This is a genomic window from Phyllobacterium pellucidum, assembly GCF_013327855.1.
GTDB classification, from domain to species: Bacteria; Pseudomonadota; Alphaproteobacteria; order Rhizobiales; family Rhizobiaceae; genus Phyllobacterium; species Phyllobacterium pellucidum.
Map to the genome: position 1 here is coordinate 1 of NZ_JABUMX010000001.1, position 57,671 is coordinate 57,671.

Annotated in this window: 49 protein-coding genes and 1 pseudogene (1 of these 50 running past the window's edge); 17 read left to right on the plus strand and 33 right to left on the minus strand. The window is 59.2% G+C overall.

Features of this window, described 5'->3' with window-relative positions:
• From HQ945_RS00005 to lexA, 4 genes are all read left to right on the plus strand, one after another.
• The coding region (locus HQ945_RS00005; RefSeq protein WP_174207511.1) for a DUF7507 domain-containing protein at positions 1–1,676 on the plus strand (1,676 nt) is incomplete at its 5' end.
• Positions 1,643–2,131 carry a hypothetical protein gene (locus HQ945_RS00010; RefSeq protein WP_174207512.1) on the plus strand — a complete coding sequence of 163 codons (489 nt, stop codon included), beginning with the start codon at positions 1,643–1,645 and terminating at the stop codon, positions 2,129–2,131. The genes HQ945_RS00005 and HQ945_RS00010, both read left to right, overlap by 34 nt.
• Before the next feature lie 71 nt (positions 2,132–2,202).
• Positions 2,203–5,946: an RHS repeat domain-containing protein gene (locus HQ945_RS00015; protein ID WP_174207513.1), complete on the plus strand. Its 3,744-nt coding sequence runs from the start codon at positions 2,203–2,205 to the stop codon at positions 5,944–5,946.
• A gap of 165 nt (positions 5,947–6,111) precedes the next feature.
• Complete coding sequence (lexA, locus tag HQ945_RS00020; protein WP_113281594.1) at positions 6,112–6,828, plus strand: transcriptional repressor LexA; 717 nt, start codon at positions 6,112–6,114, stop codon at positions 6,826–6,828.
• Here lexA and HQ945_RS00025 read toward each other — a convergent pair.
• On the minus strand, positions 6,822–9,125 hold the full coding sequence (locus tag HQ945_RS00025) for a ComEC/Rec2 family competence protein (protein ID WP_174207514.1): 2,304 nt from the start codon (positions 9,123–9,125) through the stop codon (positions 6,822–6,824). The two genes, lexA and HQ945_RS00025, sit on opposite strands and share 7 nt — an antisense overlap.
• Before the next feature lie 257 nt (positions 9,126–9,382).
• On the opposite strand from HQ945_RS00025, the gene gltX reads away from it, so the two are divergent.
• The 3 genes from gltX to HQ945_RS00040 all read left to right on the plus strand — a co-directional run bounded on the left by gltX (position 9,383) and on the right by HQ945_RS00040 (position 12,886).
• The gene (gene gltX / locus HQ945_RS00030; protein ID WP_113281585.1) at positions 9,383–10,807 is read left to right on the plus strand and encodes a glutamate--tRNA ligase; all 1,425 of its coding nucleotides are present in this window, start codon (positions 9,383–9,385) and stop codon (positions 10,805–10,807) included.
• Between the two features lie 149 nt (positions 10,808–10,956).
• Positions 10,957–12,249, plus strand: coding sequence for a citrate synthase (gltA, locus tag HQ945_RS00035; protein WP_027232616.1), 1,293 nt, complete (start codon positions 10,957–10,959; stop codon positions 12,247–12,249).
• 16 nt (positions 12,250–12,265) lie between these two features.
• Complete coding sequence (locus tag HQ945_RS00040; protein WP_246272415.1) at positions 12,266–12,886, plus strand: P-loop NTPase family protein; 621 nt, start codon at positions 12,266–12,268, stop codon at positions 12,884–12,886.
• Here the strand turns inward: HQ945_RS00040 and lpxB are convergent.
• The 14 genes from lpxB to HQ945_RS00110 form a co-directional block, all read right to left on the minus strand.
• On the minus strand, positions 12,883–14,058 hold the full coding sequence (gene lpxB / locus HQ945_RS00045) for a lipid-A-disaccharide synthase (protein WP_113281582.1): 1,176 nt from the start codon (positions 14,056–14,058) through the stop codon (positions 12,883–12,885). The genes HQ945_RS00040 and lpxB overlap by 4 nt on opposite strands.
• A complete protein-coding gene (locus tag HQ945_RS00050; protein ID WP_051615162.1) occupies positions 14,048–14,941 on the minus strand; it encodes an LpxI family protein in 894 nt (297 codons plus the stop codon). Before HQ945_RS00050 ends, lpxB begins: the two co-directional genes overlap by 11 nt.
• Positions 14,919–15,752 (minus strand): acyl-ACP--UDP-N-acetylglucosamine O-acyltransferase, encoded by an 834-nt coding sequence (gene lpxA, locus HQ945_RS00055; protein ID WP_027232613.1) that lies wholly within the window; start codon positions 15,750–15,752, stop codon positions 14,919–14,921. Before lpxA ends, HQ945_RS00050 begins: the two co-directional genes overlap by 23 nt.
• Complete coding sequence (gene fabZ, locus HQ945_RS00060; protein ID WP_027232612.1) at positions 15,752–16,237, minus strand: 3-hydroxyacyl-ACP dehydratase FabZ; 486 nt, start codon at positions 16,235–16,237, stop codon at positions 15,752–15,754. The genes lpxA and fabZ overlap by 1 nt, the downstream gene beginning before the upstream one ends.
• Positions 16,230–17,285, minus strand: coding sequence for a UDP-3-O-(3-hydroxymyristoyl)glucosamine N-acyltransferase (gene lpxD, locus HQ945_RS00065; protein ID WP_027232611.1), 1,056 nt, complete (start codon positions 17,283–17,285; stop codon positions 16,230–16,232). Before lpxD ends, fabZ begins: the two co-directional genes overlap by 8 nt.
• A 52-nt stretch (positions 17,286–17,337) precedes the next feature.
• Positions 17,338–19,713, minus strand: coding sequence for an outer membrane protein assembly factor BamA (gene bamA / locus HQ945_RS00070; protein ID WP_027232610.1), 2,376 nt, complete (start codon positions 19,711–19,713; stop codon positions 17,338–17,340).
• 230 nt (positions 19,714–19,943) lie between these two features.
• Positions 19,944–21,074 (minus strand): RIP metalloprotease RseP, encoded by a 1,131-nt coding sequence (gene rseP / locus HQ945_RS00075; protein ID WP_113281580.1) that lies wholly within the window; start codon positions 21,072–21,074, stop codon positions 19,944–19,946.
• Between the two features lie 69 nt (positions 21,075–21,143).
• Positions 21,144–21,971 carry a phosphatidate cytidylyltransferase gene (locus HQ945_RS00080; RefSeq protein ID WP_113281578.1) on the minus strand — a complete coding sequence of 276 codons (828 nt, stop codon included), beginning with the start codon at positions 21,969–21,971 and terminating at the stop codon, positions 21,144–21,146.
• Positions 21,968–22,687, minus strand: coding sequence for an isoprenyl transferase (locus HQ945_RS00085; protein ID WP_027232607.1), 720 nt, complete (start codon positions 22,685–22,687; stop codon positions 21,968–21,970). The genes HQ945_RS00080 and HQ945_RS00085 overlap by 4 nt, the downstream gene beginning before the upstream one ends.
• A 47-nt stretch (positions 22,688–22,734) precedes the next feature.
• Complete coding sequence (gene frr / locus HQ945_RS00090; protein WP_113281577.1) at positions 22,735–23,295, minus strand: ribosome recycling factor; 561 nt, start codon at positions 23,293–23,295, stop codon at positions 22,735–22,737.
• Between the two features lie 47 nt (positions 23,296–23,342).
• The gene (pyrH, locus tag HQ945_RS00095) at positions 23,343–24,062 is read right to left on the minus strand and encodes a UMP kinase (protein ID WP_027232605.1); all 720 of its coding nucleotides are present in this window, start codon (positions 24,060–24,062) and stop codon (positions 23,343–23,345) included.
• 98 nt (positions 24,063–24,160) lie between these two features.
• On the minus strand, positions 24,161–25,084 hold the full coding sequence (tsf, locus tag HQ945_RS00100; protein WP_091922704.1) for a translation elongation factor Ts: 924 nt from the start codon (positions 25,082–25,084) through the stop codon (positions 24,161–24,163).
• Positions 25,085–25,201: 117 nt separating this feature from the next.
• Entirely contained in the window at positions 25,202–25,987 is a 786-nt protein-coding gene (gene rpsB / locus HQ945_RS00105) for a 30S ribosomal protein S2 (protein ID WP_113281576.1), read from the minus strand.
• A 198-nt stretch (positions 25,988–26,185) separates the two neighbouring features.
• Positions 26,186–26,950, minus strand: coding sequence for a cell envelope integrity EipB family protein (locus HQ945_RS00110; protein ID WP_245273566.1), 765 nt, complete (start codon positions 26,948–26,950; stop codon positions 26,186–26,188).
• Positions 26,951–27,127: 177 nt separating this feature from the next.
• Here HQ945_RS00110 and HQ945_RS00115 point away from each other — a divergent pair, with 177 nt between their 5' ends.
• From HQ945_RS00115 to HQ945_RS00130, 4 genes are all read left to right on the plus strand, one after another.
• The gene (locus tag HQ945_RS00115) at positions 27,128–27,592 is read left to right on the plus strand and encodes a RidA family protein (RefSeq protein ID WP_027232601.1); all 465 of its coding nucleotides are present in this window, start codon (positions 27,128–27,130) and stop codon (positions 27,590–27,592) included.
• A 2-nt stretch (positions 27,593–27,594) separates the two neighbouring features.
• A complete protein-coding gene (locus HQ945_RS00120; protein WP_113281575.1) occupies positions 27,595–28,314 on the plus strand; it encodes a glycerophosphodiester phosphodiesterase in 720 nt (239 codons plus the stop codon).
• Between the two features lie 116 nt (positions 28,315–28,430).
• Complete coding sequence (locus HQ945_RS00125; RefSeq protein ID WP_113281573.1) at positions 28,431–29,615, plus strand: GNAT family N-acetyltransferase; 1,185 nt, start codon at positions 28,431–28,433, stop codon at positions 29,613–29,615.
• Positions 29,616–29,695: 80 nt separating this feature from the next.
• Positions 29,696–30,130 (plus strand): HIT family protein, encoded by a 435-nt coding sequence (locus HQ945_RS00130; protein ID WP_113281571.1) that lies wholly within the window; start codon positions 29,696–29,698, stop codon positions 30,128–30,130.
• 28 nt (positions 30,131–30,158) lie between these two features.
• Here the strand turns inward: HQ945_RS00130 and HQ945_RS00135 are convergent, their stop codons facing one another.
• The 6 genes from HQ945_RS00135 to HQ945_RS00160 all read right to left on the minus strand — a co-directional run bounded on the left by HQ945_RS00135 (position 30,159) and on the right by HQ945_RS00160 (position 35,684).
• Positions 30,159–31,085 carry a phosphatase PAP2 family protein gene (locus tag HQ945_RS00135; protein WP_113281570.1) on the minus strand — a complete coding sequence of 309 codons (927 nt, stop codon included), beginning with the start codon at positions 31,083–31,085 and terminating at the stop codon, positions 30,159–30,161.
• A gap of 67 nt (positions 31,086–31,152) precedes the next feature.
• Positions 31,153–31,500 carry an AzlD domain-containing protein gene (locus HQ945_RS00140; protein WP_113281568.1) on the minus strand — a complete coding sequence of 116 codons (348 nt, stop codon included), beginning with the start codon at positions 31,498–31,500 and terminating at the stop codon, positions 31,153–31,155.
• A complete protein-coding gene (locus HQ945_RS00145) occupies positions 31,497–32,261 on the minus strand; it encodes an AzlC family ABC transporter permease (RefSeq protein ID WP_174207515.1) in 765 nt (254 codons plus the stop codon). Before HQ945_RS00145 ends, HQ945_RS00140 begins: the two co-directional genes overlap by 4 nt.
• A gap of 66 nt (positions 32,262–32,327) precedes the next feature.
• On the minus strand, positions 32,328–34,790 hold the full coding sequence (clpA, locus tag HQ945_RS00150) for an ATP-dependent Clp protease ATP-binding subunit ClpA (protein ID WP_027232595.1): 2,463 nt from the start codon (positions 34,788–34,790) through the stop codon (positions 32,328–32,330).
• Positions 34,791–34,796: 6 nt separating this feature from the next.
• Positions 34,797–35,150, minus strand: coding sequence for an ATP-dependent Clp protease adapter ClpS (gene clpS / locus HQ945_RS00155; RefSeq protein WP_081815938.1), 354 nt, complete (start codon positions 35,148–35,150; stop codon positions 34,797–34,799).
• Positions 35,151–35,351: 201 nt separating this feature from the next.
• A complete protein-coding gene (locus HQ945_RS00160) occupies positions 35,352–35,684 on the minus strand; it encodes a phasin family protein (RefSeq protein WP_091923011.1) in 333 nt (110 codons plus the stop codon).
• A 303-nt stretch (positions 35,685–35,987) separates the two neighbouring features.
• On the opposite strand from HQ945_RS00160, the gene HQ945_RS00165 reads away from it, so the two are divergent.
• On the plus strand, positions 35,988–37,295 hold the full coding sequence (locus HQ945_RS00165) for a D-alanyl-D-alanine carboxypeptidase family protein (RefSeq protein ID WP_091922687.1): 1,308 nt from the start codon (positions 35,988–35,990) through the stop codon (positions 37,293–37,295).
• Positions 37,296–37,343: 48 nt separating this feature from the next.
• On the plus strand, positions 37,344–37,613 hold the full coding sequence (locus HQ945_RS00170) for a hypothetical protein (protein ID WP_051615159.1): 270 nt from the start codon (positions 37,344–37,346) through the stop codon (positions 37,611–37,613).
• 12 nt (positions 37,614–37,625) lie between these two features.
• Here HQ945_RS00170 and HQ945_RS00175 read toward each other — a convergent pair whose 3' ends face one another.
• From HQ945_RS00175 to HQ945_RS00185, 3 genes and pseudogenes are all read right to left on the minus strand, one after another.
• Entirely contained in the window at positions 37,626–38,063 is a 438-nt protein-coding gene (locus tag HQ945_RS00175) for a DUF1489 family protein (RefSeq protein WP_027232590.1), read from the minus strand.
• Positions 38,064–38,235: 172 nt separating this feature from the next.
• Positions 38,236–39,708, minus strand: a pseudogene (locus tag HQ945_RS00180) (nucleobase:cation symporter-2 family protein); the annotation flags it as partial.
• A 210-nt stretch (positions 39,709–39,918) separates the two neighbouring features.
• Entirely contained in the window at positions 39,919–41,319 is a 1,401-nt protein-coding gene (locus tag HQ945_RS00185; RefSeq protein WP_091922684.1) for an L-serine ammonia-lyase, read from the minus strand.
• Positions 41,320–41,559: 240 nt separating this feature from the next.
• On the opposite strand from HQ945_RS00185, the gene HQ945_RS00190 reads away from it, so the two are divergent.
• On the plus strand, positions 41,560–42,276 hold the full coding sequence (locus HQ945_RS00190; RefSeq protein ID WP_091949486.1) for a DUF599 domain-containing protein: 717 nt from the start codon (positions 41,560–41,562) through the stop codon (positions 42,274–42,276).
• Here HQ945_RS00190 and HQ945_RS00195 read toward each other — a convergent pair.
• A complete protein-coding gene (locus HQ945_RS00195) occupies positions 42,271–43,470 on the minus strand; it encodes an MFS transporter (RefSeq protein ID WP_113282431.1) in 1,200 nt (399 codons plus the stop codon). The genes HQ945_RS00190 and HQ945_RS00195 overlap by 6 nt on opposite strands.
• Positions 43,471–43,688: 218 nt before the next feature.
• On the opposite strand from HQ945_RS00195, the gene HQ945_RS00200 reads away from it, so the two are divergent.
• A complete protein-coding gene (locus tag HQ945_RS00200) occupies positions 43,689–44,660 on the plus strand; it encodes a heparan-alpha-glucosaminide N-acetyltransferase (RefSeq protein WP_174207516.1) in 972 nt (323 codons plus the stop codon).
• Between the two features lie 5 nt (positions 44,661–44,665).
• Here HQ945_RS00200 and HQ945_RS00205 read toward each other — a convergent pair whose 3' ends face one another.
• The 6 genes from HQ945_RS00205 to HQ945_RS00230 all read right to left on the minus strand — a co-directional run bounded on the left by HQ945_RS00205 (position 44,666) and on the right by HQ945_RS00230 (position 50,753).
• A complete protein-coding gene (locus HQ945_RS00205; RefSeq protein ID WP_027232585.1) occupies positions 44,666–45,052 on the minus strand; it encodes a MerR family transcriptional regulator in 387 nt (128 codons plus the stop codon).
• Between the two features lie 124 nt (positions 45,053–45,176).
• Positions 45,177–46,589, minus strand: a complete 1,413-nt coding sequence (mgtE, locus tag HQ945_RS00210; RefSeq protein WP_027232584.1) for a magnesium transporter — start codon at positions 46,587–46,589, stop codon at positions 45,177–45,179.
• Between the two features lie 115 nt (positions 46,590–46,704).
• Positions 46,705–48,153 carry an aldehyde dehydrogenase family protein gene (locus HQ945_RS00215; protein WP_174207517.1) on the minus strand — a complete coding sequence of 483 codons (1,449 nt, stop codon included), beginning with the start codon at positions 48,151–48,153 and terminating at the stop codon, positions 46,705–46,707.
• Between the two features lie 150 nt (positions 48,154–48,303).
• Entirely contained in the window at positions 48,304–48,900 is a 597-nt protein-coding gene (locus HQ945_RS00220) for an anthranilate synthase component II (RefSeq protein ID WP_174207518.1), read from the minus strand.
• Positions 48,897–50,300 (minus strand): aminodeoxychorismate synthase component I, encoded by a 1,404-nt coding sequence (gene pabB / locus HQ945_RS00225; protein WP_027232581.1) that lies wholly within the window; start codon positions 50,298–50,300, stop codon positions 48,897–48,899. Before pabB ends, HQ945_RS00220 begins: the two co-directional genes overlap by 4 nt.
• Before the next feature lie 27 nt (positions 50,301–50,327).
• Entirely contained in the window at positions 50,328–50,753 is a 426-nt protein-coding gene (locus tag HQ945_RS00230; protein ID WP_027232580.1) for an Lrp/AsnC family transcriptional regulator, read from the minus strand.
• Positions 50,754–50,924: 171 nt separating this feature from the next.
• Between HQ945_RS00230 and rocF the strand changes: the two genes are divergently transcribed.
• A complete protein-coding gene (gene rocF / locus HQ945_RS00235) occupies positions 50,925–51,914 on the plus strand; it encodes an arginase (RefSeq protein ID WP_081815943.1) in 990 nt (329 codons plus the stop codon).
• A gap of 24 nt (positions 51,915–51,938) precedes the next feature.
• Positions 51,939–53,147, plus strand: coding sequence for an ornithine--oxo-acid transaminase (gene rocD / locus HQ945_RS00240; protein ID WP_027232578.1), 1,209 nt, complete (start codon positions 51,939–51,941; stop codon positions 53,145–53,147).
• A gap of 48 nt (positions 53,148–53,195) precedes the next feature.
• Here the strand turns inward: rocD and HQ945_RS00245 are convergent, their stop codons facing one another.
• Together HQ945_RS00245 and HQ945_RS00250 are read right to left on the minus strand one after the other, a co-directional pair.
• Entirely contained in the window at positions 53,196–55,640 is a 2,445-nt protein-coding gene (locus tag HQ945_RS00245) for a GcvT family protein (protein WP_174207519.1), read from the minus strand.
• Positions 55,637–57,671, minus strand: partial view of a GcvT family protein gene (locus tag HQ945_RS00250; RefSeq protein ID WP_174207520.1) — the 3' portion only. Its footprint extends 413 nt past the window's final position; only the last 2,035 of its 2,448 coding nucleotides appear in the window; its start codon lies beyond the right edge, outside the window; its stop codon occupies positions 55,637–55,639. The genes HQ945_RS00245 and HQ945_RS00250 overlap by 4 nt, the downstream gene beginning before the upstream one ends.

Genomic DNA, 57,671 nt, shown 5'->3' on the forward strand with positions numbered 1-57,671 from the left:
TGACGACGCCGATCGCGGCCGCGCCGGCATTGGTGCTGGAGAAGAAGAGCGGACCGCCGTCGGGCAACAGCGTCGGCTCGACCATTGCCTATAGCTTCACCGTCAAGAACACCGGCAACGTGACGCTCACCGACGTCAAGCTCACAGATGCGCTGCATGGGGCCGTCGTGAGCGGGGCCCCCATCGCTTCGCTCGCACCGGGAGCGACCGATTCGACAACGTTTACGGCACTCTACACGCTTACTCAGGCCGATATCGATGCCGGCAAGGTCGAAAACACGGCGACAGCTTCAGGTACAATGCCTGAGGGCAAGGTCGCGACGAGCGACGCAAGCACGGTCACGACCACTCTTAGGCAGGGCGCGGCGCTCGAACTCGTAAAGACCGCCAGCCCGCCATCCGGCAATGCCGCCGGGGCAACGATCACCTATTTCTTCACCGTTAGAAATACCGGCAACGTCACGCTCAACAATATCACGATCAGCGACGATCTGCCCAATGTCGCAGTCAGTGGCGGACCCCTCGCCTCGCTGGCGCCGGGGGCGGAAGACACAAGCACTTTCACGGCGCGCTACACGCTGACGCAAGCCGATATCGATGCTGGCGGGGTTGCCAACACAGCGACCGCCACAGCGACGGTTGCAGGATCGCCGACGACGGCGACTGTAACAAGCACGGCGAGCGAAGTGCGGACACCGATCGAGCAGAGCGCTACGATCGCGTTGGTCAAAACCGCGAAGCTCAACGATACCGATGGCAGCGGCTTATACGAGGCCGGCGAATCGATCACCTATCGTTTCGAGGTTACCAATACCGGCAATGTCGTCGTCAACGACGTCATTCCAACCGATCAGGGCCCAACGTTCAACAAGCAGCCTGCCGCCAACAAACTCAGCGCGGTTGTGCCGGGGCCGACTGCCATTGCGCCGAAGCAGACGCAGGTGTTCGAGGCGACCTACACGCTGGCGCAGTCCGATATCGATGCGGCTGCAGGTATCGCTAACGGGATTGTCAACAAGGCCAAAGCCGAAGGCACCTATACGCGGCCACAAGCTCCAGAAAGCAATGCCGGGCGCGGTTTTGCCTACACCAATCCGGGGCAAGGCAAGATCACCGTCGTCGATTCGGCGGAGGCGACGGCAGTTCTCGAATTGCCGGCGGCCCAAGCCTCTTCCGTAACGATCACCAAACAGGCCGGCCTGCGGCAGATACGCCGCGGCGAGAAGGCGCCGTTCACAATCAAGGTCACCAACAAGAACACCAGCAACGTCGCAGGCTTGACGGTTCTTGACCGCCTCCCCGCAGGCTTCCGCTATGTCGACGGATCGGCGACGCTCAATGGCAAAGCCGTCGAACCGCGCATTGACGGTTCCAACCTTCGTTTTGACAATCTGACGCTTGGTCCGAAGGGCGATGCGGTCATTCGCCTGCAAATGCTGGCGCTGAGTACGGCCGGGCCGGGCAAGCACGTCAACAAGGCGCAAGCGCTCGGTTCAAGTGGCAAAAGGCTTGCCCCGGAGGCCAGCGCCGCCGTCGAGATCATGGTCGAACCGGTCTTCGATTGCGGCGATCTCACGGCCGCGTGTTCGACGACCTTAACAGCGATGGCTACCCGAACGACGGCGAGCCGGGCCTGCCCGGCGTGCGTATTGCAACCGTGCGCGGCTTGCTGGTGACTACCGACGAATTTGGGCGCTTCCACGTTGCCTGCGCTGATCTTACGGATGCGCGTATCGGCTCCAACTTCATCATGAAGCTTGATACGCGCACCCTGCCTGCCGGCTACCACCTGACCACCGAGAACCCGCGGGTGATCCGTCTCACCGCCGGCAAGATGTCGAAGCTCAACTTCGGCGCGGTGCAAGGCCGCGTCGTGCGGCTCGATCTCAAGGACGAAGCCTTCGAACCTGCTCTCACGACGCTGAAGCCGCGATGGGACAAGGGTCTGGATGCGCTAATCGAGATGCTGAAGCAGCAGGAGGCAACGTTGCGGATCAGCTACCCGACGCGTTCCGGGGACCTTGCCACCAAGCGCATGGAGGCGATCGAGGACGCCATCGCCAAGCGATGGAAAGCCGCCGGAGGCGGGTACGCGCTCAATATCGAAGCGCGGGTGGAGGCGGGTCAATGAGCCAAGACCGCTTTCAAGTGTCCACCCGGCCTCAAAATAATGCAGTTGCATCGCGTAAAGCGCGGTCGCTCATGGCGGGTTGTACCGTTCTCCTGGTGCATCTCACGGCGTTTCGAGCCGAGGCCCAGGAAGAAGCGCCGCCAGCACAGGCAAGCACCTGCATAAAGACCGATTGCGCTGCCGGGACCGTGCAAAACGTGCGAGCAGCCAAAGGCTCCCGCGTCACATTACCTGAGACCCGATCCCCATCGGATAATCCTGGGGAAATTCCTTTTGCGATCAGCGTCGAGGGTGAGACCGTCGTCAAAAGTAATGAACAGCAGCCCGGGATCGTGGCCAAGGAGACCAACGCACAAACGCACGCCGCAATTGGGGGTGGATCTGACAAAGCCACGCCAAAACATGGGCTCAGTGCGGTCGATATCCAGGTCAAGTTCGATGGGCTGGACGCGCGTCCGGTCCTGAATGTTTCGACGACGCCGGTGCGCACACCGTATCGGACGGGCGAGACGATCCACTTCCTCGCGACCAGCAACTACCCCGCTTTCATCCAGCGTTCCGAAATTCGCGTGTTCGAGGATGAGAAGCAACTCACGGACAAGCCGCTCGCAGTTATTCCGGTTTCGGTCAACGGCGAGGCCGGCTGGACCATGCCGCCAACCGAGAATGACGACCAGCGCTTCAAATACGTGCTGCGAGTCTATGATGCCGACAACCGCTATGACGAGACGTTGCCGCGCCCGCTCCGCCGCATGGATCGCGACCTGCCACGAGAAGAGGAGAATGCGGTCGCGCCGGGCATGACCGAGGACAATACTGGATTACGGAACATCCCGGTTCGTGGCGGCGCAGTCACCGTCTATGGCCGCAACGTTCCCGACGGTTACGGTGTGCAGGCGCTCGACGATAGGATCCCCGTCGATCGCGAACGTTCCTTCGTCATGCAGCGCATTTTGCCGCCCGGCGATCATGATGTGCACGTGACTGTCGTCGGCTCGAAGGGCAGCGCCCTCGACTTTCGGCGCCAGATCAACATCCCCAATAATGACTGGTTCTATGTCGCGCTGGCCGACCTCACCGTCGGCAAGAATAGCGGCAGCGATCATATTGAGAGCGTGCGGCCGGGCGAATATGACGACATTTATACGAAGGGTCGCCTCGCCTTTTACGTGAAAGGCAAGATCAAGGGCAAATACCTTCTTACCGCCTCGGCCGACACCGGAGAAGACAGTCTCGATCATATGTTCCGTGGGCTCGATGCCAAGGATCCGCGGCAATTGCTGCGGCGGCTGGATCCGAACGACTATTACCCGATCTATGGTGACGATTCGACGGCGATCGATGACGCTCCGACCAAGGGCAAATTTTACGTGCGGCTCGAGCGCGGCGATAGCCAGGTCCTGTGGGGGAGCTATAAGGCGATCATCCAGGGCACGGAGTTCATGCGCTCGGACCGAGCGCTCTACGGCGCGAGCGCTGCCTATCGCTCGGAGAAGACGACACCGTTCGGAGAGCGCAACAGCGAGGTGACGCTCTATGCGGCGCAACCGGATACGCTGCCGCAACGCGACGAATTCCTCGGCACCGGCGGATCCGCCTATTTCATGCGCAGGCAGGACATAACGATCGGCTCCGAAACCGTGACGGTGGAAGTCCGCGATTCGACAACAGGACAGATCATCGAGCGGCGCACCTTGCGCTATGGCGAAGACTATTCGTTCGATTACCTGCAGGGCATGCTGATCCTGAAGCGGCCGCTTTCCTCTTCGACCGGCACGACGGGCCCGGTGCGCGAAGGCGCGCTTGGCGGGAACAAGCTCTATCTAGTATCGCAATACGAATACACGCCCATCGCCGGCGACCTTGACGGCTACGCCTATGGCGGACGGGCGCAGCAATGGTTCGACGACAAGGTTCGGGTCGGCATCACCGGCATGAACGAAAATACGGGCCTCGCCAACCAGAAGGCCTATGGCGCCGACATCAAGGTCCGCCATTCCGATACGACCTTCATCGAAGGCGAAATATCGCGGTCCGATGGACCGGGCTTCGGCACGTCCCGCTCCACCGATGGCGGGCTGACCCTGAGCGACGTGCAGACCACGGGCACGCGCGGCCGCCTGGCCACGGCGTGGCGCACACGGGCGCAGCTCGACCTGGAAGACATCAGCAAGAGCGGCATGAAGGGCACGCTCGGCGGGTACTACCAGGAAAAGGACGCGGGCTTCTCCACCCTTTCGGAACAGGTTGCGGCGGATCAGCGGATCTGGGGACTAGCGGCAGATATCGATATCACGAAAGATACGAGCCTCGATCTTACCTATGACGATTTCAAGGAAGGTGAAGCGACTAATGATTTCTACGATCAGGCGGTCGGCGGCAGGTCCAAGCGTAAGGGCGCTGCCGCAATCAGCAAGCAACTGAACGAATACTGGAAAGCCTCGTTCGGCGTCACCTATCTCGAACTCAGTAATCCGCTCGCAACAGCTTCGAACAAGTCCGGCTATGACGGGTCGCGGCTCGATGCAGGCGCTCGTCTCGAATATGCACCCGATGCCGAACATACCTATTACGGCTTCGGACAAGGAACTTTGTCGCGATCCGGCGACATCGAGCGCGGCGACCGTCTTGGCGTCGGCGCCGAATATCAGCTCACCGAAAAGATCGGGCTAAACGGCGAAGTATCCTATGGCGCGACCGGGCTCGGAGCCCTCGCCGCCGTCACCTATGAGCCGACAGCGGAGGATAGTTACTATCTCGGCTACCGCCTCGACCCCGATCGCGCTTTCGACCTTGACCGAACCTACGATCTCGACGGGACTGATTACGGCGCGATCGTCATCGGCGCGCGCCGCAAGCTTGACGACTATTGGTCGACCTATGCTGAGAACAATTACGACCTGTTCGGGAGGCGCAATTCGCTCGCTCAAACCTACGGTGTCGTCTACACGCCCGATACCAGATGGACGGTCGATGGCGGGCTGGAGATCGGCACAGTCGAAGACGATACGATCGATCCCTCCACAAATCTCGAACGTTCCGATTTCGACCGCAAGGCGATCTCCCTGTCGGTCGGCTACAAGGACGAGGATCGCATTGCCGCACGCATTCGCGGTGAGACGCGTTTTGAAGATTCCGATGACGATACCCGCGATCTCAACACCTACCTCTTCGCCACGGGCTTCAGTTGGAAGACGAACGATAGCTGGCGGCTGCTTGCCAATATCGATTCAGTACTCTCGGACTCGAACGGTGATGGTTCGTTCAGGGATGGGGACTATGTCGAAGCCTCTCTCGGCTATGCTTACCGTCCGATCACAAATGACCGGCTGAACGCCCTCTTCAAATATACGTGGCTTTATGATCTTCCGGGCGAGGATCAGGTCAGCGCGGTGACCGGCGACGAATACGGGCCAGCACAGCGCAGCAACATTCTTTCCGCCGATTTTACCTACGATCTCGTTCCCTGGCTGTCCGTCGGCGCGAAATACGGCTTCCGCTACGGTCAAGTGCGCGAGCGGCTTCAGGACGATCTCGACGCATTCTCTGATTGGCAGACTTCCTCAGCGCATCTCGGCATTGTTCGAACCGATTTTCACATCGTCAAGAAATGGGACGCCTTGCTGGAAGGGCGCGTCATGTACATGGCCGAGGCGGATACGACAGATCTTGGCGTGCTCACCGCCGTTTATCGCCACGTCGGCGACAACTTCAAGGTCGGCGTCGGCTATAATTTCGGCAATTTCTCCGACGATCTGCGCGACCTGACGCTCAACGACCGCGGTGTGTTCTTCAACGTCGTCGGCAAGTACTGACGCATCGGCGTTTTTCATCGCGCAGGTGCCGGCAACGGGCCAGATGCGCTATTTGGATATCGGCGCACTCCTTCTACACGACATATTAATACTTGTGGAACACAACTGGAACAGATAGTGTTTGTTCTGGTTTTGTTTTTCCGATTCCGTTTCGAAGGATCGCCGATGCTCACGCGTAAACAACACGAACTTCTGCTCTTTATCCATGAGCGCCTGAAGGAAACCGGCATCCCTCCATCCTTCGACGAGATGAAGGATGCATTGGACCTTGCGTCTAAATCAGGGATACATCGGCTGATAACAGCGCTCGAGGAACGAGGTTTCATTCGACGGCTTGCTAACCGTGCGCGGGCGCTGGAAGTCCTGCGCCTGCCGGATTCAATTGCGCCTGGTCTCAATGCGCAAAAGAAATTTTCGCCAAGCGTGATCGAGGGCAGCCTCGGCCGCAATGTCGCCCCCCGCCCGCAGCCACGCGCTTCGGATGACGACGGTGCGCCGACGATCGTCAACATACCCGTCATGGGCCGGATCGCGGCCGGTGTACCAATCTCCGCCATCCAGAATCAGACGCACATGATTGGCCTGCCGCCGGACATGATCGGCAGCGGGGAGCATTATGCGCTGGAGGTCAAGGGCGATTCCATGATCGAGGCGGGCATCTTCGACGGCGACACGGTCGTCATCCGGCGCGGCGACACGGCCAATCCCGGCGAAATTGTGGTTGCGCTTGTCGATGACGAAGAGGCAACCTTGAAGCGCTTTCGGCGCAAAGGGGCATCGATTGCTCTCGAAGCCGCCAATCCGGCCTATGAGACGCGCATATTCGGGCCGGATCGGGTGCGCGTGCAGGGCAAACTGGTCGGTTTGATCCGCCGTTACTGACGTATCGGGTTTTCCTGATCGTCTGGCGGTGGCTTGGTCTTTGCGGCACGCCGCTGCGGTTTTTGCTCCGCAAGATTACGGGCAGTGCGGGAGTAGACCCGATAGGCGTTCCATGGGCGCTGCGGGGAGCCTACTGCGTAGGTAGTTTGCGCAGACTGGAGGCGTGCCTGCAGTTGTTCTACAGCAAATGCAGCCGCATCAAGGCCGGACGGTGGATCGACCTTGTTGTCGCCGAACCTGATTTCTGCGGAACCGCGTAGCGCCAGGTCCTGCGCCGTAATTACAAGAACGTCCCCCGGCTCGCAGGTTGCTGTGGGACCGGTGAAGGCAAGGACGACGATATCGCCCTCGGCACAAGCAGTTGATTTTTTGGTCGGATCGTCCGTGTAGGCGACGATCAGGCCGCCGGCTTCCCTCGCCAGGCACACGCCGTCGGCGCACTCAAATTGTCCATCGGCCGGCGATGCGCCATTCTTTGCCGGCGTGAGCACTTGAATTGCGCCGTACCCCTGCTGCCAGTTATCGAGGGTGAACCGGCTTGCCGTGGCACGGTTCACCGTCAGCGTGTCATCGGGGGCGCTCAAGGCAACGAGTTTGCCTTCTTCGGCAATCACTATATCTGGCGGACGTGCAGAGCGGAGGGGCACTATGGCCAATGCCATTACTGCAAATCCAACGAGCCGCAGCCGCGTTCTCAGCAACATGAGGAGGACCAGTCCCACGGTCATAAAAAACAGGCTCGTTTGCGCCATTGATCCGAAATTGCCGCTCGGCGAATGCGCGCCAACCATCTTCGCGATCGCAATGACCCATTCGATGCCGCGTTCCATAACAGCAAACGGCAGCCAATCAAGATCAAATGGCATCGCAAGAACAGCAAGCACCGCAAACGGCATCACAAAGATCGAGACAACGGGCAGCGCCAGCGCGTTGCCCACAAGCCCAAGCGGCGCTGTGTTGTTGAAATGGTAGGCGGCGAAGATCGAGCTCGCCGTCCCGGCAACCAACGAAGTCATGGCGATAGCGCCGACATGGCTTGCCGCCATCATCGGCAAACGCAGAAGCAATCCCTCGCCTTTCGTTCGGTTTGACCTGTTCTTTCGGCGCGATCTCCAGCCGTAATATGCAATGAGCGCGCCTGTCGCCGAATATGACATCTGGAAACTCGGTCCGAGAATTTCATGCGGAAGTAGCGCTATCGTGATTAAAGCGCCGATGGCGAGATTGCGCATGGAGATTGCCGCGCGATCGGCCATCATGGCAATGAGCATCACCGCCAGCATCACGAAACTCCGCTGCGCAGCTACATCGGCGCCCGAAAGCAGGAGATAGAAACCGGAACCGGCAAGGGCGACGAATGCCGCCAGTTTTTTCATTGGATAGCGGGCTGCAAAGCCGGGAAAGAGGGCCATGCTGGCGCGAAGCGAGCCGACGATGATGCCGGCCACCAGCGCCATGTGAAATCCGGAAATCGAAAGAATATGCGATAGCCCGCTCAGTCGCATTGCGTCATTCGTCGCCTCGCCGATGCCGTCGCGCTGGCCGGTAATCAGCGAAGCTGCAATATCGCCGGGTTCCCCCTTGATGCGGGAAAGCACGCGCTGGGTAAGTTGTTGGCGTATATTGGCCACTGCCTGCCAGGCTCGAGACGCAAGCGCCCCATCGGCCGGCACTCCAGCGAGTCGAGGTTTCCCAAGGAAAAAACCATTTGCGCCTATGCCCTTATAGTAATTATTGAATGCAAAATCGTAGTTGCCGGGCCGTACCGGACCTCGCTGCGGTCGCAGGTGGACGAGGCCCTGCAGTCCTGCGCCGATTTTCGTTCCTGCCGGCACGGATCGCGCCGACACGATAACCCGTTGCGGCGAATAGCGGAGCGTCGGCCGCTCGGTTGCGATAATGTCGAGGGTGACGCGCCACCCGCCTCTTGCATCTCTGGCCATGGCCACAACGCGTCCGGTCAAACGGGTGGTAATGTCCGACCCCAGCATCCTCGTATCCGCACGCATGGTTTCGAGCTTGCCGGCGACCATTCCCGCGACAACGGCAACCGCAAAGGCGAGCGCCAGTCTGGTCCTCGGACGGGAATGTGCGAGCTGCATCAGCCCGACAAGCAGGGTCAGGCCGAACAAAATGGCGCTCAGCCTTGGCTCGGCCGATGCGCCGAAATAGATGATGGCGCCGATGCCGCAACACACCGGGAGAAACAGAAACAGGGTGCCGCACTCGATTTCCTGGCTAAAAAGCGTCGGCGCTTTGATGAAGGCGCGCCTCGTCGCCGCCATGGCAATCGCCATGGGTCGCCTACCCGCATGGAGTTCAGTCCCTTGCCCCAGAACTGCCGTTTCTGTGCCTGGATAGGTCGCAACGGCGTTACCAGTGTCGTGAGCACTGAAAAAGAATAGCCGCTCATCGATTTTTGATCTGGTCTGCGGCTCCTCCATTTGCCCCCAAGCACCAATACGCTTGCACCTCAGCGGTGCTATGCTACATGAACGCCAGATCAATTCGATTGGACGTTCGGCTAATAGCGCGACGCGTCCCTGGAGCTCCCATGTCGTCCCCTGTCGTTACACGTTTTGCCCCATCCCCTACCGGCTATCTCCACATTGGCGGTGCCCGCACGGCACTGTTCAACTGGCTCTATGCAAAGCATACGGGCGGCAAGATGCTGCTGCGGATCGAGGATACGGATCGCGAACGCTCGTCGGAGGCGGCGGTAACCGCCATCCTCGACGGTTTGACGTGGCTCGGCCTCGATTGGGATGGCGAGGCAGTGTCCCAATACGCCCGCGCCGGTCGCCACCGCGAGGTCGCCGAGGAACTCGTTGCCAAGGGCAAAGCCTATTATTGCTACGCATCGCCGGCCGAGCTTGAAGAAATGCGCGAGAAAGCCCGCGCCGAAAGCCGGCCGCCGCGTTATGACGGACGCTGGCGCGACCGCGATCCCAAGGAAGCACCTGAGGGCATCAAGCCGGTCATTCGGGTCAAGGCGCCGCAGGAAGGCGAGACTGTCGTGCACGATCAGGTGCAGGGCGACGTGCGTTTCCCCAACAAGGACCTCGACGATTTCATCATCTTGCGCTCAGATGGTACGCCTACCTATATGCATGCCGTGGTGGTCGACGATCACGACATGGGCGTTACGCATATCATTCGCGGTGACGACCACCTGACCAACGCAGCGCGTCAGACCGTTATTTATAACGCCATGGGTTGGGATGTACCGGTTATGGGCCATATTCCACTCATTCACGGCGCGGATGGCGCCAAGCTTTCGAAACGCCACGGTGCGCTCGGGGTTGAGGCGTATCGCGCAATGGGCTACCTGCCCGCCGCACTGCGCAATTATCTCGTCCGCCTGGGTTGGAGCCACGGCGACGACGAGATCATGTCGGACGCACAGATGATCGAGTGGTTCGAGATATCGGACATTAATCGCGGTGCCTCCCGCTTCGATTTCCAGAAGCTCGAGGCAATTAACGGCCATTATATGCGCATCACGGACGATGCCGCGTTGGTCGAAGCCATGATCGCCATCCTGCCCGAGATGGAGGGTGGCGAAGCAATTCTCAACCGGCTCAACGATACGACCAGGCAACAGCTCGTGGCGGCCATGCCAGGCCTCAAGGAGCGTGCAAAGACGCTTGTCGAACTCGCTGACAGCGCGAAATACCTTTTCGATGAACGTCCGCTGACGCTCGACGACAAGGCAGCGGCATTGCTGAATGACGAAGGCTTGAGCGTGCTGGCCGGCGTCTTGCCCGAGCTTGCTGCGGTCGATGACTGGACGGCGTCCGCGCTCGATGCCGCAGTGCGTGTCTATGCCGAAAAAACCGAGCTCAAACTCGGCAAAGTGGCCCAGCCGCTGCGTGCCGCATTGACAGGAAGAGCAACGTCTCCAGGTGTTTTTGACGTGCTTGAGGTGCTCGGAAGGGACGAATCCCTCGGCCGGATCAAGGACCAGGTCAAAGGATGAGAAGTGCGTCCTTCAGGCGCATTTTTGCATTGCAACATCGCGCCGTTTGAGTACGGTGTCGTGCCTGAGGAATTCACGATCTACGGCCTCGCTTGAGGCAAGTGCTTTTGCGCTGGATCAGCGCAAGCTGAAGCAAGAAAGGAACGGCAATGTCTGAAAACAACGTCAACATCGATCTAAATGGTCACCAGTTCTCAATGCCCGTGCGCAAGGGGACCATTGGACCGGATGTCGTGGACATTGGGACACTCTACAAGAACACGGGCGCGTTTACCTATGATCCCGGTTTCACGTCCACGGCGTCCTGCGAGTCGCAGATAACCTATATCGACGGCGATGAAGGCATCCTGCTGCACCGCGGCTATCCTATCGAGCAACTGGCCGAGCATGGCGATTTTCTCGAAGCCTGCTATCTGCTTCTTTACGGGGAACTGCCGACGAAAAGCCAGAAGGCCGATTTCGACTATCGCGTAACCCATCACACGATGGTGCACGAGCAGATGTCGCGTTTCTTCAGTGGTTTCCGCCGCGATGCGCATCCCATGGCGGTCATGGTCGGCTGCGTCGGCGCGCTATCCGCGTTCTACCACGACTCGACCGATATTTCCGATCCGCATCAGCGCATGGTCGCCTCGATCCGCATGATCGCCAAGATCCCGACCCTCGCTGCCATGGCCTACAAGTACCACATCGGCCAGCCATTCGTTTATCCGCGCAACAACCTCGATTTCGCGACGAACTTCCTGCACATGTGCTTTGCCGTGCCCTGTGAAGACTATGTGCCAAATCCGGTGCTTGCACGCGCGATGGACCGGATCTTCATTCTTCATGCGGATCATGAGCAAAACGCGTCGACGTCGACCGTACGTCTCGCAGGCTCTTCCGGCGCAAACCCGTTTGCGTGTATCGCAGCAGGCATCGCCTGCCTGTGGGGTCCTGCCCATGGCGGCGCCAACGAAGCCGCACTCAACATGCTCGGCGAAATCGGCTCGGTCGACCGCATTCCGGAGTTTATCGCCCGCGCCAAGGACAAGAACGATCCGTTCCGCCTTATGGGATTTGGCCACCGGGTCTACAAGAACTACGATCCGCGCGCGAAGATCATGCAGCAGACCACCAAGGAAGTGCTTGGCGAACTCGGCATTAAGGACGATCCGCTGCTCGACGTTGCCATGGAGCTCGAGAAAATCGCGCTAACGGATGAATATTTCATCGAAAAGAAGCTTTATCCGAATGTCGACTTCTATTCGGGTATCACATTGAAGGCACTCGGGTTCCCCACCACCATGTTCACCGTGCTCTTCGCTGTGGCACGTACGGTTGGCTGGATCGCCCAGTGGAAAGAAATGATCGAGGACCCGCACCAGAAGATCGGTCGTCCGCGCCAGCTCTACACCGGTGCGACACAGCGCGACTATGTCAGCGTCGAGAATCGCAAGTAATCTGCCTGCAGCCGTAATGAAAAGGGCGCCGTTTGGCGCCCTTTTTGTTCCAACTACATTTTTCAATCGTGTTTTTCAAAAGCTGATAATAGAGGATCGCAGCATGAAGCGCGTATTGGTTGTTGGTTGTGCCGGTGCCGGTAAATCAACAGTGGCGAAGGAACTTGCGGAGATTACCGGACTTCCGCTGATCCACCTCGACCGCCACTATTGGTTGCCCGGATGGGAAGAGCCCAGCAGAGATGCCTGGAGGGTCGTCGTAGAATCTCTGTCGGCTCAGCCGGAATGGATCATGGATGGTACTTACAGCGGCACGCTTCAGCAAAGGCTCGCTCGTGCCGATACGATTATTCACCTGGATTATCCTACTTGGTGTTATCTCTGGCGCGTCATTCTGAGAACGGCCCGTGGCTTAGGAGAAATCCGGGGCAACGAACTTGGGCCTGGATGTCCTGAGCGCTTCGATTGGCAGTTTCTGCGCTATGTCATTAGGTACAGAAGAGATCATCGCGAACGCGATCTCGCACGAATGAGTGGATTTTCAGGTAAAGTTTACCGGTTTACGACGCCGTCAGCCCTTGCATCATTCGTTAAGCTTCAACGTGAACGTCTTTGCAGCGGCAAGCGTTCAGCTTAGCTGCGCTTTGCCATCTCAAGCACTTTTTGCGCAGCGATTTCGCCGGACGGGCGTTCGGTCTGCATCAGGCTCGCAATCTTGTCGAAACTTTCGAGCTGGGCGCTGCGACGATGACCGGGAACCAGCAATTGTTCGAGCTGACGGGCCAGAGATCCAGCCCGAACGAACACGTTAAAGTATTCCGGCACGACCGGTGCATCTGCGATGATGTTCGGCAGGGCTGCGCTCCAGATGGTGATGCGCGGTGCCAGAAAGGTGCGTGCGAGCCAGTCCGGCCGGTAAGAGAGAACGGTCGGGATGCGGGCGAGCGCAAGCTCAAGCGACACGGTGCCGGACGCCGCAAGCGCGGCATCGGCGGCCGCAAAAGCATGCAGACGCTGTGCCTCACCGACGACTATGTCAGGCTGGATTTTCCACCCCGCTGTAAGCTCCCTGACCAGCGGCTCGATCTTCGGCAAAGTGGGCAGCGTTACCTTGATCTGGTTGCCGCGTTTGGCGAGAAGTTCGATGGCTTCTCCAAACGGCTCCGCAAGGCTCGTTACCTCGGACCGGCGCGATCCCGGCAAGACAACGAGATTCTTTTCGGTGCGTTCGCCAAGCTGCGCTTCGCGCGAGCGGTTCTGCCGGGCAGCTTCAAGAAGCGGCGCATGCGAAACGAGCCGATGGCCGACATAGGTCGCAGGCGGACCGTCAAGGTCCCTCAAAGCCTCCACTTCGAAAGGCAGGATTGCAAGCACATGGTCGATATAGGATCGCATCGCCTTGGCCCGCTCCGGTCGCCAGGCCCAGACCGAGGGGCTTATGTAGTTGACGATAGGAATCGAAGGGTCGGCCGCCCTCACCTTACGCGCCACACGATGGGTGAAGTCCGGGCTGTCGATGATCACCAGGCAATCGGGTTTGGCGGCGACAATCGCATTGGCAAGTTGAGATATGCGCCGGACGAGTTGCGGCAGCTTCTTGACGATGGCACTCAAGCCTACAAGGGCGATTTCATGCTGGTCGAACAGGCTGTCGAGACCGAGCGCCGCAAGATGCTCGCCGCCAACGCCTGTCAGCGTCACGTCGCCGGGGAAGCTGCGACGCAGCGCATCGACGAGATCGGCACCGAGCAGATCACCGGATTCTTCGCCTGTGACGATCGCGAGGCGCAGCGGTTTTTCAGCTGGCATCGGTGCGCGTCTCCTGGACAAAGGTCTCGACAAACAGGCCGGCCTCATTGGCGGCCTTTATCGTTTCCTCGTAGCCGAGGATCAACGTACGCCCGCTCTCGATGGCGATGCCCTTGAGGCCGGCCTTTGCAGCATTCTCAATGGTGCTGATGCCGATCGCCGGAAGATCCGCCCGCACCTCCTGCTGCGGCTTGGCGCATTTGACCAGCACGCCTCCCGTGCTGTGTATGCGTTTCGCCAGACGCAGCTCGGCGACGCGCTGCAGCATCGCGTCGGTGCCTTCGACCCCCTCAAGCGCAACCACGCGGCCACCCACCGCAACGGCCCCCTGGCCGATATCAAGCGCACCGATGGCGGCGGCAGCTCGCCGAGCGGCCTGCATATTGGCGATGCTGTCCTGATCCGGCTGTTTGCGCGTGAGCGTCGATGGCTCAGGCGTTAGAATATCAGGAACGATCTCATGGGCGCCCACAACCCGAAATCCATAGGATTCGATGGTTGCGATAACGGCGCGCAGTAGCCCATCGTCGCCAAGCCGGAACGCGCGCAGGAAACGGTAAAGGGCCACAAGGTTGCCGTTGCCCGGGCGCAGGGCATGGCGAAATTCCGGGCGGTGACGAACGCCGCCCGCCAGCACCACGTTCGCGATGCCTTCGGCCTTCAGGATTTTGACGAGACCGCCGAGTTCGACGATGGAAATCTCGGCGTGTTTTCCCTGATAGATCGAAGGCTCCGCCTCGCCCTTGATGGCGATCATCAACGGATCGGCGCCTTGTTTTCGTAGGCTCTCCGCCACGGCCAGAGGCAGTTGGCCATTGCCAGCGACGATGGCTGTCCTGCCTGAAATCGCGGGCGGAACTTTAGCTGTTGTCGTCACTGTCACTGATCTCGATAGCGGAATCGAGCGGCGGCGTGCAGTAAGCGCGCTTGGTATCAGTGGTGATGAAGTCGATCAGGTCCGCGACAGCCGGCGAATCCGGATAGGCAGCGCGAACGTCGTCTGCCCTCGCCCTGATAGACTTCGTGCGATCGAATAGCATGCGCACAGCGTGACGGAGCTTGTGAATCTCCGGACGGGCCATGCCAGACCGCTTCATGCCAATAATATTCAGTCCGCCAAGATAGGCATGGTTGCCGATTGCCATTCCATAGGGCACGAGATCGCTCGCCAGCGCCGCAAGCCCGCCAATGAAGGCATGGTGGCCAACGCGCACAAACTGATGAATGCCGGCGCCGCCGCCGATAATCACATTATTGCCGATGGTGACATGGCCGCCGATCATGACATTGTTGGAAAAAGTCACGTCGTCGCCGATGATGCAATCATGCGCCACATGCGCATAGGCCAGGAACATGCAGTTATCGCCGACCGTGGTTATGCCGCGGCTCCCGTCCGTGCCGCGGTGCATGGTGACGCCTTCGCGGATGACGCAGTTCTTGCCGATGACGAGGGTCGTGCGACCACCCTTATGCTTGGTGTTCTGCGGCTCGCCGCCGAGTACGGCGTTCGGATAGACCTTCGCGCCATTCCCCAGCGTCGTCGGGCCCATGATGACCACATGGCTCAGGAGTTCGACATCATCGCCGATAACGGCATCGGGACCCACATGGCAGAACGGGCCGATCGAAACCCTCTCACCAATGACTGCGCCCGGCTCGATGATCGAGGTCGGGTGAATAATGGACAAGGACATCAGGCGCCGGTCTCATCTTCATCAGGGAAACTGACCATGGCGGCGACTTCGGCTTCCGCCACCTTGAAACCGTCAACCTCGGCGATGCATCCATATTTATGGATGTTGCCCCGCTGCTTGAGCTTGGTGACGCGCAGTTTCAACTGGTCGCCCGGAACGACCGGCTTTCTGAACTTGGCATTGTCGATGGTCATGAAGAAGACCTTGCCCGGCTTGCCGCTGCCATTATGGAATAGCACGATTGCGCCGGCTGTCTGTGCCATGGCTTCGATGATCAAAACACCAGGCATGATCGGCAGTTCAGGAAAGTGTCCGGCAAAATGTGGTTCGTTGATCGACACATTCTTGATACCCGTGGCCGAAACGTCGCGATCGATATCGACGATGCGATCGATCAACAGAAATGGATAACGATGCGGCAGGTTCGCAAGAACCTTCTGGATGTCGGCAACGCCGAGACTGTCCACCTTCACATTGTCACTCATCTGAACCACTCTCCTTCTTGGTCCTCGTCATCGCACGAACGCTGGCGATTTCACGAAACCACTGCTTGAATGGCTGGGCGGGCGCGCCGGCCCATCTCTCGCCATCCGGAATATCATTCATCACGCCGCTCGCCGCCGCAATCTCGACGCGCGATCCAATGTTGACGTGATCAGCAATGCCGACGCTTCCTCCAAGCCTCGTCATATCACCGAGTTCAACGCTGCCGGAAATGCCACATTGTGCGGCTATAACACAATGACGGCCGATGCGTACATTGTGGGCAATCTGCACCAGATTGTCGATTTTAGTGCCTTCGCCGATGACCGTATCCGCTAGTGCCCCCCGGTCTACCGTGGTATTCGCGCCAATCTCTACATTGTCCTGGATAATGACGCGGCCAAGCTGCGGCATCTTTTCAAGTCCTGCCCTGCCGGCGACATAACCGAAGCCATCCTGTCCGATACGCACGCCAGGATGCAGCAGCACGCGATTGCCAAGAAACGCATACTGGATGGACGAATTTGGTGCCACGTAGCAATCGCGGCCGATCTTGCAGCCATTGCCGATAACCACGTTTGCCGCAATCACCGTGCCCGACCCGATCGATACATTACTGCCGATAATCGCGCCGGGCTCGATCGTTACATTGTCTTCGATTTCAGCGGACGGATCGACGATTGCGTGCTCGGAGATACCTGTCTGGCCACTCCACAAATGCGCTGTGACGGCATTCGGGTAGAGCGCACGGCCAATCGCAGCAAAATCCTGTTGGGGATGCCGCGTCACAATGACAGCGACGTTCTTCGGGACACTGCCCTTGATCTCATCGGTGCAGAGGATGCCCGCCGCCTTCAATCCCGCGAGATTGTGCGCATGTTTCTTGCTTTCGACGAAAACAAGCGCATCAGGCCCAGATTCCGTGATGGAAGCCAAACGCTTCACAAGGCGATTGGCTAATGAGCCATCCACAAGTACGCCATTGGTCAGACCAGCGATCTGACCAATAGTCACATTCTTGAGTGGCTCATAAAAGATCGGATCGGCCATCGACTAACTTTCTCCCCCGGGGAAGTTTGTCCCCCGGGAGGTCAGCAATCTATCAGAATTTGCTCGACATGCCGAAGTTGAAGTTCTGCTCCTGATCGCCGTCAACCTTCTTGACCGGGACCGCATAGTCGAAGCGCAGCGGGCCGAAGGGCGAGGCCCACATGATGCTGGCGCCAAGCGATGCGCGCCATTCGGAACCAGTGGTACCCTGCGCTTCCGGAAGGTCGTTACCATAGAGCGTTGCCGCATCCGCGAAGACCGCGCCACGGATGCCGAGGCTTTCCGGTATCACGGGCATCGGGAACTGCGCTTCCGCCGAAGCATTGAAGTAAGTCGTGCCGCCGAGGAAGCTGCCCTTCGAATCGGTAACGGTGGTATCGCGAGGACCGATACCGGCATATTTGAAGCCGCGGATCATTTCCGAATTGTTCTTGAACAAGTCGAACACGCGCAGATCTTCGTCGCCGAAGCCGGCAATATAGCCAGCACCGACACCGAGGAGGCCGACAATGTCCATTTCATCCGACAAGGTCTTGTAGTACTGGCCTTTGAAGGTCGACTTCAGGAAGTTGGCGTCGCCGCCGAGACCAGCATATTCCTGATTGAACTTCGCATAGATACCGTCATGCGGGTTCTTGGTGTCGTCGATGGTGTTGTAGGTCAACGACCAGCTTACGGAGGACTTGATCCACGGGCTCTCTTCAGCCGCATCGATGAACGCCTGCGAAATTTCTGTCGGATCCGGGATGTTCGTACCCGGGATCATCGCCTCGTCGTCGATCGTGTATTCTTCACGCGACAGGTTATAGGCAACGCCTGCAACCAGTGCCTCCGAGATCGGCAGGCCAAAACGGATCGTGCCACCGGTCACATCGGTTTCATACTTGTCGCTAACGCCGGACTGACGCTTGTAGATGTCGAAACCTGCCGCAATGCGTTGACCGAGGAAGTATGGTTCCGTGAACGACAGCGAGTAGGAACGATTGTTGTCGAGACCGGCACCGGCCGCAATACGGATATACTGGCCGCGGCCAAGGAAGTTGCGCTCGGTGATCGAGCCTTCCACCGTCGGGCCGGGATTTTCGCCACCGGTCGTATAACCACCACCGATCGAGAATTCACCGGTCGATTTCTCGACGACGTCCACAACAAGTATGACCTGATCCGGCTGCGAACCGGGCGCGGTCGAAATGTTGACGGTGGTGAAGAAATCAAGGGCTTCGAGCCGGCGCTTGGCGCGCTGGATGAGAACCTGATTGAAGGCATCGCCTTCACTGACATCGAATTCGCGGCGAATGACGAAGTCACGCGTCTTTTCGTTGCCGCGGATTTCGATGCGCTCGACATAGGCGCGCGGGCCCTGATCGATGGCGTAGGTAACGGAAATCGTATGGTTCTCGAAGTTACGGTCGCCGCGCGGCTCAACCTTGGCGAAGGCATATCCCTGACCGGCAACGCGCTCCGAAACCTTGATGATCGAATCTTCGACATCCTTGGCGCTATAGGTATCGCCTTCGCGCGTCTTCACGAGACCGTTGAGCTGCGAGGTATCGACACCTTCAACCGAGCTTTCGATCTGGATCGGGCCGAATGTGTACTTCTCACCCTCTTCAACCGTGATGGTGATGGTATAATCGTTTGTCGCCGGATCAAGATCGGCAGTTGAGGACACAACGCGGAAATCCGCATAGCCGCGGTTGTAGTAGAAGCGGCGCAGCGCTTCTTCGTCGGCGCGCAGGCGGTCTTCACTATAGACGTCGTTGCGGGTCAGCCAGGACAGCGGATTGGAACGCTTGGTCGAGATCACGTCGCTGAGGCGACGGTCGCCGAATGCCTGGTTGCCGACAAAATTGATTGCAGTGATCTTGGTGCGATCGCCTTCGTTGATCTCGAAAACGACGTTAACGCGGCCTTCGCCGAGATCCATCGTGCGGGCATTGACGGTCGCGTCGCTGCGGCCGACATTGCGATAGGCAGCGCGGACGGCTTCCACATCAGCATCAAGCGTTGCCTGATCGAACGAAGCGCGCGGCTTCAACTGAACGGCATTCTGCAGCTGCGGGTCCTTGATCTTCTTGTTGCCCTGGAAGATCACCTGGTTGACAACCTGATGCTCGGACACCTGAACGATAAGCGCGCCGCCTGCCTGGCTGATGCGCACATCGCTGAACAGGCCGGTCGCAAACAGACGCTTGGTGGCCTCATCGATATCGGCATTGGTGAAAGGCTTGCCTGGGGTAATGCCGAGATTGTCGCGCACCGTCTGGGCGTCGACACGAGCATTACCACGCACTTCAATGCGGCTAACTGTTGCTGCCTGCGCGACTGTTACGCCTGCAACCGTGGTCACGATTGCACCAGAACTTACCAGCGCCGCTGATATGGCGAGCGCCGACGCTGCACCAACAAATCTTGAACTTGCCGCCATAGGCCTTATGAACCTTCGTTTTCTCGTTGTCCCCGGGCGAGATCCCGGACTAAGCACTTACTCGCACACCGTCATAACCGGTTTTTACATACACGCAAGGCTTACGGTTAAAATCTGTTTACTTCACGCGAAAGCGTGGCATCCCTGCCACGCCAATAAGGGCTTATAGTAAACAGATCATGTCCATTTGCCAGCCCAAGCCTCTAATTTTCATCAATGTTTAATCTTTGTCACCGGCAGGCGAAGAGATCGTTGAAGATGACGAATCCCATGAAACCAAGCACCAGAAAGAAGCCAAAGCGGAAGAACAGCTCCTGAACTGCCGGTTTCACGGGCCTGCCGATGACTGCCTCGGCGGCGTAAAAGACGAGATGCCCGCCATCTAGCGGCGGCAAGGGGAAAAGATTGAGGAGGCCGATTCCGATCGACAGCATCGCTGTCAGCTGTATAAGCCAGTCCACTCCCTGGCTTGCCGCCTGCCCCGCCATTGTTGCGATCTTCACGGGGCCACCGAGCTGGCATTTATCCTCGCGTCCGGCGAAGAATCGGCCGAAGAACTGCCCGGTGCGGGCCATGATGAAGCCGCTTTCCCGCACAGCCTGCACGACTGATTCGACCGGGCCGTACTCAATGCGCCGGAAGTTGCCGAGCTCCTGATTGTTGACGACGCCGATCACTGCGATTTTGACAGTGTTCCCAAGCGGGTCCTTTTGTTCAGTCAATTCGGGCGTCGCCGTCAGCTTGACGTCCTGTCCGTTGCGTTCGACGACGAAATCCAGCGAATCGCCGCCGCGCGAGGAAACGATGCGCTGAACATCGGCAAAGGTATCCACCTTGGCGCCGTCGACGCTGACAAACCGGTCGCCCGGCTGAAATCCTGCAATGGCTGCCGGACCTCCCGGCCGCACTTCCGCAACCATCGGATCGGCTACCATCTTGCCATAGAGGGCGAAGAAGACGGAGAAGATCGCAATGGTGAGCAGGATATTGAACGCCGGTCCGGCAAAGACGGTCGCAGCACGCTTCCATACGGGCTGTGTGTGGAAGGAAACGGCGCGCTCCTCGGCGCTCATCGCAGCGGCAGGCGCCGCGAGCGAACTCGTTACCCCTTCGTCGCCGGCGAATTTGACATAACCGCCAAGGGGAATGGCGCAGAGTTTCCAGCGCGTTCCCTTGCGGTCGTTGAATCCGACGAGCTCCGGTCCGAAGCCGACAGAGAAAGCTTTGACGCCGATACCGCACCAACGACCGACCAGATAGTGCCCCATTTCATGGACGAAGACGACGACAGTCAAAACTATCAGGAATGGCAGGATGGTGCCGATCAGTACGCTTTGTGTGCCAAAAAGGGTGTGCAGCATGTCCGTCTATGTATCCTCCGGGCTGCAACACATTGGCACGGCCCGTATCGGGCCTCAAAGCTCAGCCGTCTAGAAAAGTATGTCGTATGGCGTTTCCGGCGACACCAGAACTGCCCCGATGACGTATAGTAATGCTGCCGCAGCGACAAGCCCGTCGACCCGGTCCATCACGCCACCGTGACCGGGTATGAGGCGGCTCGAATCCTTGACGCCGAACTTTCGCTTCATCCACGATTCCCCAAGATCGCCTATCTGGGCGACCACGGACAGGAGCAGTGCGATGAGCGGAATTGGCACGCCGCCGGCAGGACCGATGAATGCCGCGCAGGCAACGCCGGCGGCGACACCGGCAGCCGCACCACCGATGGCACCCGCCCAGGTCTTGTTCGGTGAAAACCGCGGGGCAAGTTTGGGGCCGCCGAGCGCCTTCCCATTGAAATAGGCAAATATGTCGGTCGCCCAGACCACCGCGAACAGGAAAAGAATGGCGGCAAAGCCATCGCCCGTATCGCCGCGCAGCAAGGTAAGCGCGATGCAAGGCAGCCCCGCATAGAGGAAACCCGCCGCCGGCCAGTAGCCGGTCTCCCGTCGACCGACAGCGGCGATGATGAAGGCACCGCCGAACAGGATGACCATCATCACGAACGTATCCCGTGCAAAAAGCAGCACGACCACGAGCAGCAGGAGGCAACCCCATGCCAGCCCCCGCGTCAAAGGAGTCGATCGGTTCGCAATGATGAGCTGCCATTCATAGAAGACGCTGATGCCGATTGCCGAGGCCAGGAGACCGAAGGCGAATCCGCCCATCCAGGTCATCGCCACGGCGATGATAATCAGGACAATCGCGCTAATGATGCGTTTTTGCAGGTTGGAAAGGCCGCTTCCGAAGAAGGTCACAGAGCGATGTCCTGGGCTGTCACGCCGCCAAAGCGCCGTTCGCGCATCTGGAATGTCTCAATCGCCTCGGCGAGATTCGACGGGCGGAAATCCGGCCAATAGCAGGGAAGGAAGACGAACTCGGAATAGGCGGCCTGCCAGAGCAGAAAATTCGAAAGGCGCATTTCGCCGCTCGTGCGGATAATCACGTCGGGATCCGGGATGCCGGCCGTATCCAGGCGCGCTGTGATCGCCTCCGGCGTTACCGCATCCGCGGCAAGAACCCCGGCAGAGACGTCGGCTACCAACCGTTGAACCGCACGGGCAATCTCGTTGCGCGAGCCATAATTGAAGGCGATGACGAGCGTGAGACCTGTATTTGCGTCCGTCAGCGTCTCGGCTTCGGTCAGGAGCGCGCGAATGTCTTTCCCCAGCCCTTCGCGTTCACCAATGATACGCACCCGGACGTTCTCACGGTGCAGATCGGCCAGATCGCGCCTGATGAAGAGCTTGAGCAAGCCCATCAGGTCGGAAACCTCGGAACGCGGCCGCGACCAGTTTTCCGACGAGAAGGCAAACAGCGTCATGAACGGGATGCCCATCTTGCCGGCAGCCCGGATGGTTTCACGCAGCGTCTCGACGCCAGCCTTGTGGCCTGCCGTACGGGGCAGGCCCCTCGCCTTTGCCCAACGGCCATTTCCATCCATGATGATGGCAATGTGGCGTGGGATGGACATAGGCATTGACCTCCAGTTAGCGGATCGAGCACATCTCTTGCGAGATATTAGACCTGCATGATTTCCGCTTCTTTGGCTGCAACGACCTTATCCATTTCTGCGATGGTCTCGTCGGTCAGCTTCTGGACCTTTTCCGACAGGACGCGATTGTCGTCCTGGCTGATCGCACCATCTTTTTCGAGCTTCTTTAACTCGTCCATGCCGTCGCGGCGGACATGGCGCGCTGCAACCTTGGAATGCTCGACATACTGATGGGCGATCTTGACCAGTTCCTTGCGGCGCTGCTCATTAAGCTCCGGCAGTGGAATACGAAGGTTGTTGCCGTCGGTGATGGGATTGAGACCGAGTCCTGCATCGCGAATTGCGCGCTCCACCTTGCCGACCATGGATTTGTCCCACACCGACACCGACAACATGCGCGATTCCGGTACCGTAATGTTGGCAACCTGATTCAGCGGCATCATCGAGCCATAGGCATCGACGGTGATCGGTTCGAGAAGACTTGCGGAGGCACGACCGGTGCGCAGACCGTTAAGATCATGCCTCAATGCCTGGACGGCTCCGTCCATGCGGCGTTTCAGGTCATTTAGATCGAGTGCGTCACTCATAGTCACTGCTCCTTATTCTCGGCGAAAGGCCCGGCAGATACGATCAACTAGTCCGATACGACGGTTGCGCGTCCTCTACCCTGCAGGATTTCCGCAAATCCACCCTTCTCGTGGATTGAATAGACGATTATTGGGATATTGTTCTCGCGTGCAAGAGCAACAGCAGTGGTATCCATCACTGCAAGGCCGCGATCAAGCACATCTTTGTGGGTAAGGTGGTCAAACCGAACCGCGTGCGGATCCTTCTTGGGATCGGCGGAGTAAATTCCATCGACCTGGGTGCCCTTGAACAAGGCGTCGGCACCGATTTCCGCTGCACGGAGCGCCGCGGCCGAATCCGTGGTGAAAAAGGGATTGCCCGTGCCGCCGGCAAAAATCACGACTTTCCCCATGTCCATATAGGCCGTGGCCTGACGTTGGGAAAAGGTCTCGCAGAGTTCTGGCATTGCTACAGCCGATAGAACGACGGTATCGATCCCAAGCTTCGCCAGGGACGTGCGCAATGCGAGCGAGTTGATGACGGTTGCCAGCATGCCCATGTGGTCGCCAGTAACGCGGTCGCCTCCCTTTGAGGCAACAGCCACGCCGCGGAAGATATTGCCGCCGCCGATGACGACGCCGACCTGCACGCCGAGTGCGCGCGCTTCGGCAATGTCGCTGGCAATGCGATCGGCCACTGCCACATCAATTCCAAACCCCTGGTCGCCCATCAGAGCTTCCCCGGAGGCCTTCAGCAGAACGCGTTTGTAGACAGCCGTGCCAGCCATGGGACCTCCTTGGAGTTGTTGCAAGTTTTTAGCAGAGTTCGGATACACGAAGGGCATCGCGTTGTCACGCGATGCCCTTTGAATTCAGTTGCGTAAGATTACTTCTTCACAGCTGCGGCGACTTCTGCTGCGAAGTCGCTTTCTTCCTTCTCAATGCCTTCGCCAAGAGCGAAACGGACAAAGGCCGTGATCTTGGCCGGAGCGCCGATCGACTTCTCGGCTTCCTTGAGCGCCGCCTCGACCGTCAGGTCGGGATTGATGACGAAAGCCTGCGAGAGAAGCACGACTTCCTCGTAGAACTTGCGCATACGGCCGTCGACCATCTTCTCGACGATGTTTTCCGGCTTGCCCGACTGGCGGGCCTGATCGGCGAAGATCGCCTTTTCGCGTTCGACGGCGACCGGGTCGACTTCCGATGCGGTCAGGGCGAGCGGGTTGGTGGCGGCAACATGCATGGCGACCTGGCGGCCGAATGCCTGTGCTGCTTCCGCATTGCCGGCCGTCTCGATGGCAACGAGAACGCCGAGCTTACCGAGGCCGTCGGAGACGGCGTTGTGAATATACGTCGCGACGACGCCCTGGCTGACGCTCAGAGCAGCGGAACGGCGGAACGAAAGGTTTTCACCGATCGTGCCGACGGCGTCCTTGATCGAGTCGACGACCGACTTGCCGGTCGAGGGATAGGTCGCGGCGCCAACTGCGGCGGTCGTACCGTCGGTCGTCAGCGCTACGTTTGCGACGTTGCGGACGATATCCTGGAAAGCGTCGTTGCGGGCAACGAAATCGGTCTCCGAGTTGACTTCGACGACAACCGACTTGGCGCCGTTGGAAGCCACGCCAACGAGGCCTTCGGCGGCCGTGCGGCCGGCCTTCTTGTCGGCCTTGGAGATGCCCTTCTTGCGCAGCCAGTCAACGGCAGCTTCCATGTCGCCATTGGTTTCGGCAAGGGCTGCCTTGCAGTCCATCATGCCGGCGCCGGTGAGTTCGCGAAGTTCTTTTACCTGTGATGCAGAAATGCTCATTAGATCGCCTCTTCTCAAAGCGAAGGCACACTGGTGAAACCAGCATGCCAACTTTGCGGCGCGTCATGCGCCAATCGAATCATTTTTAATCACCCGATAAGACGGGTGTATGAAGCCTCAAGCGGAGGCTTCACCTTCCTGTACAGGAACGGCCTCAAGAGCCGGTTCGGCCGGAGCCTCTTCCTGGGCGCCAAGATCGACACCGAGGGAACCCTGCTGACGGGCGATACCGTCGAGCGCTGCCTTGGCGATCAGGTCGCAGTAAAGCGAGATCGCGCGGGATGCGTCGTCATTGCCCGGGATCGGGAAGTCGATCTGGTCCGGATCGCAATTGGAATCGATCACGGCAACGACCGGAATACCAAGACGCTTGGCTTCCTGGATCGCGATGGCTTCCTTGTTGGTATCGATGATGAAGATGAGGTCCGGGGTCGAACCCATGTTCTTGATACCGCCGAGGGCGCGGTTGAGCTTCTCGCGCTCGCGATCGAGGTTCAGGCGCTCCTTCTTGGTGAAGCCCTGGGCGTCGCCGGCGAGAAGTTCGTCGAGCTTGCGCAGACGCTGGATCGAGTTCGAGATCGTCTTCCAGTTGGTCATCATGCCGCCGAGCCAGCGTGCGTTGACGTAATACTGGGCCGAGCGGGTCGCGGCATCGGCAATGATGTCCGAAGCCTGACGCTTGGTGCCGACGAAGAGAACGCGGCCGCCACGGGCTACCGTGTCGGAAACCTTCTTCAGGGCCGTATGCAGCAGCGGAACGGTCTGGGCGAGATCGAGAATGTGAATATTATTGCGGTCACCATAAATGTATGGTGCCATTTTCGGGTTCCAGCGATGTGTCTGGTGGCCGAAGTGAACGCCAGCTTCAAGGAGCTGACGCATGCTGAAATCAGGCAATGCCATCTTTATTTTCCTTTTCCGGTTTAACCTCCACAGGAAAGAGGCGGGAGACCCGCCACCGGAGGCCATATCGGATTTCTCCCGATATCAACCCAAATCCCGTGTGTGGAATGCTGCGGCTGTTAGTCGATAATTGCGGCAAGCGCAAGTGTGTCGGCGATAAAAGCCGCCGCATCAGACGATCTTATGCGGCAAGCAGGACTATTTCTTGCACTTTGGCGTGTCGAAAAGCTGCAGATTGACAAGCTTTCCGGTCATGGAGAAATCGCCGTAATCCATTTTCAGATCACGGGTTACGCCGTTCCGGTACATCTTGAAGTTGATACGGTAGCTCGGCAGGCCTTCAGCCTTTTCACTTTCGTCGAAATAGGCGATCGAGACCGGCCAGGTGTTTTCCTTGGCAAGAGGGCCCATGTGCTTGGTCTCGTCCTCGCCATCTGAAAGCGATGATTTGCCAATCACGACCGTCGTTGCCATGACCTTGTTGGCATCCTCGGAACCGTCGAAGAGCTTCGTCTGGTAGAACACTTCTCCAGCAAGCGCCTTTTCGATCAGTTCCTGCATGTGCCGGGTCGGGAACTGCGACAATTCCAGATCCTGCTTGAGCGCCTCGGGTTTGGTCAGGGAAATTTCCGTCTTGTCCTTCAGGAGGGCAGCGTTGCCGCGCACCTCCTTGGTGAGGCTCTGATCGACGAACGTCTTGTTGACGAAGCGGAACTTGCCGCCGTCGCCGGATTCGTAGGTCGTCGTCTGCTGGTCGGTGACGCGCTGCGGCTGCTCTTCCATGTCGACGCGGGTCACAAAACGAAAGTTCGTGGTATAGCCCTCGCAATCCGAACCGTTGAACTCATAGACCATACGGCCGGTCAGTCCGGTGATGCCGCTGCTATCCTGGGCAGTGTCCAGTTTCAGGTCATAGATGGCGCGATGCGGAACAAGGGTCGCCGTTCCGGCAGCCAAAGCCATGGTTGAGTGGGTCAGACCAAGGGCACCGAGGCTGAAAACGAGAGCGGACAAGACGCGCATAGACAAGATTCTCCATATTAGAACGCGCATATTAAAAAAACTCTTGGCGGAAGCGAGGCAAAAATCGCACCTTGCGTCACATTCATTACGATTCCGCTTGATAAGGATGAAGATATCATGACCAGCACCATCGAATCCCGCCTGAAGGAACTCGGCATAGAATTGCCGGTCGCCGCAGCGCCCGCTGCAAACTACGTGCCCTTCGCACAGACAGGAAAACTGCTGCTGACCTCCGGACAATTGCCGCTATCGGGTGGCAAACTCATCCACACCGGCCTTCTTGGCGCGCAGCTCGCCGTCGCCGACGGCCAGGAAGCCGCAAGGGCTTGCGCCATCAATATTCTCGCGCAGGCCAAAGCCGCGCTGGGTGATCTCGATAAGATCGCGCGCATCGTGAAAATCACCGTGTTCGTGGCTTCGACGCCGAATTTCACCGAACAGCACCTTGTCGCCAACGGCGCCTCGGATCTGCTGGTTGCCGTCCTTGGCGATGCAGGCCGCCATGCCCGCTCGGCGGTGGGGACAGCAGCCCTGCCCCTGAACGCGCCCGTCGAAGTCGAAGCCATCATCGAGGTCCGCTGATCATGACATCGGCTGACTGGCTCAAGGATGTGCCGATCGCCCATCGCGGTTTGCATGATCTCAACAAAACCCGCTGGGAGAATACGCTCTCCGCATTCGAAGCGGCCGCGAGCGCGGGTTACGCCATCGAATGCGACGTGCATCTTTCCGCCGACGGCAAGGCCATCGTCTTTCACGACGGAACGCTGGATCGGCTCATCGGCCGACAAGGCAATATCGACGAAGTGACCGTCGAGGCGGCAAGGGCCCTGCGCGTCGGCGGCACGGACGATCATGTTTCGACGCTCGTCGAAGCGCTGGAGCTGATCGACGGGCGGGTTCCGATCGTCATCGAACTCAAGGGCATTCCTGGCCGAGACGACGGCCTCGTCAAGGCGGTTGCCTCTGACCTTGCCGGCTATGCGGGAAAAGCGGCGATCATGTCGTTCGACCATCATCTGATCCGGCTCTTCGACACGGATGCGCCCGGCATACCGGCCGGCCTGACTGCAGAGGGATTGCGCGACGCCGATCTTGAGGCGCATTTTTCCATGCTCGCTCACGAGTTCGATTTCGTGTCCTACAACGTCCACCATCTCGACAATCGCTTCGTCAAGTTCGTTCGCGGCAAGCTCGGACTTCCGGTGATTTCGTGGACGGCAAGGAGCCTCGCCGACAAGGCGACGAGCGATGCCTATGTCGATCAGATCACCTTCGAGGGTTTCGACCCGCACGCCGCATAGGATGCGCCCTGCCCCTTGCATCGCAGGATGAAATGCCTAGCTTTAGCTTAAGCGGTTGCACGGGTCGGCGCGTCGCCGGCTCGTAAGCTTAGGCTAAGCTAGGAACCAACCCAACGATGCATGATACTCATCGAGGCGATTTTACCTTGCGCGCTTGCGAGGGCGTTGGCGCATTTACGCGCGACGAATGGGCAAAGCTGAGCGGCGCCGATCGCGCCATGCCCGACTACAACCCGTTTCTCTCGCACGGCTTCCTGTCGTCGCTCGAAGATTCGGGGTGCGTCGCGCGCCGGGCTGGGTGGCTGCCCCAATTCCTGCGCCTCGATGACGACAGCGGCAATCTGATCGGCGCGATCCCGTGCTATCTGAAGGGCCACAGTCAGGGTGAATATGTATTCGATCACGGCTGGGCCGATGCTTTTGAACGCGCCGGCGGTCGTTACTATCCCAAGCTGCAGGCGAGCGTCCCCTTCACGCCGGTGACCGGTCCTCGGCTACTGGTAAATCGGGACTGGGACCACGCGGCCGTGCGAACCGCTCTCGCCAATGGCCTGCGCCAATTGGCCAACCAGATGGGTGTTTCGTCGGCTCACTCGACCTTCGTCAACGATGACGATCTCGGCGCCTTCACAGAAGCCGGTTTCCTGCATCGCACCGATCAACAATTCCATTTTTTCAACGAGGGTTATGAAAGCTACGACGCTTTTCTTGAAACCCTCGCCTCTCGCAAACGCAAGGCGTTGAAACGGGAGCGCCGCGAGGCCGTTGCCGACGATATCGCCATCGAGCGTTTGACGGGCGACGATATCACCGATGAGGTTTGGGACGATTTCTTTGCGTTCTATATGGATACTGGCAGCCGCAAATGGGGTCGCCCCTATCTCAACCGCGAATTCTACGCCTTGATCGGCGAGCGCATGCCGCAAGACATCATGCTGGTGATGGCAAAACGGGCGGGCAGATATATTGCCGGCGCTATCAACTTCATCGGGTCCGACCGGCTCTTCGGCCGGCATTGGGGCTGCATCGAGGATCATCGGTTCCTGCATTTCGAAGTCTGCTACCATCAGGCCATCGATTTCGCCATCGAACGTAAGCTGAGTGTCGTCGAGGCCGGCGCGCAGGGCGAGCACAAGCTTGCCCGCGGCTATCTGCCGGTTACCACCCACTCTGTCCATTACCTTGCCAATGAAGGGCTGCGGCGCGCGGTGAGCGATTTCCTTCGCCATGAGCGTAGTGAAGTCGCGCTCCTCAACGAGGCGCTGAGCGAACACGCGCCGTTCAAGAACTCCGATGGCTGACCGGCGTTGCTCGAACCGCTTGACTAGTGCGCCCGCCTTGGCAAACATCGCGGCCGGTTTCCCAGCTGTACAGGTGCGTGATGACAGAGCCCTATGACGACGACAACGTGTTCGCCAAAATCCTGCGGGGTGAAATTCCATCGCATAAATTGTACGAGGATGCGGACACCTACGCATTCATGGATGTCATGCCACAGGGAAAGGGCCATTGTCTGGCCATCACCAAGGCTCCATGCCGCAACCTGCTTGACGTTGAAGCCGAACCGTTGGCTGCGGTGGTTGCGACCACCCAGAAACTGGTTCGGGCGGTGAAAAAGGCCTTCGACGCGGATGGTGTCACGGTTATGCAATTCAATGAGCCGGCCTCCGGCCAGACGGTCTTCCACTTGCACTTCCACGTCATTCCCCGCTTTGAAGGCATTCCCCTGAAACCCCATACGGGGCCGATGGAAGATCAGGGCGTTCTAGCGGCCAATGCGGAGAAGATCCGGCAGGCGATGGCGCAGGGCAGTTGACGCACCGGAACATGGAGCCGGTGCAATTCTAATGAGACTCCGCGGCGAGTTGTGCCTTCACTTCGGACCGATCAAGGCCAAGAACTGCGTGCGCCGCAAGGAGCGCAAGGGTGAACGCCGCGACGCCGCCAAACAGATCGACGATGTTGTGACCGCCATGCACGATGATTGCAGGAACCATCAAAATATTGATGACCGCGATGGCTGGAAATATTTTGCGAAAGTCCATCGTGAAGTAAACGGAAAGACAGGCCATTACAGTATGGAACGATGGAAATGCGATAAGGCCGAGCGTGTCCTTCGGCGAGATATAGGCTGCGCCTTCCCGATATAGCCACAGAAGTTCGAGACCATACGCGTGGTCGGCAATCGCCCCCAAACGGTTAGCGACCTCCGACGGCAACGGATAATATGCGGCGGGTCCCGCACTTGGAATGATGCGCCACACCAGAATCGTCAAAAGTGCCGACAAGGTGCCGGTAAGCAGGAAGAGGTGCAGCGACCGTTTGGATCCAAAAAAGCCGACAAGGAGAATGACGCAAGTGATCTGGATGAGCGAACTGCCGTATATCACGCGCAATATAGTCGGAAGGTAGGGAACCTCCACGACGGCCTGGACGAAATCCGGCCAGTAAAACCCAAGAGCGCGATCCCACTCGATCAGCATCCGGTCGTAACTCTCGCCTACCGGCAGCAGCAGATAATTGAACACCGACCCGACGAGCGAGAAGAGCAGGTAGAAACCCGTTGCCGTGGTCGGAACAGCGATTTTCTCGTCGTGACGGTAGAGCCGATAAAATTGTCCGATCGCGATGGCGGCGAGCCCCATGCTGCCGCCAACGGCATAGCCAAGCCAATCGACGGTGACGCCCTTCGCGCTGGCAAGTGTAATGTTGATCATAAGCAGCACAGCAATAATGCTACCGACGATTTTCTCAGCCGGATAGAGAACCATCGCTCACCCCTGTCTTTTTTAGGATCTTAACCCGCTCCAATTAAGGATCGCTGAATCAACGCTGCGCTTACGCGAGGACAAGTCCGGCAATCAGGATAATCTCGGCAACGATAACGCCGACGATCACACGCCGGCCAAGGCTGAGATAGGCAAAGAAACCTGCTGCCGCCGCGCCGATCCGCAAAAACACCGACGATTCGGCAAGCGAACCGCTGGGATAGAGGATCAGTTGAGCGATAACACCTGCGACAAGGGCGGTTGCCACTGCCCGCACAATGACGAGGGCTTCGGAGTCCTCGCGAACCTTTCCGCCGATAAGTACGCCGATCCACCGCCAGACATCGGTCGGAAGCCAGCCGGCGAGCAGTATGAAGAGGTAGGGCCACCACCAGGCTGAAATGCTGTCCCAGGTCATGACGCCCTGCCCCGGGCTTTTGTCCAGTGGAGGTAGGCCATCGTAGCCGCACCGCCGGCAAGACCCGTGAGAAGCAGGTCATAGGCCGGCGCGATATGGTGGATCAGCGGAAACAGCAGCAGACCCAACACCATGGCGACATGCACCGTGCGGTCACGCGCCGAGCCCCAGAGCGAGGCCAGAAAATACATTGGCGTGAGGAAAAACAACGCGGCGAATACGAGCGGAGGAAAATCGGTCGAAAGGTAGTAAACAAGGCCGACAACAAGCGTATTGGCTGTGGTCAGCGTCATGCCAAGGCCCGCGAAATAGGCCGTACGCATTTTGACGGGTACGTTGCGCAGATGCTCCATTCCCAGCACCCAGGCGGTTACCGCGATGAAGTGGGAGAGAAAAAGAAGCACGATCTTGCGTGTTTTCGCCCCGCGCATTTCGGGAACGAAGGCGGCGACCATGGGAACAAATCTGATCGAGGAGAGCGCGACCGCGACTGCGGCGCCGAGGATCGAGTAGCCCGCGCCGATTGCGCCGATGAGCACAATATTGGCGGGCAGTGCCCAGATCGCCGCAACCATGAACATGGCTTCCCCAACCGTCACTCCGCTCTGGCTGGCAAGGCCGGCAAATCCAACATGCGCGGTCATCAGGATCAGTGCAGGGATGGTGCGTATCATGGCCGCGCCGGAGAGAAACCACTTGAGGTGGCTCCCCGGATCTTCTTCTCGTTCCGGCAGATGGGAGGGCAATGCGGAATCAGCCATGGGTCCAGCGATAAAGGCAAGCAGCACAGCGGGCAAGAAAAAGGCCGCCCGAAGGCGGCCTTTTCATCATTTCTTGCGTGGCACTTTTGGCACCGACGCCTTGCGCAGCACGTGCGGCTCGCTCGTGGCGAGACCGGCACCGGCCTTTTCGAGCGCTGGCTTCTTCGGCGCCGGCTTGCGCTTTGCAACCGGCTTCTTCTCGACCGGAATTTCCTTCTTTGGCTTCACGACGACTTCGTCGGCGACATAGTCGAGGACGAGGCCACGCGAACCATCGGGCTTCTCGGCAACCGAGACGCGAACCGTGCCACCCTTCTTCAGCTTGCCGAACAGTACCTCGTCAGCGAGCGGCTTCTTGATGTGCTCCTGGATGACGCGCGCCAGCGGCCGCGCACCCATACGGTCATCGTAGCCCTTCTCGGCAAGCCAGGCGATTGCGTCCTGCTGCAGATCGAAGGTTACACCGCGATCGGCAAGTTGCGCCTCAAGTTGAATGACGAACTTCTGTACGACCTGATGGATGACCGGAACCGGCAGCGGTCCAAACGGAATGATCGCATCGAGACGGTTGCGGAACTCCGGCGTAAACAGCCGATTGATCGCTTCCATGTCGTCGCCTTCGCGCCGCGAAGACCCGAAACCGATCGCAGCCCGCGCCATATCCGAGGCACCGGCATTGGTGGTCATGATCAAAATCACGTTGCGGAAGTCGATCTGCTTGCCGTTGTGGTCGGTCAGCTTGCCGTGATCCATGACCTGCAACAGGATGTTGAACAGATCCGGATGCGCCTTCTCGATTTCATCCAGCAGCAGCACGCAATGCGGATGCTGATCGACGCCATCGGTCAAAAGGCCGCCTTGGTCGAAGCCGACATAACCGGGAGGTGCGCCGAGCAACCGGGATACGGTGTGGCGTTCCATATATTCCGACATGTCGAACCGCAGGAGCTCGACGCCGAGCGAATGCGCCAACTGCTTGGCGACCTCGGTCTTGCCGACGCCGGTCGGGCCCGAGAACAGGTAGGAGCCAATCGGCTTTTCCGGTTCGCGCAGGCCTGCCCTTGCAAGCTTGATCGACGATGACAGCGCTTCGATGGCCAGATCCTGGCCGTAGACGACACGCTTCAATTCAGCCTCGAGATTGGAGAGGACCGCTTCATCGTCCTTCGATACGGACTTCGGCGGAATGCGGGCCATCGTCGCGATAGTCGCTTCGATCTCCTTCACGCCGATTGACTTCTTGCGCTTCGATTCGGGCAGCAGCATCTGGCTGGCGCCTGTCTCATCGATCACGTCGATCGCCTTGTCCGGCAATTTACGGTCGTTGATATAGCGCGCGGAAAGTTCGACGGCGGACTTGATCGCCTCCACGGTATACTTGACCTTGTGGAAATCCTCGAAATACGGCCGCAGCCCTTTCATGATCTCAATTGCATCGGGGATCGAAGGTTCGTTCACGTCGATCTTCTGGAAGCGACGAACGAGCGCCCTATCCTTTTCGAAGAACTGGCGAAACTCCTTGTAAGTCGTTGATCCTATGCAGCGAATCGCCCCTGAAGAAAGCGCAGGCTTCAACAGGTTAGATGCATCCATTGCACCGCCCGACGTAGCGCCGGCGCCGATGATCGTGTGGATTTCGTCGATAAACAGGATGGCACCCGGATACTCTTCGAGCTCCTTGATGACCTGCTTGAGGCGTTCCTCGAAATCACCGCGATAGCGGGTTCCGGCAAGCAAGGTGCCCATGTCGAGCGAAAAGACCGTCGCATCCTTGAGGACGGTCGGGACCTTACCTTCGACGATGCGCTTGGCAAGACCTTCGGCGATAGCCGTCTTGCCCACGCCCGGATCGCCCACATAGAGCGGGTTGTTCTTTGAGCGGCGGCACAAAATCTGGATCGTACGGCTGATTTCCTGGTCGCGGCCGATCAGCGGATCGATCTTTCCAGCTTTTGCCCGTTCGTTGAGATTGTTGCAGTAGGCCGTCAGGGCGTCCTGCTTCTTCTTGGTGCCCTCATCGGATTCCGAAGCGTGATGTTCTTCGTTGTTGCTTTCGGTCCCAAGGGGCGTGCGCGGCTCGGATGCGCCGGGGCGCTTCGAGATCCCGTGCGAAATATAGTTGACCGCGTCGTAGCGCGTCATCTGCTGTTCCTGCAGGAAAAACGCCGCATGGCTTTCGCGTTCAGCAAAGATCGCAACCAGGACGTTTGCTCCGGTCACTTCCTCGCGGTTCGAAGACTGAACATGGATGACAGCACGCTGGATGACGCGTTGAAAAGCAGCGGTTGGCTTGGAGTCCTCGTCATAACCCGTCACGAGGTTGTCGAGCTCATGATCGACATAATCGGTCACCGTACGCGTCAGTTGAGCGAGGTCGACATTGCAGGCGCGCATGACACTACTCGCGTCCTGATCATCGATGAGCGCAAGGAGCAGATGCTCCAGCGTTGCATATTCATGATGATGCTCGTTCGCGATTGTCAGCGCCTGATGGAGGGCCCGCTCGAGACTAGGTGAGAAAGATGGCATGAAACCTCACTTTTTCTCCATCACGCATTGCAGCGGATGTTGGTTTTGCCGCGCATAGTCCATGACTTGGGTCATCTTGGACTCCGCGACCTCATAGGTAAAGACACCACATTCTCCGACTCCATGATTATGCACATGGAGCATAATGCGTGTGGCATCCTCTCTGTTCTTCTGGAAAAAACGCTCCAGAACATGAATGACGAACTCCATTGGAGTGTAATCGTCATTGAGAAGCAACACGCGATAAAGGCTGGGTTTTTTCAGCTTTGGTTTAGTCCGGGTAATGACAGCCGTGCCACGTCCGGGACCATTGCCGCCACCCTTTTCTTCATCTTGCATAATGGGTGATAACCGCATCATCTCTTCAGACACCCGCATTCCTGATAGCTATTTGTCGCTTCATGCATTCTATGTAGGTCGCACCAAGCAGATTTTAAGCCCTCTCCTGAAGCTTGCAATATCAAGTTGCCGTTGCAAAGGGCCATTTGGCCCAGCGGAACAAAAAAAGTCCGGTTGCGTGGGCAACCGGACTTTTAAACCGTGTCAGCAGCAAGTTCAGGTTTATTTGCCGACCTTGGCGACAGCCAACTCGAAGGGGCGGTAAGCCTCTTTCGCGAGATCGGCATAAAGTTCACCGAACTTCGCAGCCTGCGAGACGAAGCCCTCATAGGCCTTCTTCGAAAACAGGCTCTGCGCAGCGAACGCCTGCTCTGCCGATTTCGTCGAGGCAAGCTTTTCGAGGAGGATCGAGCCGTCATTGAACGAACGCTTCGAATAGTCCGCAGCTTCGGTTGCAATTGCCTGCAGACCCTGGCTGAGCGCGTTTACGCTCTTCATCGTGCTGTTGATGAATTCCTTGCTGGATTCATTCAGTGCTTCAAACGGGGTGGCCATGATGCATCCTTCACATATATTGTTGTTGGGCTTCATTTAGTGTGCAATGCACAAAAAGTCAATTTTTTGCTGCACTGCAGCATTCCGGTAAATTTTTCGATAAAGGCGGAGGAAATCGTCAACACGGCGGTTACCATAAACATTTTGGTAACGCTGATGCGGATAAAGTTCACGAAATCAATCTGATGCGTCAGATCAAAGAGAACCCACCCGCATATCGAACAGGTGTTGATTGTGCTCCATCCGGCCCGCCAAACAAATAAACTAATCAAAAAAGTGGCTCATGCATTCCTGGCTCTCTCGATGATCTCCGGCATCAGCGCTGCCGGCACTTCGGCAGCGTCGGCTGAAACCAAGGCGGCAGCCATCGTTGTCGATGCTAACACCGGCAAGACGCTTTATTCGTCCAACCCTGACGCCCAGCGCTTTCCGGCCTCGCTGACGAAGATGATGACGCTCTACATGCTGTTCGATGCAATGGCGGCAGGCAAGGTCTCCAAATCGACACCCATCCCGGTTTCCGCTTATGCAGCCGGCCAGCCGCCGACGAAGGTTGGCTTTCGCCCCGGGCAGACGATCAGCGCCGAAGCCGCCATCCTGTCGCTGATCACCAAGTCTGCCAACGACTCGGCAACCGCCATCGGCGAGTATCTCGGCGGATCCGAGCAGCGGTTCGCTGTGATGATGACCAACAAGGCGCGCCAGCTCGGCATGCGCAACACGCAGTTCCGCAATGCGAACGGCCTGCCTGATCCGCAGCAGCGCTCTTCCGCCCGCGACCTCGCCCTCCTCGGCATCGCGCTGCGTGAGCATTTCCCCCAATACTACGATTATTTCTCCACACGCAGCTTCACCTACAACGGGCGACGCATTGTTGGGCACAACCGCTTGCTCGGAAAAGTACGTGGTGTCGATGGAATCAAGACCGGTTACACGCGCGCGTCCGGTTTCAACCTCGTCAGTTCCGTCAATGTCGACGGCAAGAAGCTTGTCGCGGTCGTCATGGGCGGCACGAGCGGCGGCGCCCGCGACGCGCAGATGGCGCAGCTCATCGACAAGTATCTTCCCAGCGCTTCGCGCCGAGACGGCGGCAACCTGATCGCCTCGCGTCGCAACAGCAAGGTCGAAGTCGCTGCTGTCGATCTGCCCGATACCGCGCCCGTCCCCGTGCCGGCCCGGCGCGAGGAGGTGGCGACCACCCAAGCCGCCGAAGTCGTCACGGCCTATGCCGATCCGAAGCCGGTTCCATCGGTGGCAGCGCGCGTTCTTCAGGTTCCGGCGCCCCAGCCAAAGGCCGAGATCGGCGAAGGCGATGTTTCCGAAGTCGATCCAGTGACAACCGCTTCCGCGCCGTCGGCGGGCGGATGGATGGTGCAGATTGCTTCGGTCGGCAGCTCCGAAGAAGCCAAGGCAATGCTTGCCAAGGCGGCGGCCCAGGTTGGCGGTCCGATCGCCTCGCTCTCGCCCTATACGGAAAAATTCCAGAAGGGTGCGCAGACTTATCATCGTGCCCGCTTTGCCGGCATTACCAACGCCAAGGCGGCCAACAATGCCTGTGCCGCACTGAAACGTCAGAATTTCAACTGCTTTGCAATTGCACCACAATCGTAAGGCATCAACCCGACAGACCCAAATTGTACAGTGTAGAGGGTTTTGCGAATGTCCAGCACCACGGAAATACATGACCCGGCGGGCCTGACTGCCAAGGAATCGAAATCATCACTGTTCGGCATGCACGCCTTGCAGCAGGCCGCTTTGCGGATCGCCGATCTTCGCCACGGCAATGCGGCATTCAAGACGATGGACCTCGTCAATGTGCTGCTTTGTCAGGCTGCCCGCACCCGCCGCGCGGCGATGCCGCCGGTGCGCCTGCGCATTCACTCGGACGGTCGTAACGGCGTCAGTCCGGTTCGGCTGCGCCTCTCCTGATCGAGAACAGATTTAGAGTAGGCCCAGCGAGGCGAGTTCGTTGCGCAGTTCCGGCGGGAGTTTCGCACGGCCGGATTTGCCCTGTCCTTCATCCATGGGGACATCTTCGCTGGAAAGATACCGCCATCCCTGAAACGCACGGCGCGGCTGCCATTCAGTTGGGACGATGCGCGGCTCGAGGACCAGATGACAACGCGAAATGCCTTGATCGTCCGTAAACGTGCGGATGTCGGTTAGTCGCTGGCGGCACTGGATATTGCCCTTGATCACCCAATAGAGCGAGCCGCCGTCGAGAAGCTCGTCGATGCGCTTGGGCACCATCCGGGTTGTATGAAACTGCTCGATGGAGAGTCCCGCTTGCCGGCGTTCGTCAAGGCGGAAATCGATCCAGGCCGCGAGTTCTTCAATTGCACTGCAGCCGACGCAAAGTTTGACGAGATTGAGAGCCATGTGAGAAGCATTTACGCTTTCATCCGCCAAGGTCAACCATTGCCTCGGCTTCTCCACAGGGCCACGGTTCACAAGGCGGTGGCCGGGCTTTGCGCCCGGCCCTTTGCGATCAGTGACTACTTCCGGCAACGGCCGCAGGTGCCGGATCGAACTGCCGCTTCGACGGCGCCGAGTGATTATCTGGAGCCACGACCGGCACTTCCACGCCGTTAGCATCGTAAAGCTTGCCGTTGAGGAAGTAATCGCCGTCATGCAAATGCGCGATGTCCTGGTAGCGCAAGGTCCGCTCGGTTCCGGCGACGAATACGGACTGCTGGTCGGAATTGCCCGCCGTGAGATGATTGAAGACCAGGTTCAACACGATCGCCATTAGGGCTGCGGAACTGATCCCCGAGTGGAAGATGGTCGCGAACCAGGCCGGAAAGTGATCGTAGAAGTTCGGTGCGGCAATCGGGATCATGCCGAAGCCAATCGAGGTCGCTACGATGATGAGGTTCATATTGTTGGTGTAGTTGACCTTGGAAAGGGTACGGATGCCGCTTGCGGCAACAGTACCGAAGAGCACGATCCCTGCCCCGCCAAGAACCGCGCTCGGCACGGCGGCCACGACCCGGCCCATGATCGGCAGGAGACCGAGGGTTACGAGCACCAGACCGCCCGTCGCCACGACATAGCGGCTCTTGACGCCCGTGACTGCCACAAGCCCGACGTTCTGGGCAAAAGCGCTCTGCGTGAACGAGCCGAAGATCGGCGCGATCAGGCTCGAGAGCATGTCCGCCCGCAGGCCATCACCGAGGCGCTTCGAGTCGACCTTGGTTTCGATGATCTCACCGACCGCCAGAATATCGGCCGAGGTTTCGACCAGCGTCACCATGATGACAATGAACATCGAGATGATCGCCGCCAGATGAAAGGTCGGAAAGCCGAAATGGAAGGGGGTCGGTATCGCGACGATCGGCCCTTCGGCGACTTTGGAGAAGTCGGTCATGCCCAGCGCGAGCGCTATGGCGGTGCCGATGATGATGGCAAGCAGGATCGAGAGGCGCGAGATCGTGGCGCTGCCGAGCTTGCTGAGCAGCAGGACCACGACGAGCGTTAGCGCAGCAAGCTGGATATTGGCGACGCTGCCGAATTCGGGGGAAGTGCTGTTGCCGCCCATGGCCCAGCGTACGGCGACCGGCATCAGGGTGAGGCCGATCGTCGTGATGACGATACCGGTGACGAGCGGCGGGAAGAAGCGCGTGATGCGCGAGAATATGGGTGTGATCAGCAGGCCGACCAGCGATGCCGCCATGACGGCGCCGAGCACCGCGTCCATGCCGCCACCGCCGCTGACGATGGCGACCATGGTGGCAACGCCCGAAAACGAGACGCCTTGCACGAGCGGCAGCTGGCATCCAAAAAGGGGAATTCCCATCGTTTGCAGTATGGTTGCAAGGCCGCCGGCAAAGAGCGAGGCGGCAATCAGGAGACCGATCTGGTCAGGCGCAAGGCCTGCGGCCTGGCCGACGATCAGCGGCACGGCAATAATGCCGCCATACATCGTTAGAACATGTTGCAGGCCATAGGCGAGATTGGCGCCGAGTCCAAGGTTTCGATCCTCTGGCCGCTGATCCAGCGGCCGTCCGACTGTGTTTGCTTCCAAGGTAAAGTCCTCCCAATACCTTTGATGCCCGGCTTTTCCTCCTCGCCGGGCGGGACGAAGACTATGACAACCTTTTCAAGACCTGACTTTAGCCGATTTGATGAAACTGTTTTCAAGAAATCCGCACCTATTGCAGAGGGCGGACGATATCAGCCGCGCTGCCAAGGCGCTGGGGACTTAGTATCGATATTTCTGAAAAATGGAGGGGCGTCAGCACTCGACGACGTTGACGGCAAGCCCGCCGAGGCTGGTTTCCTTGTAGCGCTCGTTCATGTCCATGCCGGTCTGGCGCATCGTCTCGATGCACGCGTCGAGCGGCACGAAATGCGTACCGTCGCCCTTGACGGCCAATGAAGCGGCGGTAACGGCCTTGACCGCGCCAAGCGCGTTGCGCTCGATACATGGCACCTGTACCAGCCCGGCCACGGGATCGCAGGTCATGCCAAGATGATGCTCCAGTGCAATCTCAGCGGCGTTCTCGATCTGCTCCGGCGAACCGCCGAGCACGGCGGCAAGGCCTGCGGCGGCCATGGCGGATGCCGAACCCACTTCGCCCTGACAGCCGACTTCGGCGCCCGAGATCGAGGCGTTGTGCTTGATCACCCCGCCGATGGCGGCAGACGTCAAAAGGAAGTCACGAATGCCATCGGCATCCGCATCCTCGTGGAAATGCAGATAATAGCGCAGCACGGCGGGAACCACCCCGGCGGCACCATTGGTCGGCGCGGTCACGACACGACCGCCAGCCGCATTTTCCTCATTTACCGCCATGGCGTAGACCGAGAGCCAGTCATTGGCGAGGAGCGGATTGATCCGGTTCTGCCGCCATTCCTCCTGCAATCGGTCATGCAGATAGCGGGCGCGGCGCTTGACCTTGAGGCCGCCGGGCATGATGCCCTCCTGAGCGAGTCCGCGATCGATGCATGAGCGCATGGCCGACCAGACGCGGTCGAGACCTGCATCGAGTTCCTCGCGGCTCATGAAGGTTTCTTCGTTTTGCCGCTTCATTTCAGCGATCGAAAGTCCGCTCGCCTTGGCCATGCTCAGCATCTGCGCGGCATTGATAAACGGAAACGGGACGGCAGCTTCAGCCTTTGGCGCGGAGCGGGTCTTCGCGGCTTCCAGTTCTTCCTCGGTGACGACGAAACCGCCACCGATCGAATAGAATATGCGGCGCAAAAGCAGCCGCTCGTCGGCGTCATAGGCCTCGAAGGCCATGCCGTTCGCATGTCCGGGAAGCGGGGTGCGCCGGTCCATGATCAGGTCGGTCGCGGGGTCGAAGCGGTAGGAAGGATGCCCCTCGGGCGAGATGCGCTTCGTGCGGCTCACCGTCTCAAGCATCGTATCCATTGCGTCCGGATCGACAGTGGCCGGAAGGTAGCCGCAGAGGCCGAGGATGACGGCGCGGTCGGTCGCGTGGCCGACGCCGGTAAACGCCAGCGAGCCATGCAGGTGAACGCGCAAATGATCGACCTTGACGCCGCTCGGCCGTGGCCACTGGCCGCTCTTGAGTTCTTCAAGAAACAGCCCGCCTGCGGTCATCGGACCCATCGTGTGGGAGCTCGAAGGACCAATGCCGATTTTATAAAGATCGAAAACCGACAGGAACATGCGGTTACTAACCCCGAGCTGGATCGCTTCCGTTGATAATGGCCGGTTGCCGGCAAACGTCAAAGCCAGCTTCCGACCTTGCGTTGTGTTTCTACGACATAGGCGCGCTGTTGCAAAAGTCAAAGAAAAACGCCGTATCGCCTGGTTTGCGGCAGTTCCAAAAATACCCTCCGGCCGGTTTGCCAAGCGCCGGAATTTCCGTACATTCGCGGTTGCCGCCGCGCGTCACAGAGGACCGAAATGGAACCTGCCCAAAACACATCCTATTGGCTCGACGCCGTGGCGCTCGTCTATTTCTTCGTTGTCTGGATGGTCTATTCCTATACGACCGCGAAAGGCTTTGGCGGCAGGAAATCCCTCACCTACGAAATGAACGAAGCGCGACGCCAGTGGATGGCGACAATGGCGACACGCGAGTTGCGCATGATCGACACCAGCATCATGATCGGCCTGCAGCAAGGCACCGGTTTTTTCGCCTCCACATCCATCCTTGCGATCGGCGGCTGCTTCGGTCTTCTGAATTCCTCAGGCCGCGTATTGACGCTGTTCCACGAGATTCCTTTTCTCAACGAGACGACCCAGCAATTGTTCGAGACCAAGATACTCGGGCTTCTCGTCCTCTTCGCCTACGCCTTCTTCAAGTTCGCCTGGTCGTATCGCCTGTTCAACTACTGCTCGATACTCATCGGCGGCGTGCCCATGGCGCGTGACAAAGGCCCCGACGATCCGCTCGTCCTTGCCAGCATCAACCGCGCGGCGGGCATCAATATTCAGGCCGGCCAGCACTTCAACAGCGGCCTGCGCGGCATCTTCTTTTCGATCGGCTATCTCGGATGGTTCCTGCATCCGCTCTTGTTCATGGCGACCACGACATTCGTCGCCATCGTCCTGCTGCGGCGGCAATTCTTCTCGACGGCACGCGACGTTTTGATGCGCAACAGCGTAAGCGAGCTATAGGCTTCGCGGCAGATAGCGCCAAACGAAGAAGGATGTGAATACCATGAGCCCGGCGAGCGCGATGAAGATCGCGCCGAGGTGGAAGAACGTCAGGATGATCGAATAGGTGAAGGCCGGCAATATTTCGGAAAAATCGAGATAGGTCCGGTAGACCGCGGTCATCTGCGCGCGCTCATGCGGATGGACGGCGCGGATGAAGGTTGCTGAGCCGAGCGTATCGATCGCAACGCAGAAAAACGCGCCGACAAGCAGCATGATGGCGGCAATCATCGGGAATTTCTCACCTGCGAGGCCTGCCCCGATCAGGGAGACCGCGAGGAGCATGAAGACCGCGGAGATCGTCCGCATGAGGCCCTTGGACATGCCGACCTTGCCCCAGAGGATCGAGCCGAAAAGGAAGAGGTTGCCGAGCGAGACGAGAAGACCGCCGGCCAGCGTTCCCTGCCCCGTCGCCACCATGAGGATCGGGCCGTAAACGAAGAACGTGCTCCAATAGCAGGAGCGGGAGAACGCGATAAGCCAAGCCAGACGCAGGCGCGGCTGCACGACGAAGCGGCGCACATTGGCAATGGGGTTTGCAGGACGGCTCGGCCCTCTTTGCAGCGCCGGGTTGTCGCTGAGCCGGAAGTACCAGAACAAGGCCAGCAGCACGAGTGAGAAGCCGATCGACAGCACGAACGGCGCAACCATGCCCACGTGCGTATAAAGGAACACACCGAGAAACGGTCCGCCGGTCCAGGCGATCGTCGCCGTTGCCATGCGCACCGACTCGGCGCGGACGAGTTCGCCCTTCTTGATGTGGTCCATGATGTAGAGGCTGAGCGTGATCGACAGGGTTCCCGCGCCGAAGGTGCGCAGGAACAGCCCGGCCGCCTGCCCCGGCAACGTATGGAGGGCAAAGGCCATGCAACCGATGATCAGTGATGTCACGCCGGCAGTATAGACCCAGCGGCGCGGGATCCGGACGATCAGCAACGGGATCGACAGGGTCGAGATCAATCCGAACAGCGACATGCAGGTGTAAAGGATACTGACGCCGCGCTCGCTCTGCATCAGGTCATAGGTCTGGATCGGCACGACGCTGGTGATGATGGCACGCGCCATCGATTCAACGCCGAACAGGATCGCAAAGACCCGCGCCGTCGGACGCTTGGCCGTTGTAATCCAGATAGGGTAGCGGACTTGGCTGATCACCGGAGGGACTTCGGAGGGATTGATTCGATCGTTGCAGCGAGTTTCAATCGTTGCGCCGTCATTGGCCGTCGATGGAGCGACATATTATGTCAGTTTCATGGAAACCGTTGAAACAAGTAATAAAAAGCCCTGATTGATCAATGTGAAATGCAATGGATTTTGCCGGCCATGTCGCATAGCGTGCGCGGGATAGCACACCACATACGAGCATTCTCCGCATGACCGACAACCTCAGTTCGATTTCGCCCGCGAAGCCGCGTCTTGGCAGGCTTGACGTGCTGCGCGGCATCGCGCTTATCGCCATGGCGACTTACCACACGGGCTGGGATTTCGAATTCTTCGGTTATCTCGAACCGGGCACGACCGGCCAGGGAGCCTGGAAGCTCTACGCGCGTATTATTGCCTCGACCTTCCTGATGCTCGTCGGCTTTAGCCTCGTTCTTGCCCATGGGCGCGGTATAAGATGGCGGTCGTTCCTCATGCGGTTAGCGCAGGTCGTGCTGGCGGCAGCGGCGATCACCCTCGTCACCTGGTACATGACGCCCGAAAGCTTCGTATTCTTCGGGATCCTGCATGAAATAGCTGCAGCGAGCCTACTTGGACTGCTTTTCCTGAGCCTTCCAGCGATCATCGTCGCGCTTGCGGCGGTGGCAGTCGTGGCCCTGCCATTTTACTTCGTTTCGCCGGCATTCGATCCGCCCGTGTTTTGGCCGCTCGGGCTTTCGGAGGTATTGATTCGTTCCAATGACTATGTGCCGATCTTCCCCTGGTTCGGCGCGGTGCTCTTCGGGATGGCGCTTGCCAAGGTGATGCAGCAGACGGGTGCTATGAAACTGCTTGCCGGTGATATCGCGCCGGCCTGGTTGAACCGGGCGCTGCAATTCATTGGCCGTCACAGCCTTGCATTCTATCTGATCCATCAACCCGTGCTGATCAGCTGCGTATTCCTGATCTCGCATGTCTTACCGCCGGCGGTGGCAACGCCCGAGGAAATCTTCGGCAATGCCTGCGCGCAGAGTTGCTCGATCGACAACGACGCGGCGTTTTGCGAAAAGTTCTGCTCCTGCGTTATCAACGAGAGCAAGGCGCGCAATATTTTCGACGACGCGTTCGCCGGAAGGCGGGATCAGAACGATCCGGAGATGCAGGATATTGCCGGGCTGTGCACCCAGCTCAACATGCCGCAATGAGGTGGCTAAGTGTTGACACCGAGTTCAGCGAGACGCTCGATGCAGGCTTCCTCAACCTGGTCGAGCTCAGTCAGCGTCTCCTCGATATCGCGGCGCTTCTGGCGAAGATCCCCACGCTTTTCCTCGACCCGCTTCATCAGCAGATGCAATTGCCCCATCTCCCCCGGGGGCTCGCGGTACATCTGGACGATTTCATGAATTTCCGCGATCGAGAAGCCGAGCCGTTTGCCGCGCAGGATCTGCTTAAGGAGATGCCGGTCCGATGGACGAAAGAGCCGCGTGCGGCCGCGCCTGATCGGATGAATCAGTCCCTCGTCCTCGTAGAAGCGCAGCGTCCGTGTCGATACGCCGAACTCGCGTGTCAATTCGGTGATGGAATAATATTCGCGCATACCCGACACTATTGCTAGTTCCCCCACTATATCGATTGAATGTTTTGCCCACCCAATTACGTAAAAGTCAATGGGACGATTGTATAGGGTTGTGAACTTAAGTGCAAAATCAGGTAAGTTGCTGTTACTTAAAGCCAAACCACCAGGTGGCGAGGCCAAGGAATGATGAAAACCCGACAACGTCGGTCACGGTCGTAACAAACACGGCAGAGGCAATGGCGGGGTCCGCGCCGAAACGGTGCAGGAGCAGCGGAATCAGTATTCCGCCAAGTGCGGCGGCGAGCATATTGATGATCATGGCAGCCGCAATGATGCCGCCGAGATTGGCGTGGCCGAACCAGAGCCCCGCGACAAGTCCGATCAAAATGGCGAAGACCACGCCGTTGATGAGCCCGACCGACGCCTCGCGTCGGATGATACGCCCGGCATTATAGATATCCATATCGCGCGTCGCGAGAGCGCGCACGGTCACGGTCATCGTCTGCGTGCCGGCATTGCCGCCCATCGACGCGACGATCGGCATGAGCACGGCGAGCGCGACCATCTGCTGGATCGTGGCATCGAAGAGCCCGATGACGGAAGCCGACAGGATTGCTGTAAAAAGATTGACGACAAGCCAGGGCACGCGCGAACGCGATGTCGATACGACGGAATCCGAAAGCTCTTCATCGCCGACGCCGCCGAGGCGGAGGATATCCTCCTCTGCTTCCTCCTGGATAACGTCGACAATGTTCTCGATGGTGAGAACACCGACAAGGCGCTCGTTCTCATCCACGACGGCCGCAGAAAGCAGGTCATATTGTTCGAAGATCTGCGCAGCCTCTTCCTGGTCCATCGTGGCCGGAATGGCATGGCGCGTCTCGTGCATGATCTCTTCGACCTTGACGTCGCGCCTTGTGCGCAGGATGCGGTCAAGATCGATGGCGCCGAGCAGCCGGAACATCGGATCTATGACGAAGACCTGCGAAAAGGATTCCGGCAAATCGTCATTGTCGCGCATGTAGTCGATCGTCTGCCCAACGGTCCAGAACGGCGGAACGGCGACGAACTCGGTCTGCATGCGGCGACCGGCCGTTTCCTCGGGATAGCCCAGCGAACGGCGCAGCCTGACGCGTTCAGTGAACGGAAGCTGCGCCAGAATCTCGTCGCGATCTTCCTGGTCGAGATCTTCGAGAATGTAGACGGCATCGTCGGAGTCGAGTTCCTGGACAGCCTCGGCGATCTGCTCGTTGGGCAGGGCATCGACGATCTCCATGCGGACTGCTTCGTCGACCTCGGTCAACGAGGCGAAGTCGAATTCGTCACCGAGTAGTTCGACGAGTGCGGCGCGCTGCTCCGAATGCAGCGCTTCGAGAACATGGCCGAGTTCGGATTGATGCAGCTTGCCGACATGCGAGCGCAGGAACAGGACGTCGCGATCGGCGATCGCAGCGCCGACACGGGCGAGATAGGATGTTTTTACCGCACCGTCATCGCCGTAGATGTCGGATTCATCATTGTCGGACGCGGCCTCCGGTAGGGTCTCTAGATCATCCATTCTGTCCGCACCCGTTTTCTGACAAGTCAAACGCGACGGGCGACCAACGCCGTCTATTGTCAGTTAGAGCAAAGCATGCCCAAAGGAAACTAGCGGGCATGCTTTGCGCTTATTTTCAGGCGGCGGTGTCTTCCCAGCCACTAATGGCCTTCACTTCGAGGAAGTCTTCAAGGCCCCAATGGCCGCCCTCGCGGCCAATTCCCGACTGCTTGTAGCCGCCGAACGGTGCATCGGCCGCATGGGAAGCGCCATTGATGCGGACCATGCCTGCCCGCAGCCGCTTCGACACGCGTTTGATTCGTTCCGGGTCGCCCGACTGGATATAAGCGGCAAGGCCATACGGCGTATCGTTGGCGATCTCGACGGCCTCCTCTTCCGTGTCGAAAGGAATCATGGCGAGTACGGGTCCGAAGATCTCCTCGCGCGCGATTGTCATGTCGTTGTTGACGTCGGCAAAGACGGTCGGGCGCACGTAGTAGCCACGGTTAAAGCCCTCGGGACGCCCCGTACCGCCTGCAATCAGTCGCGCGCCTTCCTTGATGCCCTGTTCGATCAGGCCCTGCACCTTGTTGAACTGAATTTCAGAAACGAGCGGCCCCATGTGGTCGCCATTCTCTGACGGATCGCCAACCTTGGTGGCCTTGGCCGTCTCGGCGGCAACCTGTGTCGCCGTGTCGTAGACCGAGCGCTCGACCAGCATGCGCGTCGGCGCATTGCAGGACTGCCCGGTATTGTTGAACACGTGCGCCACGCCACGCTTCACGGCCGCCTCGACGTCCGAATCGGCAAAGACGATGTTCGGAGACTTGCCGCCAAGTTCGAGCGAAACGCGTTTGACCGTATCAGCGGCCGCCTTGGTGACGGCGACACCAGCGCGCGTCGATCCGGTAAATGACATCATGTCGATGCCGGGATGGCGCGACATGGCCTCGCCGACGGTCGGGCCGTCGCCGTTGACGAGGTTGAACACACCGGCCGGAAGACCGGAAGCATCGATGATTTCCGCGAAGATGACCGAGGAAATCGGCGCGAGCTCGGAAGGCTTGAGAATGACCGTGCAGCCGGCAGCAAGCGCCGGAACAACCTTGAGCACGACCTGGTTCATCGGCCAATTCCACGGCGTGATGAGGCCGCACACGCCGATCGGCTCGTAAACGATGCGCGACGACGGGTTGTGGGCGTCGAGGGGACGCTCGAATTCAAAGTTCTTCAAGGCGCGGATGAAGGCCTTGATGTGCGCGGTGCCGGAAGCCGCCTGCTCGTCGAGCGCCATCTTGATCGGCGCGCCCATTTCGGCGGAAATGGCCTTCGCCATGTCATCGATGCGTTCCTGATAGGCGGCAAGCAGGCGCTGCAGCCATTCAAGGCGCTCGTCGCGGCTGGTCACGCTCCACGTGGCGAATGCCTTGCGCGCAGCGGTGACGGCCTTGTCGACATCGGCGGCCGAGCCGAGCGAAATCACGGCGAAAGCCTGTTCATCGGCCGGGTTGATAACCTCCAGCTCTTTGGCGACCGTCGGAGCTATCCATTTGCCATCCATATAGAAATCAGTCTTGCGAAGCATGGTCTGTCTCCTGCCTGTAAATGCGGATTGTCCGTTGATTTGCGGTCGGCGATCGCCAACGCATGATGATTGCAGTTGTAAAGGACGATTGCCGGTACGGCCAACAGGAATATCGAACAAAGAGGCGAAAATAGCGTCGCCCTCCCTGGCCTATGTCGTCCTGTCGCCGCCATTGAATGCGCGCGCCAGCCGCAGGAAGTTTCCGAGCATGGCATGGCCATATTCCGTAAGGACCGACTCCGGATGAAACTGAACGCCGTATGTCGGGTGAGTGGCATGGGCAAGGCCCATGATTTCACCCGCCTCGGAGCGCGCCGTAATGCGAAGGTCGCCATCCCCCGGAAGGTCCTGAACGATCAGCGAATGATACCGCCCGGCGCGGAAGGGGCTTGGCAGTCCCTTGAACACACCTCGTCCGTCATGTTTTATCGCCGACGCGCGGCCGTGCATGGGCTCGCGCGCCCGCACCACATGGCCACCAAAGACTTCGCCCATGCACTGGTGGCCAAGGCAAATGCCAAGCATCGGAGTGGCGCCGCTCAGAGCCTCGATGATCGCCATGGACTGCCCCGCCGCGCGTGGACCACACGGTCCGGGCGACAGGACGATTGCCTCCGGGTCCATGCGCTTGACGTCGGCAACCGAAATCGCATCGTTGCGGACCACCTGCGTTTCGACGCCAAGCTCGGTGAAGTAGCGCGCGACGGTAAAGACGAAGGAATCGTAATTGTCGATGATGAGGATCATTCCGGCCCGCCCTCATCGAACACGGTGAAGATGCGCGCTGCCTTGTCCAGCGTCTCCTGGTACTCGGATGCGGGATCTGACAGGGCGGTGATCCCGCCGCCCGCCTGGAATATCGCCATGCCGTTTTGAAACAAGACCGTACGGATGCCGATATTGGTGTCGAAGTTGCCGTTGAAACCGATGAAACCGATTGAGCCGCAATAGACACCGCGCGCCTCACCTTCGATCTCGGTGATAATCTCCATTGCCCTGAGCTTGGGAGCGCCGGTGATCGACCCACCGGGAAAGGCGGCGCGAACAAGGTCCATAAGGCCCTTGTCCTCCTGCAACCGGCCGGTCACGACCGAGACGAGATGATGCACGCTGGCATAGGTTTCGAGGCCGCATAACACAGGCGTCAACACCGAATGCGGCCGGCACACGCGGGAGAGGTCGTTGCGCATCAAGTCGACAATCATCAAATTCTCGGCGCGGTCCTTCTCCGACTTCAGAAGAGTCTCCGCCAGTGCCTTGTCTTCATTCGGATCAGACGAACGCGGGATTGTCCCTTTGATCGGCCTCGTCTCGACCTGGTCGCCGCGGGCGACGAGGAAGCGCTCCGGCGAACTCGAGGCAACGACAATCTCGCCATGATCGAGATAGGCGGCGAAGGTCGCGGCATTGCGCTTGCGCAGCGCCTTGTAGAAACGCCACCGATCGAAACCCTGCGGCAGTTCGGCGGTGAAGCGCTGGGCAATGTTGGCCTGAAAAATATCCCCGTCGAGTATGTACTCAACGACCCGGGCCACTGCCTGCATATACGCGGCGCGTTCAAAGTTGGACCGCCATGAGGTTCTTGCGATGCGCTGCCCCGTCATCTCGACGGATGGCTGCGCAGCGGAACGACTGATCGCCTCGATAATACGATCCGAGCGCTCCTGGCTCCGCCGCTCCTGCGCCGGCCCAGCCATTTCGGGAAAACCCGAGGAAACAAGCCAGACGCGCTGTTCCGCATGATCGAAGGCAAGCACGACATCGTAAAAGAGCCAGGCGGCGTCCGGCATCGCGCCTTGTGGTGGTGTTCCGGGCTGAGGCAAGCGTTCGAGCAGCCGGCCGAACTCGTAGGAGAAATAGCCGATTGCACCGCCTTGAAACGGCGGCAGCCCAGCCTGGACCTCCATCCGGTATCGCCCGATATAGTCCGCAATCGCCGTGAGCGGCTCGCCCTCGACCCTTTCGCCGTTCCAGCTGACCTCGCCACCGGCAACGATCAATCTCGCGAACGGATCGGCAGCCACGTAGGAATAGCGGCCCAACTGGTCATGGCGCATGGCGCTGTCTAGAAAGCTCATGCCCCCCAACGGCCGCAGCCGCCCGGCAGCTTCGACAGGTTCGAGCCATGGAATCTCACGAACGTGCAAGCGCCGATCTCCCTTCAACCTTTGAGATTATCCGCTCTTGCGGGTCGATAAAAGAATACTTGTCTCCGTCGACGTGATTCCGTCAATATGACGGATGTCGCGAAGCGTGCGGTCGAATGCCTCCAGCGTCTCCACCTCGATTTCAGCGACGATATCCCACCGGCCGTTCGTTGTGTGCAAAGCGCGAATCTCCGGAAAGCCCTGCAGGCGGCGGATCACCTTCTCGGCGCCCTGTCCCGCTACCTCGATCATAGCCACGGCGCGCACGCCATAAATCCCGGCGCCGGCCTTGAGCGTGACCGTGAAGCCCTGAATCGTTCCATCGGTGGTCAGCTTGTCGATGCGCGTGCGTACAGTAGCGCGCGATATGCCGAGCACGGTCGCCATCGATGAGACCGGCAAGCGGCAATCATCGCGCAGCAGCGACAGCAATTTGCGGTCCACGTCGTCCATTTGGCTCTCACTCTGCATAAAGTGCTTGAGCAAAATGCTCAATTCCTTGCGCATTTCTATCAAGATGCCGTCTATTTGTCACCGCGCCGAAATGCCAAAATCATTGCGGGACATAATATTCTCTTTCAATTTCGGAACGAGACCATCCAAACGCGAAAGTGGCGGTTGTTTATGAACATGCACAGCAATTTTGAGGACACGCACAAGCAGAAGCTGACGATCATCGGTGCGCCAATCGAGGAAGGCGCGGGTCGCCTTGGCGCGCTCATGGGACCGGCAGCCTTGCGCACTGCCGGACTCGTCCGCACGCTTGAGGAATTTGGTCATCCCGTTGAGGACCGCGGCGATCTGCAACTGCCTCCGGTCTTGCCTGTGGTTCCAGCCGTTGATGGCCTCGCCCACCATATCGAGCGCATTGCCGCCTGGTCGCGCATGCTCAGCAGCGAAACCTATGACGCAATGACCAAGGGGACGTTCCCGATCACTCTCGGCGGCGATCACAGCCTTTCCATGGGCTCGGTGAGCGGCGTTGCCCGCTACTGCGAGGAACATGGCCGCGAACTCTTCGTGCTGTGGCTGGACGCCCATTCCGATTTCAATACGCCCGCCACCTCGCCTTCCGGCAATATGCATGGCATGTCGGCGGCACTTCTTTGCGGCGAACCTGGCCTCGAAGGCGTTTTCGGCGAAGAGCCACGCGGTTTTGTCAAGCCAGAGAATTTGCACCTCTTCGGCATACGCTCGATTGATGCAACGGAGCGTGTCCTGCTGCGCGAACGCGGAATCGATGTCGTCGACATGCGCCGTATCGATGAATTCGGGGTCGCCAAGCTGATGCGCCGCATCATCGAGCGTGTGCAGAAGGCCAATGGCATCCTGCATGTCAGCTTCGACGTCGACTTCATCGACCCGTCCCTTGCTCCCGGCGTCGGCACCACAGTGCCGGGTGGCGCCACGTTCCGCGAAGCGCACCTGGTCATGGAACTTCTGCACGATTCCGGCGTCGTCGGCTCACTCGACGTGGTCGAACTCAACCCATTCCTCGACGAGCGCGGCCGAAGCGCGCTGCTGCTCGTTGATCTCGTTGCCAGCCTGTTCGGCCGGCAGATCTTTGACAAGCCAAACCTTGCTGACCAGAGCGCCGGCGCGCTCAGCATTTGATTTTGGCATTAGGAGGACATTTTGCTGCACACAGCCGCTGATCTGATTTCAACAGAATCCCGTCTCGGGGCCCATAACTACAAGCCGCTCGACGTGGTGCTGGAACGCGGTGAAGGCGTTCACGTCTGGGACATCGAGGGCAATCGCTATCTCGATTGCCTCTCCGCCTATTCCGCCGTCAACCAGGGCCATTGCCATCCAAAGATCCTCAAGGCGATGACCGAGCAGGCGTCGAAACTGACGCTGACGTCCCGCGCCTTCCGCAACGATCAGTTGGCATTGTTCTATGAAGAACTTGCTGCCCTTACCGGCTCGCACAAGATTCTGCCGATGAACAGTGGCGCGGAAGCTGTCGAGACCGCGATCAAGGCCGTGCGCAAATGGGGCTACGAGGTCAAGGGTGTGCCGGAGAATGCCGCCGAGATCATCGTCTGCTCCGACAATTTCCACGGCCGCACCATGGGGATCGTCGGCTTCAGCACCGATCCTTCCGCCCGCGACAATTTCGGTCCGTTCGCCCCGGGCTTCAAGGTCGTACCCTTCGGCGATATCGACGCTTTCACTGCAGCGCTGAGCCCCAATACCGTCGGCTTCCTTGTCGAGCCGATCCAGGGCGAAGCCGGCGTCCTCATTCCGCCAAAAGGCTATTTCACCAAGGTGCGGGAACTGTGCACTGACAATAATGTCACGCTCATCCTCGACGAAATTCAGACGGGCCTCGGGCGCACCGGCGCGCTGCTCGCCGAGGAGCACGAGGGCATAGAGGCGGATGTGACGCTGATCGGCAAGGCGCTTTCCGGCGGCTTCTATCCAGTCTCGGCTGTTTTGTCGAACAGCGATGTACTCGGCGTCCTCAAGCCGGGACAACATGGCAGCACGTTCGGCGGCAATCCGCTCGCCTGCGCCATTGCCCGCGCGGCGCTACGCGTTCTCACGGAAGAGAACATGATCGAAAACTCCCGCAAGGAGGGAGAATACTTCCTCGAACAGCTCAAGGGCATTCGCAGCAATATCGTGCGGGAAGTGCGCGGTCGTGGCCTGATGCTTGCGATCGAGCTCAATCCGGAAGCAGGCGGCGCCAATCGTTTTTGCTACGAACTCAAGGAACGCGGCATCCTCGCCAAGGATACGCACGGCCACACAATCCGTATCGCGCCGCCGCTCGTCATCAAGCGCGACCAGGTCGACTGGGCGCTCGAACAGTTCGAAACCGTTCTCACCAGCATGAATTGATGGCTGCGAGGCGCGTGGTTGGTGCAACCACGCGCCTCTCTTCTCAGTCTACATGCGGACGCGCTCAGCCTTCGGATCGTACATCGGCCTCAGGGAAGCCTCCGCCTTCACGCGCTCGCCGGCAATCTCGATCTCATATGCGGAAGCCAGGACCTCGTCCGGGTTCTCGCCTTCACTCGGAACGTAGCCAAGCCCGATCGCACCGCCGAGATGGTGGCCGTAATTGCCGGACGTTATGGTTCCGACAATGTTGCCGTCGCGAACAATGGCTTCGTTGTGGAACAGCAACGGTTCAGGATCGCTCAGCTTGAACTGCACCAAGCGGCGATTGAGGCCCTTGTCCTTCTTGCGAAGCACCGCTTCCCGGCCAATGAACTCACCCTTGTCAGCCTTGACGGCAAAGCCCAGACCAGCCTCGAGGACATGATCCTCGTCGGTGATGTCATGGCCGAAATGCCGGAACGCTTTCTCGATGCGGCAGGAATCGAGCGTGTGCAGGCCGCAGAGCTTCAGACCGAGATCTTGGCCGGCCTCTTCGATGGCTTCGAAGACATGCGCCGTCTGATCCGTCGAAACATAAAGTTCCCAACCGAGTTCACCGACGTAAGTCACGCGGTGCGCCCGCGCCAACCCCATGCCGATCTCGATCTCGCGCGCTGTACCGAAAGGATTGGCCTCGTTGGAAAAGTCATTCGGGCTGATTCTCGTGATCAGTTCGCGCGCCATTGGCCCCATGAGGCAAAGCACCGATTCCGCTGCCGTCACATCGGTTATGACGACGAACTCATCGCCAAGATGCTTGCGCATCCATGCGAGATCGCGCTGCAGGGTTGCGCCCGGCACAACAGCGAAGAACGCTGTGTCCGACAGCCGCGTAATCGTAAGGTCGCTCTCGATGCCGCCGCGATTGTTCAGCATTTGCGTATAGACGATACGGCCCGGCTCTACGTCGAGCTGGTTGGCACAGAGCTTTTGCAGGAAAGCCAAAGCATCGCGCCCCTCGATCCTGATCTTGCCGAACGACGTCATATCGAAGAGGCCGACGCCATTGCGCACGGCGAGATGCTCGTCACGCTGGTTGTCGAACCAGTTCTGCCGCTTCCAGGAATAGCGATACTCCGGTTCCTGGCCTTCGCGGGCAAACCAGTTGGCACGTTCCCAGCCGGCGACCTCGCCAAAGACCGCACCGCGCTGCTTCAAATGCTCATGGATCGGCGAGCGCCTAACATTGCGCGACGTTGCCATCTGCCGGTACGGAAAATGGTCGGCGTAGAGCAGCCCAAGCGTTTCGGAGACACGCTCTTTCAGGTACCGCCGGTTCTTCTGGAACGGCTGCGCCCGGCGGATATCGACCTCCCAAAGGTCGAAGGGCGCCTCGCCGTCGTGGATCCACTGCGCCAGCGCCATGCCAGCCCCGCCCGATGACACGATGCCGATGGAATTATAGCCCGCGGCAACCCAATAGCCGCCAAGTTCCGGTGCTTCGCCGAGATAGTAACGATCGTCGGGAGTAAAACTTTCCGGACCATTGAAAAACGTATGGATGCCCGCCGTCCCGAGCATGGGCATGCGGTTGACGCCCATTTCGAGGATGGGTTCGAAGTGTTCGAAATCCTCCGGCAATTGATCGAAGCAGAAATCTTCGGAGATGCCGTTCATGCCCCACGGCTTGGCAACCGGCTCGAACGCGCCAAGCATCATCTTGCCGGCGTCTTCCTTGTAATAGGCGCATTCATCGGGGACACGCAGCACAGGCAGCCGACCAAGTCCTTCAATCGCCTCCGTCACCAGATAAAAGTGCTCGCAAGCGTGGAGCGGTACAGTCACACCTGACGTGGCGGCGAGATCGCGTGCCCACATACCGGCGCAGTTGATGACGACATCGGTTTCAATCGTGCCCTGCTCATCCCCCTTCGACCAGGAAACACCAGCGACACGGCCATTCTTCTTCAGAACGTTGGTCACCTTAACATTCTCTACGATCCTCGCGCCGCGCTGGCGTGCGCCCTTGGCAAGCGCCATGGCGATATTGGCCGGATCGCACTGGCCGTCGAGCGGCAGGTGCACTGCTCCGATGACATCCTCGACATTAAGATGCGGATACATCTCCTTGACTTCTCTAGGAGAAATCTCCCGCACATCTACATCGAAGGCGCGGGCGAGCGATGCTTGCCGGTAAATTTCGTGCTTGCGCTCCTCGGTGAGCGCGACCGTGATCGACCCGACCTGGCGCATGCCGGTCGCGACCTCAGTTTCGGCTTCCAGCTTGACGTAGAGGTCGGCCGAATACTTTGCGAGGCGCGTCATGTTCTGCGATGCACGCAACTGACCGATCAGACCGGCGGCATGCCATGTCGTGCCTGAGGTTAGCTGCTTGCGTTCGAGGAGGACGATGTCGGTCCAGCCGAGCTTCGCCAGATGATAGGCAACGGAGCAGCCCGATACGCCGCCGCCGATGATGACGGCCCGTGCCTTGGTGGGAAGCGAACTCATGCGCGGATTCTTTCGTTCTTGGGATCCCAGAGGGGCTGGTCAGGATGCACAACAGCCTTGCGGCGCTCGCCGAAGATTTCGACTTCGATCTCGGTGCCGGGCTCGGTCAGTTCGGTCTTGAGCATGCCGAGCGCGATCGACTTGTCGATCCGGTGGCCCCAACCCCCGGACGTCGTCTCGCCGACAATATTGCCGTTGTGCCAGAGGGTCGACATATAGGGCGCGTCGCAATCACCGGCATCGACGGTCAACGTGACAAAGCGTTTGTCCACACCGCCCTGCTTTTCGCTCTCAAGCGCAGCCTTGCCGAGGAAGTTGGGCTTTTCCCATTTGACAAATCGTTCGAGCCCGCTTTGCAACGGCGTATAGTCGGTCGAAAGATCGCCTTTCCAGGCGCGATAACCTTTCTCGAGCCGCAGCGAGTCGAGCGCGAACATGCCGAACGGCTTGATCCCGTATTTCTGCCCAGCCTCCCAGATCGCGTCGAAGATCGCCGCGGTGTCCGCAACTTTCGTGTGCACCTCCCAGCCGAGTTCCCCCGCGAACGACACGCGCACGAGCTGGCAGTGCCGTCCGGCGATCTGCGTCGACTGGTGCGTCAGCCAGGGCCGGTCGAGTTCGGCGTCGCATACATCCTTGAAGAGGTCCCGTGCCTTCGGACCGGTGACGATCTGGCAGGAGAGCTGCTCGGTCACATTGTCGATGCTGATTGCGCTTCCCGCGGGCAGGTGCTTGACCAGCCAGTCGCGATCATGCCACTCCGCAACGGCCGCCGTGATGAGGAAGAAGAGATTTTCGTCGATCGCCATGATCGACATTTCCGTGACGACGCGGCCCTTGTCGTCGGCGAAATAGGCAAGGCCGATCCGGCCGGGCTTGGGGACGATACCGGTAATGAGCGTCGCGAGCCATTCACGCGCGCCCTCGCCGCTCACGCGAAAACGCGTGAAACCCGGCAGATCGAGGATTCCGACTGCGTCGCGCACCGCGTGGCATTCCTCGCGAATACGCTCGTGCCAAGGTCCATTGCGCGAGAAGGTCTGGGTCGCTTCCTCGGATGTGTCGTCACCGGGCCTCGCATACCAGTTCGCGCGTTCCCAGCCGTTGTAAGGCCCGAATTGACCGCCGAGCTTGGCGATACGGTCATGGAGTGGCGAGAGCTTCTTGTTGCGGCCCGCAGGCCAGGTGTGGCGCGGAAAATGGATCGCATATTCGTGGCCATAGACTTCGAGTCCCTTGGCAACGCAATAATCGGGATCGGTGAAACCGGTGAAGCGGCGCGGATCGCATGACCACATGTCCCACTCGGTGGCGCCTTCCGTCACCCATTCGGCAAGCACCTTGCCGGCGCCGCCTGCCTGGGCGATGCCGAAGGTGAAGACGCAGGCCTCGAAGGCATTGGGAACGCCGGGCATTGGCCCGATCAGCGGATTGCCATCCGGCGCATAGGGGATGGGGCCGTTGATGATCTTGGAAAGGCCGGCAGTGCCGAGGATCGGCACGCGGGCAATGGCATCGTTCAAATACCAGTCGAGACGTTCAAGATCGTCCGGAAAGAGCTGGAACGAGAAATCGTCAGGCATCGGATCATCCGGCGTCGCCCAATGTGCGCGGCAGTTTCGCTCATAGGGCCCGAGATTCATGCCGTTCTTTTCCTGGCGCAGATAATAGGACGAATCGACGTCGCGCAGCAGCGGCAGCTTGTGGCCATTCTCGCGTGTCCAGGCGGCGATCTCGGGAATTTCGTCGAATAGCAGATATTGATGGCTCATGACCATCATCGGCACGTCACGGCCAAACAGCTTGCCGATTTCCTGAGCGCGGTAGCCGGCGGCATTGACGACATATTCGCAGCGGATCTCGCCCTGCGGTGTCGCGATCACCCACTCGTCCTTGTCGCGGCGCGCACCCGTCACGGGGCAGAAGCGGATGATCTTCGCGCCCATGTCGCGCGCACCCTTCGCAAGCGCTTGTGTCAGCTGCGCCGGATCGATGTCACCGTCGTTCGGATCGTAGAGTGCGCCGGCAAGT

Coding starts and splice junctions, on each gene's coding strand:
- rocF (WP_081815943.1), top strand. CDS start 50,925: ATGAACATGCACAGCAATTTTGAGGACACGCACAAGCAGAAGCTGACG.
- HQ945_RS00110 (WP_245273566.1), bottom strand. CDS start 26,950: ATGGCTTTGGCTGCCGGAACGGCGACCCTTGTTCCGCATCGCGCCATC.
- HQ945_RS00120 (WP_113281575.1), top strand. CDS start 27,595: ATGACATCGGCTGACTGGCTCAAGGATGTGCCGATCGCCCATCGCGGT.
- pyrH (WP_027232605.1), bottom strand. CDS start 24,062: ATGGCTGGCACGGCTGTCTACAAACGCGTTCTGCTGAAGGCCTCCGGG.
- HQ945_RS00200 (WP_174207516.1), top strand. CDS start 43,689: ATGACCGACAACCTCAGTTCGATTTCGCCCGCGAAGCCGCGTCTTGGC.
- HQ945_RS00215 (WP_174207517.1), bottom strand. CDS start 48,153: ATGCTTCGCAAGACTGATTTCTATATGGATGGCAAATGGATAGCTCCG.
- lpxD (WP_027232611.1), bottom strand. CDS start 17,285: ATGGCCGATCCGATCTTTTATGAGCCACTCAAGAATGTGACTATTGGT.
- clpA (WP_027232595.1), bottom strand. CDS start 34,790: ATGCCATCTTTCTCACCTAGTCTCGAGCGGGCCCTCCATCAGGCGCTG.
- HQ945_RS00145 (WP_174207515.1), bottom strand. CDS start 32,261: ATGGCTGATTCCGCATTGCCCTCCCATCTGCCGGAACGAGAAGAAGAT.
- HQ945_RS00135 (WP_113281570.1), bottom strand. CDS start 31,085: ATGGTTCTCTATCCGGCTGAGAAAATCGTCGGTAGCATTATTGCTGTG.
- HQ945_RS00165 (WP_091922687.1), top strand. CDS start 35,988: ATGATCTCCGGCATCAGCGCTGCCGGCACTTCGGCAGCGTCGGCTGAA.
- lpxA (WP_027232613.1), bottom strand. CDS start 15,752: ATGTCCTTGTCCATTATTCACCCGACCTCGATCATCGAGCCGGGCGCA.
- gltA (WP_027232616.1), top strand. CDS start 10,957: ATGTCTGAAAACAACGTCAACATCGATCTAAATGGTCACCAGTTCTCA.
- clpS (WP_081815938.1), bottom strand. CDS start 35,150: ATGATGCGGTTATCACCCATTATGCAAGATGAAGAAAAGGGTGGCGGC.
- tsf (WP_091922704.1), bottom strand. CDS start 25,084: ATGAGCATTTCTGCATCACAGGTAAAAGAACTTCGCGAACTCACCGGC.
- bamA (WP_027232610.1), bottom strand. CDS start 19,713: ATGGCGGCAAGTTCAAGATTTGTTGGTGCAGCGTCGGCGCTCGCCATA.
- HQ945_RS00040 (WP_246272415.1), top strand. CDS start 12,266: ATGAAAAGGGCGCCGTTTGGCGCCCTTTTTGTTCCAACTACATTTTTC.
- rpsB (WP_113281576.1), bottom strand. CDS start 25,987: ATGGCATTGCCTGATTTCAGCATGCGTCAGCTCCTTGAAGCTGGCGTT.
- rseP (WP_113281580.1), bottom strand. CDS start 21,074: ATGCTGCACACCCTTTTTGGCACACAAAGCGTACTGATCGGCACCATC.
- lpxB (WP_113281582.1), bottom strand. CDS start 14,058: ATGCCAGCTGAAAAACCGCTGCGCCTCGCGATCGTCACAGGCGAAGAA.
- HQ945_RS00170 (WP_051615159.1), top strand. CDS start 37,344: ATGTCCAGCACCACGGAAATACATGACCCGGCGGGCCTGACTGCCAAG.
- HQ945_RS00130 (WP_113281571.1), top strand. CDS start 29,696: ATGACAGAGCCCTATGACGACGACAACGTGTTCGCCAAAATCCTGCGG.
- HQ945_RS00245 (WP_174207519.1), bottom strand. CDS start 55,640: ATGAGTTCGCTTCCCACCAAGGCACGGGCCGTCATCATCGGCGGCGGC.
- HQ945_RS00160 (WP_091923011.1), bottom strand. CDS start 35,684: ATGGCCACCCCGTTTGAAGCACTGAATGAATCCAGCAAGGAATTCATC.
- gltX (WP_113281585.1), top strand. CDS start 9,383: ATGTCGTCCCCTGTCGTTACACGTTTTGCCCCATCCCCTACCGGCTAT.
- HQ945_RS00015 (WP_174207513.1), top strand. CDS start 2,203: ATGGCGGGTTGTACCGTTCTCCTGGTGCATCTCACGGCGTTTCGAGCC.
- HQ945_RS00115 (WP_027232601.1), top strand. CDS start 27,128: ATGACCAGCACCATCGAATCCCGCCTGAAGGAACTCGGCATAGAATTG.
- HQ945_RS00140 (WP_113281568.1), bottom strand. CDS start 31,500: ATGACCTGGGACAGCATTTCAGCCTGGTGGTGGCCCTACCTCTTCATA.
- lexA (WP_113281594.1), top strand. CDS start 6,112: ATGCTCACGCGTAAACAACACGAACTTCTGCTCTTTATCCATGAGCGC.
- HQ945_RS00230 (WP_027232580.1), bottom strand. CDS start 50,753: ATGGACGACGTGGACCGCAAATTGCTGTCGCTGCTGCGCGATGATTGC.
- HQ945_RS00185 (WP_091922684.1), bottom strand. CDS start 41,319: ATGTTCCTGTCGGTTTTCGATCTTTATAAAATCGGCATTGGTCCTTCG.
- HQ945_RS00175 (WP_027232590.1), bottom strand. CDS start 38,063: ATGGCTCTCAATCTCGTCAAACTTTGCGTCGGCTGCAGTGCAATTGAA.
- fabZ (WP_027232612.1), bottom strand. CDS start 16,237: ATGAGTGACAATGTGAAGGTGGACAGTCTCGGCGTTGCCGACATCCAG.
- HQ945_RS00205 (WP_027232585.1), bottom strand. CDS start 45,052: ATGCGCGAATATTATTCCATCACCGAATTGACACGCGAGTTCGGCGTA.
- HQ945_RS00220 (WP_174207518.1), bottom strand. CDS start 48,900: ATGATCCTCATCATCGACAATTACGATTCCTTCGTCTTTACCGTCGCG.
- HQ945_RS00025 (WP_174207514.1), bottom strand. CDS start 9,125: ATGGCGATTGCCATGGCGGCGACGAGGCGCGCCTTCATCAAAGCGCCG.
- frr (WP_113281577.1), bottom strand. CDS start 23,295: ATGAGTGACGCACTCGATCTAAATGACCTGAAACGCCGCATGGACGGA.
- HQ945_RS00190 (WP_091949486.1), top strand. CDS start 41,560: ATGGAACCTGCCCAAAACACATCCTATTGGCTCGACGCCGTGGCGCTC.
- mgtE (WP_027232584.1), bottom strand. CDS start 46,589: ATGGATGATCTAGAGACCCTACCGGAGGCCGCGTCCGACAATGATGAA.
- HQ945_RS00125 (WP_113281573.1), top strand. CDS start 28,431: ATGCATGATACTCATCGAGGCGATTTTACCTTGCGCGCTTGCGAGGGC.
- HQ945_RS00085 (WP_027232607.1), bottom strand. CDS start 22,687: ATGTCCATCCCACGCCACATTGCCATCATCATGGATGGAAATGGCCGT.